Below are 57,671 nucleotides of genomic sequence, written 5' to 3' on the forward strand. Positions count from 1 at the left end.
TGTTTATCTTGATGCCTCAGGCCTGCGGTCAGGATCTTCGTCCTCGCCTCTTCGATCTTCTTATTGTGGGTGTAGAGGGCCCCTCGAGGGGTGCCGGTGGTGCCGCTCGTGTAAAAGATAATGAAGGGGTCGTTTTCATCCACATCGGTCTCCGGCTCCGTTTCCGTAAATCGGGCGAGAAGATCGTCGTAAAAGGTCATCTCCGGAACCTTCTCTTCAAGGGAGATGAACTGTCCGATATCGGGAAGGCGCTCTTTCAGGGAATTCACCAAGGGGATGAGTTCCTTTCCTACGAAGAGGATCTTGACCCCAGAATCGGTGATGACCTCAATGAGCTCCCCCGCCTGGAGCCTGGGGCTGAAGGGCACGGCGATGAATCCGCCTTTCATGGCCGCGCCGTTGATTTCCGTGACCTCGAGGCAATTCCAGGAGAGGAGGCCGATGCCATCGCCCTTCTTCAGCCCCATCGCTTGAAGGGCATGGACGAGCCGGTTCACCTTGGCATTGAAGGCCGAAAAGGTGACCCTTTTCGGACCGTAGACGAAGGCCTCTTTGTCCGGGTACAGAAGCGCATTCCGGTAAAGGACGTCGGCATAGGTGCCGATCTTATAACGGCATAATTCTTGGAGGAGCTTTTTGACCATCGGTTTCTCCCTCCTGAACGTTGGGGGGTTCGAATTCCTTGGAGGGACGATCTTCACTTGATCACAGCGGGCAGGAAGAGGGCGATCTGGGGAAAGGCCACCAGAAGGATCACGAAGGCCAGGATCGTCAGGCAGAAGGGAAAGATCCCCTTGAAGATGGTCTCCATGGGAACGTCTTTGGCCACGCCGGCGATGATGTAGACGTTCATCCCGATGGGCGGGGTGATCATGGCCATCTCCACCAGGAGGACGATCAGGATGCCGAACCAGATGGGATCGAAGCCGAGGTTTTTGACCACGGGGAAGAAGATGGGGACCGTCAAAAGGACCATGGCCATCGTATCGATGAAACAGCCGAGGATGATATAGAGGAGGATGATACAGCCCATCACCAGGACGGGATGGATGCCCAGCCCCACGATGTAATTGGCCAGCTCCATGGGGATCGTGCTCACCGCGAAGAAGGGGATGAGGATGAAGGCGCCGAGGGCGCAGAAGAAGATCATTCCTGTCGTTTTCACAGCATCCGTGACGCTATCCTTGAGCCCCTGCCAGTTGATTTTCTTTCTGATGAGAGATAAGACGATTGCACCAAAAGCGGCTATGGCTCCTGCTTCTGTAGGGGTAAACCATCCGATGATCAACCCACCGAGCACCAGCACGATCAGGATTAACATCTCTCCACATTCAGCGGCGGCACTCAATTTTTCTTTGAAGGTGGTCTTCTCTCCACGAGGGGCAATCGAGGGATTGAGCCGTACCCGACCGTAGACCATCGCCATGAACATGAGGCTCAGGATGATCCCGGGGACGATGCCCGCAGTGAAGAGCTTCACGATAGAGGTCTCGGTAAGAATCCCGTAGATGATCATGATGGTGCTGGGCGGGATGAGAAATCCCAGGGTTCCCCCTGCGGCGATGCAGCCCGTGGCCAGGCTCGTATCATATTTGTAACTTCGCATGGCGGGGATGGCCGAGGTCCCGATGGTTGCGGCCGTGGCGATGCTCGAGGCGCTCACTGCCGAGAAGATGCTGCAGGCTCCGAGGGCGGCGATGGCCAGGCCCCCGGGCAATCGGCCGAAGATACTATAGGCCAACCTGAAAAGGCTCTGCCCAAGACCTGCCCGGAACAGGACCGTCCCCATGAGGAGGAAGAGCGGAAGGACCAACCAGTCATAATTGGAGATCAGCCCATAGGAGACCGTTCCCAGGACATTGAAGGCCGCCTTAAGGGTCGTGAGGTAGGCGAACCCGAGAAAGCCCACCAACATCATGGCTGCGCCGATGGGGACTCCCAGCAGCAGGAGAAGGAGGATGACGATTATCCCTAAGATACCGCAGAGGAACGGGCTCATGGCGTTCTAATCAACCTCCTTCCTCAGTAAGGTCTTGAAGGTCTCCACCAGATGAAGGGCAAAATAGCCCAAGAGAAGGAGACATCCCAAAACCAAGATCACCCTGAAAGGCGCAGCTGGAAGGTGAAGAATAGGGGTTTTCGAACCCCGCTTGATGACAGCGTCGTAGGTATAAAGCAGCGCCCCCCATCCCAGAAGCATGACGGCCGCAGAGCTGATCAGGAGGGAGAAGATCATGAAGACCGACCGGGCTCGTTTGGGAAGCCTGTGGATCAGGATCTCGATAATGATGTGGGAACGCTCCGCCTGGGTGTAGCTTAACGCAAAGGAGATGAGAAAGATTCCCGCGAGGCTAATGATCTCCACGCCCCCATACAAAGGAGAGGCGAAGAAGAGTCGGCCGATGACGTGGACCACCGTGACCAACATCATCACGACAAGGGAGACGGAGGAGACGAAGAGGGGAATCTTTTTAAACGTAAACTTTGAGGGAGAAGCCATCGGTTAATCCTCGCCCAGATCAGGTAAGGGTTCGCCCCCTCCCCGGAATGGGGTCGGAGGCGAACCCGTCAGGAGGGGATTGCTCCTACTTCCTGATGCTGTTGATAAACTCCAGCACCTTGGTCGCCGGGTACCCCTTGGCATCCAGGGCTGCCGCATGTCTCCGGTTGCTTGCATCCACCTTGGCGAACCAGGCCGCTTCTTCCGCAGGAGCCAGCTTGATAAACTCCACCCCCTGGCCTTTCGCATAATTCACGGCAGAGGCATCGGCCGCATCGAAGGCCTTGATCGATTCGCTTCTTCCCCATTCGAGGCTGGCATCGATGATCTTCTGTAGGTCCGGCGGAATCTTCTTCCAGCTGTCCCAGTTCATCACCATGAACCAGTTGCTTGAACAGTACATCCCGAATTCCGTGACATACTTGATGGGGATCTTAAAAGATTCGATGGCTTCTTTAAAGACCAGACCGCCGTGGACCGTCCCCTTCTGGATGCCGATGACCATGTCCGCACTGGTCATGCTGACCGGGGTACCCCCCAATTCTTTCAACGCATCGGAGGCTTCGGGAACAGGGGATCTCAAGGAGAGCCCTTTGAGGTCGGCCATGACCCGGACCGGTTTGGTGGTGGCCACCACCGCTGGCCCGGAGGCATGGGTCCATAAGACCTTGACGCTCTCCCATTCCTTTCGGAATTCGGGAAACTTTTTCCAGACCTCCAAGGTGATCCGGGAGGCTGTGGTGGCATCCGGCAGGCCGGCCAAGAACATGGAGATCATTCCGGTCAGCTCGGCCCCTGCCCTGGCATACCGGTAGCTGGCGCCGATATCTGCCACACCCTTTTCGATCCCGTCATAGGTCACAAAGGGACCAATCAGGGTGCCTCCGGGAAAGATCCGGAAGGTCAAACGGCCCTTGCTCTCCTCCTCGATCTTCTTGGCCCAGGCCGTGATCTGCTTGTCGTACATCGAGCCTGCAGGGGCCATATGGCTGATTCGGAGCTCCAGGGCGTCTGCCGTTTTCAGATAACCGCCAGAGAGGAGGGCGACTAAAAGTAGAGCAGCGAAGATTCCTAAGGTGCTTTTATTCATCCTTTCCACCTCCTTTGTGGTCTTTGGTGCCGATCGTTGGGTGTAAATCCTCTTTGGAAGAACATCGTGGCCAATCCTTGGGTTTTCGAACCATTCCGTTATTTCGTTGTCGAGGGTGCATCACCTCCTTAAAAGATCGTTTGCTTCGAGCTATGATACCCCTTGGGAGGAGATCGAGGTCTCAAGCCCGGAGTAGAGATGAATCCTCATCTCTTTTCGAGAAATTGCCTCTTCAACTCCCTTTTCAGAATCTTTCCCGCCGGGCTTTTCGGCATCTCTTGAACCAGGATGTATTCCTTCGGGACTTTAAAAGGAGAGAGGCGAGATTTCAAGAAGAGTTTGAGCTCATCGGGTGAAACGGTCTGCCCAGGTTTGGGGACGATAAAGGCGGTCACCCGCTCGCCCCATTCTTTATCCGGCAAGCCCACCACAGCGCACTCCTGAATCTCAGGGCGAGTGTAGAGCACCTCTTCAACCTCTCGCGGATAGACGTTCTCCCCTCCCGTGATGATCATATCCTTGAGACGATCGACAATATACAAATAGCCATTTTCATCGAAGAGGCCGATATCGCCCGATCGGAGCCATCCCCCCTCCCAAAAGGCGGCGAGGTTCCCCTCCGGATTGTTCAGGTAGCCTTTCATCACAATGGGCCCACGGAAACAGATCTCGCCCTCGCGTCCTCGCTCCACCAAATGACCTTCGGTGTCGCGGATCTGGACTTCAACCCCATGGATCGGCTGTCCCACCGAACCCACGACATGCCAGTCGGGGTAATAATGATTGTAGGTCACGGGCATCCCTTCGGTCATGCCATAAGATTCGCAGATTTTGATTCCCGTCCGTTCTTTCCACTGTTTGACGATCTCCCTGGGGAGAGAAGCGGCGGCAGAGAAGCAGTATCGAAGTCTGCCCAATTTTTCGCTCAGGTCGCTCACGCCGAGGAGGCGGACATAGACGGTGGGCACGGCAAAGAATTTGGTGACCCGACCGGCGGCCATCAGCTCAAGGGTCCTTCCAAGATCGAAGGAGGGAAGGATTTCCAAACACCCCCCGGAAAGGATGGTGGCGTTCATAATATGGATTTGACCGAAGACGTGGTTGAAGGGCATGAAACATAGGGCCCGGTCGTTTTCGGTATTGCGCTCGAAGTGGGCGATGCTGAAACTGGAGAAGCCGATCCCTTCATGGGTGAGCATGGCCCCTTTCGGGGTGCCCGTTGTCCCTCCCGTATAGAGGATGGCGGCCGTATCCGTCCGGTCTCGGTCGATGGCTTTGAAGTCCGAAGAACCCGATTCCGTCAACCGGGACAAAGAGAGGTCTCCATTGGGTGAAACGATCTTTTCCAACCCGATGGTCTCTCTTAATCTATAAAGTTCATCCAGTTTCTCGTCGTAGGTGAATAGGATTTTTGGTCTCGAATGGCCTACCAAAAGGGAGAGTTCGTTTCCTCTTAGAAGGCTCGAATAGGTGATGGCGACCGCGCCAGCCTTTAATACCCCGAAATAGACCGCGATCCAATCGGTCGAATTGGGGAAGAGAAGGCCAACGAAATCCCCAGGTTTAACCCCCATTTTCAAAAGGGCTGTTGCGATTCTATTGGCCCTCTCATTGAGCTGTTTATAGGTGATGGTTTGATCATTTTCACATACGGCGGGCCTTTCCGGAAAGAAGAAGGCAGATCTTTCGAGGTTGGAGGCAAGGTTCATTTAACTCCTCTCATGGCTAAACCTCATAGTATTTTAACCCATTGAATTTATAAAATATTTTTTTAATTTCGAGGCGCCCTCCGAAAGAATGGTCTAATATTTATATCATTTTTAAATATTTGTCAATATTATTTTGCAAAAAGTTCCCATTTGTAGTATGATTGCTACCAATGACAGCCAAATTTAACCCTGTTAAACAGTCAAGGGTTTCAGAAGGGGTGATCAACCAGATCAAAAATTCCATCCTTCTCGGCCAGTTCAAGGCGGGCGAACGGTTGCCCTCGGAAAGGGAGCTTGCCGAGGAGTTCAGGGTGAGCCGGATGGCGATCCGGGAGGCCCTCCGAGCCCTGGAGTTATCGGGTTTCATCGAGACCCGACAGGGAATCAATGGCGGAGCCTTTGTAACGGATCTCACCTTTGAACACCTGGGCAATGCCTTTCTCGACCTCTTCTTGGCCGACAAGATCTCCATCCCCGAGATGTTACAGGTTCGCCTCCTCATCGAACCGGAGGTCGCCCGGCTTGCCACCCAGAACATCAATCCGACCTCAATTCAGAGATTGAGAGAGGCCCTTGAGCTGGAAGAACTCCCTCCCACCTCCTTACTTCACGATGTCGAGATCAAACAGAACTTCCATTTCATCCTGGCCGAGATGGCGGGCAACCGGTTCTTCGAGGCCATCGTAAGGTCCCTCTTGAAGTTGACCAAAAATTTGGTCTTGGGAGTGGATGTGGGGCCCCGTTTCATTCACCCTGCAGGGATGCATCGAAAGGTGGCAGAGGCCGTTTTTTCAGGAAATCCTGAAGAGGCTTATGAGGCGATGAGGCGACACACCCTCGAATTCGGTGAAAAACTGATCGAATTGGAGAAGACCTATCGACAGAGGAAGGCCCTTCTCTCCTACGAAGGCCCGTTCTCCGATCGATAAATCTCCTTCCCCTTTCTTTTTAGATAATAAAAGAGCCCCTTCGAAATTCCGTAACCCAGCAAGACTCCGGCCAGGATATCGGTAGGGTAATGGAGCCCCAGATAGAGGCGGCTCCATGCGATGAATCCCGCCAAGATATAAAAAACGATCGCGTATCGAGGATACCTCTGGGAAAAGAAGGCCGCCATCATAAAGCCTAAAGCGGAATGGGCACTGGGAAAACTGGGGTCGAGGATCTCTCCTGGACCGAAGGATAGTTTCGAACCGATCTCTGGCAGGAAATGAAGGGGCCTCTGGCGCTGGACGAGAAACTTCAGACCATAGATCACGACCAACTGGATCCCATAAAGGGAGAGGAGATGGGGAAAGGCCTTTCTCTGTCTGGGGAGGACCAGGCTGAGCCCCAGAAGGGCGATGACGGCAAGATGGCTCCCGAGATGGGTGAGCCAAGGAAGGAGATGATCGAGTAGCGGGCTGCTCCACCACCCGTTGGCCCAACGCATGAATTGCAATTCCCAATCCATCTCGACGTGTCTGGGTCAATCCTCCGTGAAGGTTTGGGTTAAACGGGAAGTTTGGGAATCACATCGGCCAGGTTCTCGCTCCGAACGGAGACGCTGGCGATCTTTTCAAGGTCGGGACAGGAAGGGTTAAAGGCCACCGAAAAGCCAACCCTCTGAAACATCTCCAGGTCGCCGTGGCTGTCACCGATGGCAAGGGCCTCTTCGGGAGGGAGATTGAACCGGGTGAGGATCCTCCCCACCCACTCCGCCTTCTGGTCATAGTGGACCCGGATGTTCACCTTTCCGTTTAAGACCCCATCTTCCAAAAGGAGCTCGTTGGCAACGGAAAAGTCAAAACCGAATCGTTGATGGACCCAGTCGGAGAGAAGGGATAGGCCGGAGGAGATGATGGAAAGTTTCAACCCTTTTGTCTTCAGATAGGAGATCAATTCTTCAGCCCCAGGGTAGAAAGGAACGGTTTGGATGATCCGCCTCAACTCATCCACCCTCATCCCTCTCCAGACCTCGGCATCGCGTTCGCAAAATTCCTGGTAGGAGATCTTTCCCGCCAAAAACTGCCTCTGATACTCCTCGGCCTGGCCATGCCACTTCCCCAGGCGGACATGGATATATTCCCAGATGGATCGTTCCTTCGTAAGCGTCCCATCCAGATCGAAGATGGCTAACCTGTAGGTGCCACTTTTTCCCATGGCAAAAGGGTCATTCAGGGGTTGCCTTCCCAAGGCCGGGGCCCTTGGGGAGAAGAAAAAAGGCCCCCTTTTTGGAGGGTAAGGAATCGGCGGTCTTCCTACCCTTTTTTCCACTCGTCCCAGGGATAGTCGATCAGCTCCAGGAGCACGCCGTTCACCGTTTTGGGATGGATGAACGTATATTTGCAGTTCCGAAAGGTCCTCATCCCTCCGACAAATTGGTAGCCTTTTGCCTTCAACTCCTCGGTCGCCTCTTCGGTGTTGTCGACATTGAGGCTGAGGACCATCATCCCCTCGCCCTTTTTTTCGATGTACTTCGTCACCTCGCCATCCGGTGTGGTCGATTCCATCAGTTCGAAACCGACCTCCCCGATCCAGTATCGGGCCACCCTGATCTTTTCCGTCTCGTCAATATAGGAGTCGTCGGGCCCGGACTTTCCGAGGATAGGCTCCCAGATCTTTCGGGCCGCCTCAAGGTCTTTGACGGCAATGCAGATGTGATCTATCTTGTTGACTTTCATCGGAGGCCTCGTCCTTTCCCCTCGAAGGTTGTTTTCCCTGTGATTTCCGACCGATCAAAAGCTGACTTTAAATTTTTGGCTCAGATAAGCGAGGGACTCGTCAATCGCATCGGCCACGAAGTCGAGGTCCTGATCGGTATGACGGTAACAGATGTATCCGTGATGATGGGGGGCGAAGAAGATTCCCCTCCGGATGAGCTGGGTGTAGAAGGTCTCCCTTCTGGCCCGATGGGTCTCGGCCTTGTCCCGCTTGAAGGTGATGAAGAACATCGGCGCCACCCCGCTCAATTCGGCTCCGACCTCATACTTGTCGACGATGGTCTGGAGCTTTTTTAAAAAACGTCCTCCCCTCTCCCAGATCTTATCAAGGACCTTGTCCCGCTCGAGGATCTCGATCGTCTTGAGGGCGGCGATGAACCCGTCGCTGTTCGGGAAGAAGGTGGAGGAGATGAAGAGCTTCTGGGCCGCCGCCATCATGACCTCGGCCTTTCCGGTCACGACGCTGATCGCATATCCGTTGGCCATCCCCTTTCCGAGGACGGCCAGATCTGGGGTCACGCCGTAAAGCTGCTGGGCCCCTCCGAGACGAAGCCTGAAGCCCGTCCGGATCTCGTCGAAGATCAGGACCGCGCCATATTTCGTGGCCAGCGCCCTCACCCCTTCGAGGAAGCCGGGCTTGGGTTCCTCCATCTTCTGGTGGAGGGGATGGCCGAAAGGGGTCAGGATGATGGCCGCGGTCTGATCGCCGTGCTGTTTCATCAGGTCCTCGAGCTGATCGAGATCGTTATATCGGAACTCATAGACGTCCTCGTATAACTTCGGGGGGATCCCGCCTTTCATCTCGACACACCAGTCGTGCCAACCGTGATAACCACACCGGATCACCTTGATCCGGTTGGTGTGGGCCCGGGCGATCCGGATGCTGGCCGTGGTGGCATCGGAGCCGGTCTTCAAAAAGATGGACATCTCGGAGCAGGGGACGATCTGGCTCAGCTTCTTCGCCAGTTCGTTCTGGTATCTCTGGGTGAGGGTGAAGCAGAACCCCTTCTCCCGGATCTGTCGGATCACCGCTTCGTCCACCTCTTCCTCCCGGTAGCCCAGGATGATCGGCCCGTAGCCGCAGAGAAAGTCGATGTACTCGTTGCCGTCCACATCGATCAGACGGCAGCCCTTGCCGTATTCGAGGAAGATGGGATATTCGCCCTCGATGAAGTCGCTCGGTTTGCGGGCGCCGAGGACCCCGCCCGGCACCAATGTTTTGGCCTCCTCAAAGAGTTCCAGACTTCGACGGATATTCAACCTTTCCACGTTCTTCATCGGTGTCGTCTCCTTGCAAGCTCATGATTGGGTTAAAGGGAGAGGATCGACCGGATCGTCTCGGTCAGGTGGATTTTTGCCCCTCTCTGAATCATCGCCGATAGAAACTTCTTTGGATCGATACAGCCTTCCGGGGCGACGACCCCTTTTACGGTCACATCGCCTGCGGCCATCATCAGGGCGGCAATCGAGGCGGGAAGTCCGGTTCCCGGCGCCATTCGGCCCGCCATATCAGCGGTATAGGTCACCCCTTTCCCCTGCCGCTCGCCCTTGACGATCACCTTCAGGCCCGAGGATTGGGGCCCCCGATCTCGGTTCTGGGGGATGGTGCCCCAGAGCTGAAGGGTGAGGTCGTAGGGGGCGACCTTGGCGCCCTTGACCTCGATCGGTTCCTTGCTCAGAAAGCCCGTATCCCTCTGCTCCTTGATCAGGTCGTCGACCCAGGCTGGGATGAGGGCGCCTTTGATCACCACGTTCTTGACCCCTGGGAGGTAGCGAGGGATGGTGAGGGGCTGGGGATGGCCCACATACCGGACCTTGCAGACCCCGAGGGGCTCGAGGAACTCGGCCATCTCCTCTCCCGTTCCCCCTTCCACGTAAACGAGTTTCCCATCGAGATACTGGGGGATCTGTCCGAGGGTCATGTGGAGGCTGTGATCCCAGGCCGCTCCCGAGAGCTCCGCAATGCTGACGACCCAGAAGAGGGCGATGTCCTCCACCCGGTCGAGTTGTTCGGCGAAGTATTTGACGAGGACGTTGTTCGTTCCGGGGTCGGAGCCCATCCCCGTGAGAACGGTGATCCCCGCGGCCCTGGCCGCTTGGTCGATCTCGGAGGAGAAGAGGATCTCCGTGGCCTCGTAATCATCGCAGATATCGATGTAGTTGACCTTGGCTTCGACCGCCGCGCGGGCCACGGCGACCGCCGTCTTATAGAAAGGGCCGGCACAGTTGATGACCACGTCGGCCTCTCGGATGGCCTCCACCATGCCCCGAGGGTCATTCACATCGATCCTTTTGAGCTGGACCTTATCGCTGGTGCGGAGTTTCTCCTGCACCCGGCCGGGATCGACATTGATGTCCCCCAAAATCACTTGTTTCACCTTGTCCTGCTTGACGAGGTCACGGGCCACTCCCTGACCCATGCCTCCTGTGCCACCGACCACCAATGCCTTCATGCTGAGGTCCTCCGTCTGGGGTTTTGTTCTATGGGTTGAGCGGGATCCTTCCTCGCAGGGCTTCTCCTACTCCATTCCCCTCATTTGTCTCCGACCCCCTTCTTTTTCTCCTCGATCGCTTTCAAGATCTTGTCGGGCGTGATGGGAAATTCGTGGAAGTAATAACCGACCGCATTGGAGATGGCGCCGCAGTAGGCCTGGGCCGCGCTCATCGCCACCGACATCCCGGCCTCCTTGGCGCCGTAGGGGCCATTGGGATCGATCGTCTCGACGATGATATTGTTGATCTTCGGCATGTCGATCGCGAGGGGCAGAAGATAGCCGAGCTGGGTCGGGTTCAAGACCCTTCCTTCATGCCACTGGAGGAACTCCGTGAGCATGCCGCCCTGTCCTCCCATGGCCACACCGCCCTCGAACTGTCCCTCGATCAGCTTCGGATTGAGGGCATAGCCGACATCCTGAGAGGCCGTCACCTCCAGGACCTCCACCTGGCCCGTTTCGGGGTCGACCTTGACCTCGCAGATGACCGTGCCGAAGGAGAAGGTCTCCGAGAGCTGACCGTAGGGATTTTTGACCCACTCCCGCTTCCAGTCCACCTTGGGCCAGTAGGACCCAGATCCGCTCACCGACTCGTTTCGGGAAAGGGCCATCCGCACCGCCTTGTCGATGCCGATGGATTGTTCGGGATTTCGGGTGACGAAGATCTTTCGGTCCTTCGCGCTCAGCTCCTCCTCGGCCACCCCGAGCTCTTCGGCGACGATTTTGAAGAGTTTCTTCTTCACGTCCTGGGCGGCCAGGCGCACGGCATTTCCTCCGATGAAGGTCTCGCACATCGAGTACGACCCGGGATCGCTGGGCGTGACCTCGGTATCGGCATTGATGAGCTGGATGTCGTCCGGGGTGAGGCCCAGCTCTTCGGCGACGATCTGGACCACCATGTGGTCGTTGCCCTGACCGTTGTCCACGATCCCGGTGATCACGGTGGCGCCGCCGTCCTCGTTCAGCTTGATGAAGGCCTGGGAGCCTCCCCGGATGCCCATCGGAAATCCGGTCTGGACGGAGTTGCAGCCGATGCCGATGCCGTGATAAGGGGGCAGTTTCCCGAACTTCTCGGACCAGCGGGCCTTCTCGGCAGATCGCAGGATCGTCTCCGTGAGGCCGCAGCTCGATACATAGGAGCGGGTCGGCGTCATGTCGCCCGCCTGCCGGGCGTTTCGGAGTCTCATCGTCACCGGATCGATCCCCAGCTGCTCGCCGAGCATATCGAGCTGGAGATCGACGCCGCAGGCAAAGGCCCTCCCATGGGTTCGGAACATGCCCCGGATCGGTTTGTTCGTCAGGATCCGGTAGCCATTGTACCGGACGTTCTCCATGCGGTAGGCCTGCTCCATGCAGAGGAAGGGGACCGAGGTGGCGATCGGACCCGTAGAGCTATAGGCCCCTCCATCCATGTAGCAGGTGATGTCGCGGGCGATCACCCTCCCTTCCCGGTCCACGCCGGTTTTGATCCGGGTGATCATGGAGTGGGCCTGTCTCGTGCAGACCGTGTTCTCCTCCCGGGAATAGACGATCTTGACAGGCCTCTGGGATTTCTTCGCCAGCAGGGCGCAGATCACGTCGGCCGGGGAGATCTCGGAGCGGCCTCCGAAGGCGCCGCCGATCGTGATCTTGCGGACCCTCACCTTGTTGAGGGGCATTTTGAGGACGTTGGAGAGGGGTTTGGCCTTCAGATGGGGACCTGCATTGGGCATCCAGATCTCGAGGTTGCCCGCATGGTCGAACTGGGCCACCACCGCATAGGGTTCCCCTTGGAAGTAGGAATCCTCCGGTGCGGTGAAGGTGTCTTCCCTGACGAGATAGGAACGGGCAAAGCCTTTCTCCACATCGCCCACATTGATGTGGACGTGGATGTTGATGTTGTTGGGATAGAGATCGTGGAGCTGGGGCGCGCCAGGGGCCATGGCCTCCTCGATGGTGAAGACCGCGGGGAGCACCTCATAGGTGACCTCGATGAGCGAGAGCGCCTCAAGGGCGGTATCCTCGTCGATCGCAGCCACGGCCGCCACCTCTTCACCCACATACCGGACCTTGTCCGTCGGGAGGAACTGTTGATCCTGGGTATATTTGAAGACCCCCCACTTCTCGCCGGTCGTGTCCTTTGCGGTGACGACCGCTTTGACCCCGGGCAGCCTTTCGGCCTTCGAGGTGTCGATCGATACGATCCTGGCATGGGCATGGGGAGATCGGAGGATCTTGCCCACCAACATCCTCGGGAGGGAGAGGTCCGCTGTAAAATGGGCCTCGCCCGTCGCCTTGGAGGTGGCGTCGATCCGCTTCATATCCTTGCCGATGTAAGAGAATCGCTCCATAACCTACCTCCCTGAACCGGCCAGAGACCGGATGGCCTCCACGATCTTCGCATAACCGGTGCATCGGCAGATGTTTCCGGAGATGGCCCGCCGGATCTCGGGTTCGCTCGGGTTTGGGTTCTCCATCAAGAGGGCATAGGCCGTGAGGATCATCCCCGGGGTGCAGAAGCCGCACTGGATCGCATGATGACGGACGAAGGCCTCCTGGACGGGGTGGAGTTGCTCGCCCTCGCGCAGCCCCTCGATCGTGGTGATCTCCCTCCCTTGGACGGTGGCTGCAAGGGTGAGGCAGGACCGCACGGGGATGCCATCGAGAAGGACGGTGCAGGAGCCGCATACCCCTTCTCCGCAGCCCTCCTTGGTTCCAGTGAGGTGGAGGTCGTTTCGAAGGACGTCGAGGAGGGTCCGGTGGGAAGCAATGAGGAGATCGTAGACCTCGTGATTGACCGTGAGGCGAATGGGCACCTTTTTCATCTCAACCATGTCACGCCACCCCTTTCATTCTGGCAAGGGCCTCTTTCATGGCCCGTTTCGCCAGCACCCCGGCCATCTTTTTTCGGTAGGAACCGGGCATCTGGAGATTGTCGATGGCCTCGGCAAGGTCCGAGGCCCTCTGGGCCAGAGCTTCGAAATCGACCTCCCCGGAGAGGTCGTCCATCCGTTTCGGAGCGGCTCCCACGGCTCCGAGGACGAGGCAACAACGGTTCCTCTCCCCCTCAGGCGTGGCCGAGACAAAGGCTGCAACGGAAACCAAGGGGTAATCGATGCTTCCTCGGAGGCGAAGCTTCTGGTAGGCGGAGCCGAAGGGGCCTTCGGGCAGGGGGAGGATGATCTTCGTCAGCACTTCGTCCGGTTGGAGACGAAAAGGGGTTAGGCCATTGCCGGTGAAGAGGTCGGCCACGGGGATCGTGCGGCTCGAACCCCTCTTTTCGAGAACGCATCGGGCCTCAAAGGCGATAAGGGCCGGGGCCAAATCGCCCTGATAGACACTGAAGCAGCGTTTGCTCCCTTTGACCGCGAGGCAGGCGCTCCCCCCCCTTTTGTGGCAAGATTCGAGGCCGTTGAGGACCAAGGGCGACTGATTGTAGTAGAGACAACGGGTGTTCTGAAGGAGGTTTCCTCCGGTCGTCCCCATGTTTTGGAGCGTCGGGGAGGCCACCTGGTAAGCGGCCTCCGCAAGGGCTCGAAAACCCCCCTCCAAGACGGAGGATTTAACGATCTCCCTCAATTTGGTGGCCGCGCCAACGATGATCTCGCGCCCCCTCACCTCGATCCCCTCGAGTTCCCGGATTTTTCCGAGGCTGATGACGGTCTCAGGGTTGGCCAGCCCCAATCTCACCCGGTTCAAGAGATCGGTCCCTCCTGCCAGGAGCTGGGCCTTCTCCTTTCGGGCTTCGAGTAGGGTGAGGACTTCTTGGAGGCTTTCGGGCTCCAGGAGTTGAAAGGGCGGAAGTCTCATGGGATCCTCCCGGTAAGGGTTGGTATCGTCCCCCCCCTTTATAGGAGAGGGGTTGGGCTTTGTCAAGGAAAGGCCCTTGGCGTCTTCGGCCACCACTGCTGACCGGTGGCCCTCCTTCGGATTCGAAGAGGGACCTCTTCATCAAGAAGGGGAATGGCGCTCGCCCTCCGCGTTAATGTGTATACTGTATACAGAAGAGGCGGCCTTTGTCAAGGCGAAGATCGATCCCTCCAGGGGATGAACAAAGGTGGGGGTTGGAGGAAACCCTCGGGGCCGGAGCGGGTCGGAGTTCCTCAGACCTCGATGATGTTGAATTGCTCCTGGTGGAAACCGGGTTTGGCCTTGATGACGATCTTTTTCTTCAGCTTCTTCTCAAGCTCCTCGACCCTCGCCCGCTCTTCCTCGTAGAGGAGATCGGCCACGTCCGGGTTCGCCTCGACCACGATGCTATGGCCACCCCAGGCCGAGGCCGTCCTCTCGATTTCTCGGAAGATATCGTAACAGACCGTCACCTTCGACTTGACGTACCCCGATCCTTCACAGTAAGGGCAGGGCTCTCCGAGCACCCTCAGGAGGCTCTCCCGAGTCCGTTTCCGGGTCATCTCCACCAGTCCCAGTTCCGAGATCTTGAAGATGGTGGTCTTCTGACGGTCCTTCTTGATGGCCTCCTCCAGGGCCTGATAGACCCTCTCCTTGTCGCCTTCCCGTTCCATATCGATGAAGTCGATGATGATGATCCCTCCGATGTTGCGGACCCTCAGCTGATAGGCGATCTCCTTGGCGGCCTCGAGGTTCGTCTTCAGGATGGTGTCGGCGAGATTCCTCTTCCCCACATACCGGCCCGTGTTGACGTCGATGGAGACCATGGCCTCGGTTTGGTCGATGACGATGTAGCCGCCGGATTTGAGCCAGACCTTTCGCCCGAGGAGCTTGTCGATCTCCATCTCGATACCGTAGGCATCGAAGATGGGTTCCTTCTCATTGTAGAGAAGGATTTCATACCGCTGTTTGGGCATATAGGTTTGGATGAAGGAGAGGATGTTTTCGTACTCCTCTTTGGAGTCGATGACGATCCGGCTGATCTGGGGAGAGAGGAGATCCCGGATCATCCTCAGGATCAGGGTCAGGTCGCTGTGAAGGAGGGCCGGAGCCGAGGTCATCTCCTTCTTTCTCTGGATGTTGCCCCAGAGTTGGAGGAGGAACTCCATGTCGTTTCGGATCTCCTCGGGCTCGGCTCCCTCGCTGGCGGTGCGAACGATGATCCCGCCGGAAGGGGGTTTGATCGATTGGGCGATCTCCCGCAATCGCCTCCGTTCCTTTTCATCCCGAATCCTTCTCGAGACCCCGATATGGTCCACCGTGGGCATATAGACGAGATACCGTCCCGGAAGGGTGATGTAGGAGGTGATCCGGGTCCCTTTGGTGCCGATGGGTTCTTTGGAGACCTGGACTAAAATCTCCTGGCCCTCGAAGAGCAGGTCCTGGATCTGCGTGGAAGGGTTGATGGAGTTGGCCATCTCAAGTCCCAAAAAGGCCATCTCATCAAACTCATCCACTCCGGCATAGACGTCAGCGACGTAGAGGAAGGCTGCCCTTTCGAGTCCGATGTCGACAAAGGCGGCCTGCATCCCGGGTAGGACTTTGACGACCTTCCCTTTATAGATATTTCCGATGATGCCCCGATCCCGGGTCCGTTCGATATGGAGTTCTGCAAGGACACGATCTTCGAGGAGGGCCACCCTCGTCTCCTGCGGGGTCACATTGATGATGAGTTCGTTGGCCATTGGGGACTCCTGGGTCGGCCTTAAGGCCCTGGGGTTCGAATCCCAAGGGGACCCGCCCGGTCATTCGATCTTCACGATCCGGGATCGGGCAAGGGCCTCCCCTTTTACATCCAAGAGGGCTTCGAGGGCTTCCGCGGGCTTGGCCATTCTCCCCCCATGGCTCCGGAGGACCAGCTCGATGACGATGCCCTCCTCCCGTTTCTCCGTTCCGGGGTTCTCCTTCACCTCTACCCGTTCGATCATGGGCAAAAGATCGATCCTCCGCTCCCTTTCCTTTCTCTCCTGAAGGATGAGGAGTTCCTGTTTCTGCAAGGCCCTGCTCAGCCTCGATCGGGCCTCTTCGGCCGTCAGGAGAGAATTCAGGGTGATTTCGTAGACGGTTCGTTGGGGCCCGAGGGAAGCAGGAGGGGTCGGGAAGAGGACCTCCCTGGCCTCAAGGATTTCGATGCCCTCGGGAAGGTGGGGGTTGAGCCTTTCCATCAACTCCTTGGCCGCGATCCTTCCCTCCAGCTCGATCTCCACCCATTCTCTCAGGCTCTCGACGCCTACTGGAAGGGCTTTTTCGAAGACGATCCTGGGCATCGGATGGTATCCCTCGGAAAAGCAGAGGGCGAGGCCGGCCCGTCTGGCAGACCGGTAAAAGAGGGTGGCCAGTTCCAGATGGCTGATGAAACGGCTCTCCCCCTTTTTCGTAAAGGCCAAGCGGAATTTCGTCCGAAGCCCCTTCCTTCGGATCTCCCTCCGTCCCTCCCTTTTCAAAGGTTCGATGGGAAGGGAGGGTGCCTCCCGGAGGAGGATCTCCTTTCCGTCACAGAGGCCACAGCGGTGGCAGGGCTTCCCCTGGCAGGGAGGGCTTACCTCTTCCCGCAACGCCCTCTGATACTCCGTCCAGAGGAATTCCATCGGGATCCCCGTATCGATGAAGGACCATGGTAGCGTTTCTTCCCTTTCTTTTTTTCGGGTGTAGGCGGTCATCTCGATCCCGGCCTTCTCAAAGGCCTTCTCCCAGAGGTCGAACCTGAACTGATCGCTCCAGCCATCGAAACGGCATCCCAACCGGTGGGCCTCGACCAGAACCTTGGAGAGTTTCCGGTCTCCCCTGGAGAAGACCCCTTCGAGGTGACTGAGCCTTGGGTCTTGCCATTTGAGACGGAGGTGTTTCTTCTTGAGGCTCTCCTTTAAATAACGGAGCTTCGCATGAATCTCTGGGAGGGGAAGGAGCGACTCCCACTGGAAGGGGGTATGGGGCTTGGGGACGAAGGTGGAGACGCTGACGCTGATCTGGGGAGAGACCTTCCTCCCTTCCCCCCGGCTGTAAATCCTTTGAGAAAGATCGAGGATGGCTCGAAGGTCTTCCTCCCTCTCTGTGGGGAGGCCGATCATGAAGTAGAGTTTGAGGTTCTTCCATCCCAGGCCAAAGAGCTCTTCGATCCCGCGGAAAAGGACGGTTTCATCCAGCTCTTTATTGATCACCCTCCGGAGCCGTTCGGTGGCCGCCTCGGGGGCGATGGTGAAACCGGTCTTTCGAACCCGTTTGACTTCCTCTGCGAGGCGGCCGACGATGCTCTCGATTCTCAAGGATGGAAAGGAGAGGGCCACCCGCTCGGCCTCGAGCCGGTCCATCAGATTCGATAGGAGAGAGGGCATCAAGGAGTAGTCTCCTGCGCTGAGGGAAAGGAGGGAGACCTCTTCATAACCCGTCCCTTTCAAGCCAGCCCGAAGGAGCTTCAGAATCTCCTGCGGGTCCCTCTCCCGATAAGGGCGATAGATGAAGCCCGCCTCACAGAATCGACATCCCCGTTTGCACCCCCGGGCGATCTCCACGCAGAGCCTGTCATGAACCACCCGCATATAGGGGACGATGGGAGAGGTGGGAAAGGGAGCGAGGTTGAGGTCGGGGACGATCCGTTTTTGGACCTTTTCCTCTCCGGAGAGGCTCGGCACATAAACCCCTTTGACCTTCGAGAGGGCCTTCAGAAGGTCCTCCTTTTTCCCCCCCGCCTCTTTCCATGTCAGAACGAGATCGCAGATCTCGAGGCTCACCTCTTCGCCGTCACCGATGACGACGGCATCGAGAAAGTCGGCCACGGGCTCGGGATTGAAGACCGTCGGTCCTCCGGCGATGACGAGGGGGAAACGCTCATCCCGATCCTTTGAATAGAAGGGGATGCCCGAGAGGTCGAGGATGTTGAGGAGGTTGGTGAAGCAGAGCTCATATTGGAGGGAGAACCCCAGGATGTCGAATTGGCGGAGAGGGAGGGAAGACTCCAAGGAGGTCAAGGGCGCCTCCTTCTGCCTCAGGATTCGTTCCATGTCGGTCCAGGGGGCGAAGACCCTTTCGCAGGCGATCTCTTTTCTCGTGTTGAGGACGTGATAGAGAATCTGGAGGCCGAGGTGGGACATGCCCACTTCATAGACATCGGGGAAGGCGAGGCAGAACCTCAATTTCACTTCGGAGGGGTCTTTTTGGATGGCGTTGATCTCCCGGCCGAGATATCGGACCGGCTTCGAGACGAGAGGCAGAAACGTTTTCACCGGTATCCATCCCAAATGCAACCTTGAGGCGGAAGAAGGCTTCCCCTTTGAATTTTGGGATCGTTTTTAAGATACGATATCTTGCCCCCCCTGTCAATTTGGAGGAGGCCCCGTTGCCTCTTGGCGTTTGGGGGAGAGGGTTCTTCTTCTCAACCTCGGCTCTGCATAGAAGGCCGTGACCATTTCGTTGCTCTGGTCGGTATCGGTCTGAAGCCCGATCGCGAGGAGCGGGGGAGGTTCGGATCCAAAGGCGGTCTTAAAATCTTTTTGGATGTCTCGCTGATGATAAACCCATTGCCCGACCCTGGCTTCTCCTGATTCAACGACCATCACCTTGCGGTGCTTCTCTGCGGGGTGGTCGAAGAGGTGTCCTTTGGGGAGATGGGCGGCCCATATATATTCGATCTTCAGACCCGAGGGTTCCCCGATTCCAAACCTTCTGAAAGGCCTCTCCCTTCCAAAGATGAGGATCACCCGGGCCGCGGCGTCGTGGCGGTCTTTCCTCGTTTCGATCGCAGAGCGGACGACATTGGAGACCTTCCAACCCCAGGACAGGAGGGGAAGGTGTCTTTCCTTCTCGCCAACCTCCTTGAAGAGGGAGGAACGACTTCCAACGCTTTCCGCCTTGATGATCCCTTTTTCTGCGGGGGCGTACCGTGTGGGAGGGACGCCAAAATACTTCACCTCCCACCAGCCTTTGACCGGAGAGGGAGGCTCTTTGAGCTCCTCCTCCGGCGCACCGAAGAAGGGGATCTGGGCCAAGGAGAGGAGGAGCCCCAGAAGGACCCACAGGCCTCGGATCATATTCTTTATATACCATATAAGATCCCCATCGAAAAACCTTTTTGACAGCTCCTCTTTGGTCGTCTATAATTTTTTCATCCTTCTCGATCGAAGAAGGCGAGGCGAGAGGGCCCCTTCCGACGATGAGAGAGCGGCTGGACGCCATGGTTATCGGTCTCTGTCTCCTTCTCCTCTGCCCCTTTATGGGTTACGCTGAGGAGGGCGTCACGAAAGGGATCTGTTTCAGAGCGCTTGAGGAAGATCTGTTCCGGGAACTCAATCGGGTTCGTTCGGCTCCCAAGACGTATGCCTTTCACCTCAAAGAGATGAGGCCTTTTTATCATGGAAAGGAGCTCAGACGTCCAGGCCAAACGCCTCTTCTGACCCAAGAGGGGGTTAACGCGTTGATCGAAGCCATTCATTTTATGGAACGGGCCTCCCCTGTGCCGACGTTAAGGTGGTCGACGGGCCTCTCCAGGGGGGCCAAAGATCATGTGGAGGAACAGGGAAGGACGGCAGCGGTGGGTCACGGGACCGCTGAAGGAAGCCGGCCCCATGAAAGGATCGCTCGTTACGGGGTCTGGCAGAAGAAGATGGGGGAGAATATCGCCTACGGGTGCCGTGGGGGGCAAGAGGCCATCGTGACCTTCCTCATCGACGACGGTGTTCCGGGCCGAACCCATCGAAGGATCCTCCTGGATCGAGATTTCCGTGCCGTGGGAATTGCCTGCGGCCCTCATCCGGTTTACGAAACGGTCTGCGTCCTGATCTTTGCGGCAGAATATCACGAAAAGGGGGACGAGCCCTAAGGAGGTCTGCTCGGTTGAAAAGGGGAGGAGGGAAGGGTTACCCTTGGGGCAGGCGGTGATGGGTGATCTGAAAATTTCGGGGGTCGAGGCCGTCCTCTTCGACTTCGAGGGGACGCTGGTGGACCATCAATGGAGACGAAAGGAGGCGGTCGAGGAGGTCCTGAAGGGCCTGCTTCAGCTCGGTCTTCCGGTGGAAGGGCTCCGAGGGAGGAAGTATGCCCTTCTGAAACACGAGGCCATCAATCTTGCAAGGGCTTTGGGTCGAAATCCCGATGAGGCAGGCCAGCTGGTCGATGCGGTCTTCGACCGGTTTGACGAAGATGCGCTTCTGAGATGGAACCTCAGACCGATGGCCAAGGAGTTTCTCTCCCTCTTGAGGAGGCATCAGATCCGGACCGGCCTGGTGACGAACTTGGGGTCCAAAGCCCTGAGGAAGGGCCTCCAGAAGCTGGCTCTCGATCCCCTCTTCGATACCTTGGTGAGCCGGGATGATGTTGACCACCCGAAACCGAACGGGGAAGGGATTCGCCTCGCCCTCGGACGCCTCGAGGTCGAAAAGGAGAAGGCCTTTTACATCGGAGACAGCCTCGATGACCTCCAGGCCTCGAAGGAGGCCGGGGTGCGGGTGGTGATCATCGTGGGGGGTGAGAGCGCATCTTCGGAGATCCTTTCTCAAGGCCCCGACATGGTGATCGAGGATTATGGGGAGCTGATCGGCCTTTTCGAGAGGGAGAGACGTTGAGACTTCTCTGCTTCATCCTTGTGCTCCTTTTAGCAGGGGGCGGGGCAATGCCGTCTGGACATGCCGAGGGCCTTCCCTCCCTCCCTCTCCATTACCGAGGCCTCGTGGAACGGCTGATCCAAGACGGCCTGGAGAAGGAATTTTTGATCCCCCTCTTTCTCGATCCCCGGGCCGAACCCATTCCGAACCGGCTGACCATCTCCCTGATGACCCGAGAGGTCCCGGAACTCTATTCCAAATTCCTGAGCTTCGAATCGATCCTCCTCGCCAAGAATTTTCTTCGGGAAAATCGCCGCGTACTCCTGGAGATGGAGAGGACCTTCGACGTGGAGAAGGAGATCGCTGTGGCCATCCTCCTGGTCGAGTCCAGGTTCGGGGAGAATATCGGACGACACCGGGTCATCCCCACGCTGGCCTCTCTGGCGATCCTCAACTCGGAGGAGAATCTCCTCCGAAACTTTTCGATCCTATGGCCGGAGAACCCGGAGGTGCCCTTCAGCTGGATCGAACACCTTGCCAGCCGGAGGGCCAACTGGGCCTATAAGGAATTGAAACATTTCCTGCAGATCGTCCGTTCCGAGGAGCTGGATCCTCTCGAGGTATATGGGTCGATTGCCGGCGCCCTGGGCCTGCCCCAGTTCATCCCCTCCAGTTATCTCGCCTACGCCGTCAAACGAAAGGGTTTTAAAGAGTGGTTGTATGACGTCGAATTGGCCATCTTCAGCATCGGCAATTTCCTGAAGTCTCACGGGTGGAGACGAGGGCTCTCGGAGGCCCAGCAGAGAAAGCTCCTCTGGCATTACAACCGCAGCGAGCCCTATGGGGAGACGATCGTCGAGATCGCCCGCAGGCTGAAGAAGGGACCCGATTAGGGTTAAGGCTTCATGAAACCATCTCTCCTCATCATCGCCACCCTCGACACCAAAGGCCGGGAGGTGGCCTATGTGCGGGATTGTGTTCGGGAGAAGGGGATCGAGACCCTCCTGATGGATGTCGGGACGCTGGGCCCTCCCTTGGTTTCGCCAGATCTTTCCTGCGAAGAAGTCGTCCGAGCTGCGGGATATCTCCTCGAGGAGATCAGGGGCAGGAAGGATCGCTCCTTGGCGATCCGGGCGGTCCAGGAGGGTGGGGCCCTCCTGGCCAAACGCCTCTACGAGGAGGGAAAGGTGCAGGGTCTCTTCGGACTGGGAGGCGGGACAGGAACGGCCATCGTCACCCATATCATGCGGGCCCTGCCCTTCGGCCTTCCCAAGCTGGTTCTTTCAACCGTGGTCTCACGGGATGTCCGAGAATATGTCGGAACGAAGGATATCGTCATGTTCCATTCCGTCGCCGACCTCCTCGGCATGAACGAATTTATGCGCCACCTCCTAGGCCAGGCTGCCTATGCCATCCAGGGAATGATGGAGAGGGGAAGTGCCATCCCGAAAGGGAAACCGATGGTGGCCGTGACCGCTTATGGGATCAACTCCCTCTGCGCTCTCCATGCCGAGCCCCTGCTCCAGGAGAGAGGGTATGAGATGATCGCCTTTCATGCCAATGGGTGCGGGGGGATGGCCATGGAGGAACTCATCGCCCAGGGCCTGATCCAGGGGGTCCTCGATTTCACCCTTCACGAGATCGCGGACGAGATGTTCGGAGGATATTGCCGGGGGATCGGACCGGATCGGCTCGAGACCGCGGGCCGGCTGGGCATCCCACAGGTGGTCGTCCCAGGAGGCCTGGACAACGCCGTCTTCAGCCCTTTCTATCCGATGCCGGAGCGCTTGAAGGGAAGGAAGATCCATCCCCACGATATCCGTTTTTGTGTCCGTTTGGGTCCGGAAGAGATGGTCGAGTTCGCCAGGGTCATCGGAGGAAAATTGAAGAGGGCAAAAGGTCCGACCTATGTCTTGATTCCGAAGAAGGGCTGGTCCGAGGCGGACAAACCCGGCATGGAGCTTTTCGATCCGGAGACCGACCGGGTCTTTGTCGAGAAGCTGAGGGAGATCGTCGGCTCCTCCATCCCCATCGAAGAGATGGAGGCCCACATCAGTGACCCCGCCTTTGCCCAGCGGGCCGTCGAACTTCTGGACGGGATGATCCGGGGGCCCCGAGGCTTTGAACTCCTTGGAAAGGAGATCGACGGCCAATAGAAGGAACGTTTTTTTCTGTTAAAAAAAAGGCCCTTTTTTTCAAGGGCCTTTGCCTTCCCCCCGAGGGGGTCCCGATTCATCGAAGGCTCAGCGGTTTCGAAGACCTTCGGGTCTTCCTGAGGCAGGATTTCAAACCCTCCCGTTTCGTCCTCTATGGGCGAAGGGCTTGAGGGCTTCCTCCCTTCTTGGGAGGCCGCCCGCAAACGAGCTTAGCAGGAAGCCTTGCATTTGCAGGTCGTGGACGCTTTCTTGGGGATCTTCTTGATGGTCATCTTCCTCACCTCCTTTCTATGAATTAAGGGTAGCACAACTCCCGTTCTAAGGCAAATGTTATTGTTTTTCCTTGACATCTCTTCTTCGATTTGTTAATTTCCGCAACGATCCTATCTCGAAGGGACGCGACGATGAGGGCGAAGGAGAAGGCCGCCTTTCTTCATCATCCGGTTCATCCCATCGATGTGACCAAGACCCGGAACCTCTACGATCTGGTTCGGGCCTTTGAGCACACCTCCTTTCAGAGCCGGAACCTCTTCAAATGTTTCGAGGTCTTTCGAAAGATGCTGGCCGATCCCTCCTGCGTCATCTTCTTGGGATTGTCCGGGGCCATGATCCCGGGTGGGATGAGAAAGGTGATCCGCGACATGATCGCCCTGAGACTGGTCGATGTCTTGGTCTCCACGGGAGCCAATATCTTCCACGATCTCTTCGAGAGCTTCGGTTACCGCCACTACGTGGGCACTCCGGAGGGAGACGATGATGCCCTTCGAAAACACCGGATCGTCCGGGTCTACGACGCCCTGATGGACGATCAAGAGATCAACCGGGTTATCCAGCTTCTCTCAAAGGTGCCCCGGGCCTTGGGAGAGGATGTCGTCTCCTCGAGAAGATATCTGGAGGCCTTAGGGAACCAACTCAAAGACGAGGCGTCGATCTTGAGAACCGCGGCCCGGTGCGGGGTTCCCGTTTTCGTGCCCGCCCTCAGTGACAGTTCCATCGGCATCGGGTTGACCTTCCTCCATGCCAGGAAGCGGAATCCCGCCGAAGGATTGATCATCGACCAGATCCGGGACAGCTTCGAGATCGCCCAGCTGAAGCAGAAGGCCAAGACGACGGGCGCGATTTACATCGGCGGTGGGGTCCCCAAGAATTACATCCAGCAACTGGGTCCTGTGAGCGAGCTCCTCTTCGAAAGGGAGAGCGGCCATCGATTTGCCTTTCAGGTGACGACCGACGATCCCAAATGGGGAGGCCTTTCCGGATGCACCTTCGAGGAGGCCAAGTCCTGGGGAAAGATCGAGAAGAATTCGGCCTATGCAGCCGTCTATATGGATGCGACGGTGGCCCTCCCCCTTCTGGTAGGCGCCATCCTTCAAGAGGGAAAGGTTTACAAAAAGAGGAAACGGAGGAAATTTCTCTGGGAGGGAGACCGCCTCAAATCGATCCTCTTCGTTTAACCTCCTCTCGATTGCCTTTGAAGGGACTCTCCCTTTCCCAAAAAAACCCCTTAATCCAACGACTTGGGGCCCGTCGCCCACCCCCCATCCTTCGAGAGCGTCCTTTTTAGGGAGAGGCTTGAAATTGGGGGAACAAGGGTTATATTATGAGAGGTGAACCCCTTGAAAAGAAAAGGAGTTTATGGCCGATGAAGGACACCGAGTCGAAGATTCCAGACCAGAAGGAGTTGGAAAGAGAACTCAACGAATATCTCGGCAAAAAATACGGGGATCGGATCCGGCTCGTTGTGCCCATGCTCTTCCCCAAGCCCCAGACCGAGGAGGTTTCGAAGGAGGAGAAGGAGACGGGCGAGAAGAAGAGGAAGATCCACTTCGACATGAAGCCCGAGGAGCTGGAGGCCTTTCTCAACGATTATATCATCCGGCAGGAGGAGGCCAAGGAGATCCTCGCCACCAAGATCTGCACGCACTTTAACCGGATCAAGTTCACGGAGACGACGAAAGGGAAGACCCGGTACGAAGGGGTCGGCCATATTAAAAACAATATCTTAATGATCGGACCCACCGGCGTCGGAAAGACCTATCTGATCAAACTGATCGCCAAAAAGATCGGCGTGCCCTTCGTCAAGGGCGATGCGACGAAGTTCAGCGAAACGGGTTATGTGGGTGGAGACGTCGAAGACCTCGTCCGGGACCTCGTCTATGAAGCCAACGGAGACATCGAACTCGCCCAGTACGGGATCATCTACATCGATGAGATCGATAAGATCGCCTCTTCCAACAATTTGATCGGACCGGACGTCTCGAGGACAGGGGTCCAACGGGCCCTCCTCAAGCCGATGGAGGAGACGGAGGTCGACCTCAAGGTCCCCCACGATCCGATCTCCCAGCTCGAGGCGATCGAGCAATACCGGAAGACGGGAAAGAGGGAGAAGCGGACGATCAATACGAAACATATCCTCTTCATCATGAGCGGGGCCTTCAATGGCCTGGAGGAGATCATCAAGAAGAGGCTCAACCGGGAGGGGATCGGTTTCGGGGCCGAGATCCGTTCGAAGGATGAGCGGGCCGAATACCTCAAACAGGTGAAGGCGGAGGACCTCATCGCCTTCGGGTTCGAATCGGAGTTCATCGGCAGGCTTCCGGTCCTCACCGTCTTCGAGAAACTGGAGGTGGAAGACCTCTTCGCCATCCTCAAGAATCCCAACAACCCGATCATCCTGGGGAAGAAGAAGGATTTCAAGTCTTACGGCATCGACATCCAGTTCGAGGAGGAGGCCCTCTACGAGTTGGCGGTCAAGGCCTACGAGGAGAAAACCGGGGCGAGGGGCCTGGTCAGCGCCGTGGAGAAGGTCCTCCTCAAGTTCGAGAAGAAACTTCCTTCCACCGACATCCGCCAGTTCGTCGTCACCCGGGAGGTGGTCCTGGACCCGGAAGGGGAGCTGGAGCGATTGCTCCAGGATCCCATGAACCCCGAGAGGATCGCCCGTTTTCAGAGGCTCTTCGAACGGGAGAAGATGGAGCTGAAGGAGTCGATCCGGAAGCGGGAAGGGGAGTTCCGGCGGCGATACGGAGTGGCCTTTCCCGATAGCCGCATCGACCTCATCGCCCATCGGATGCTCACCAAGGGATTCGATGTCAACACGGTCGTCGAAGAGGTGGTCGAGGTCCAGCGGCAGATCGAGGATTTCGAGAGGCTCTTCGAACAGCGAAACGGGATCCGTTTGAGGTTTGACAACGAGGCGATCGATCGGATCACGGAGATCGCCCTCGAAGAGAATCAGAAAGGCGAGATGGTTTGCTACCGACTCTTAAAGGATTATGAGCACGGCATTAAGCTGATTCGGGACCGAATAGGCCGCAAGGAGCTGCTCATCACCCGGGAGGCGGTCGAAGACCCTGAAGGGTATCTGAATCGAGTCATCCAGGAGATCTACAGCCGGAGAACGGAGTCCGAGGCCGAGGGGTAAACACGATGGCAACGAGAGATTATTATGAAATCTTGGGCGTGAGCAAGAACGCCTCCGAGGAGGAGATCAAGCGGGCCTACCGGAAATTGGCGATGAAGTACCATCCCGATCGGAACCCGAACAAGAAGGAGGCGGAGGAGCGCTTCAAGGAGATCAACGAGGCCTATGCCGTTTTGAGCGACAAGGAGAAACGGAAACAGTACGACACCTTCGGCGCGGAGGGGTTCCGTCAACGCTTCACCCAGGAGGACATCTTCCGGGGCTTCGACATCGACGAGATCCTCTCGGGTCTGTTCGGCGGCAGGATGAGGACGGAGTTCAAATTCGGGGGAGGCCGCAGGGGCTTCGATTTCGGGGACCTCTTTGGATCGGCCTATGGATTTCAGGAGACGGCTCAGAAGGGAGAGGACATCGTCTACGAATTGCCCCTCACCATCGAAGAGGTGGCCTCGGGCGCCGAAAAGAGGATCACCTACCGGAAAGACGGAAAGGTGGAGGAGGTCTCGGTCAAGGTTCCCAAAGGGATCCCAGCCGGAAAGAAGCTCCGCCTCGCTGGCAAGGGGATGGAAGGCAAGAGGGGAGGTCCTCCGGGCGATCTCTACCTTCAGATCACCATCCAGGACCACCCCATCTACACCCGGGAGGGAGACGATCTGATCGTGGAGAAGGAGATCCGCTTCTCGGAGGCCGTGCTCGGCGGGTCGATCGAGGTTCCCACCCTCGAGGGAACGAAGAGGGTCAAGATCCCTCCCGGAACTCAGAGCCATACGAAATTGCGCTTGAAGGGACTCGGCCTTCCCCATTTTCAGAAAGAGGGAAGAGGTGACGAGTACGTGAAGGTCATTGTGAAGGTTCCGAAGAAGATCTCGGAGCGGGCCAAAACCCTGATCCAAGAACTGGCCCGAGAAGGGATTTAACTCGGGAAGTGTTCTCCTCCCTTCATCCTATCCTGCCCGGGCGTTCCTCTCGACGTTGACTTTTTAACCTCGCTGGTATAAAAAGATTCTGACCTTTCCAAGGGGTCTGTTCCTTAGGGGTGGGCCCAAATCACCCGTGAGGAACAGGCCTTCGCTCTGGCGACGGCCAGCCCGAGGGCTGACGGAAGACCTGTCAAAGGGGGGAGATAGTATGTCCGCTCCGAGATACGAAGAGGTGCCATTGGAAAAGTTGCGCTGGCGTTGCGATCCCAACCTCTTTCCATTCGAGACCACCGATGACATCGAGCCCTGCAAGGAGATCATCGGCCAGGAGAGGGCCTTAGAGGCCATCCGGGTCGGCCTGGGCATCGACAGCATCGGGTACAACATCTTCGTCACCGGCCTGGCCGGGACCGGCCGTTTCACGACGATCAAAGCGGTGATGGAAGAGATGAAGGTGAAGGGGAAGATCCCCAACGACATCTGCTATGTGAACAATTTCAAGAACCCCGACATGCCCCACATGCTCAGCCTACCCGCCGGACAGGGGAACAGCTTCAAGCGGGAGATGGAGACGCTCATCGAAACGCTCAAGAAGAAGATCCCCCTCATCTTCGAGAACGAAAACTATCTCAACAAGAAGAAGGAGCTGGTCGAGGGATTCCGGAATCGACAGGCCGAGATGTTTCGGGAGTTCGAAAAGAGGGTCAACCGGGAAGGGTTCACCCTCGTCCAGATTCAGGTGGGCCCCTATTCACGGCCGGGCATCTTTCCTGTGGTGGAAGGAAACCCCGTCAACATCGAGCAGTTAGAGGCGATGGCCGAGGAGGAGAAATTCCCCAAAGAGGAGCTCGAGCGGCTCAAGGCGAAACAGGCCGAGCTGATCAATTCCCTGGAGGAGATCTTCAAAGAGACCCGGAAGTCGGAGAAGGCGATCCGGGATGAACTCTCGGCGCTGGATCAGGAGGTGATCGCGCCGGTCGTCAAGGACTCCATCGCGGACATCAAGGAGAAGTTCAATTACGAAAAGGTCCATCAATATCTCGACGAGGTCCAGGAGGACATCATCGCCAATTTCCAGCGCTTCCGAGAAAAGGAGGAGGCCCCGGCCATGCCCCTGCCCGGGGTCATGGTCCCTCCCCCCGTGGACACCTTCACCGAATATCAGGTCAACGTTTTGGTGGACAATTCAGAGACCAAAGGGGTGCCCATCATCGTGGAGATGACCCCCAACTACCGGAACCTCTTCGGCACGATCGAGAGGGTCGTGGATCGAACCGGCGTCTGGAGGACGGACTTTACCCATATCAAGGCGGGTTCCTTTTTGAGGGCCAACGGTGGCTACTTGATCTTCAATGCCCTGGATGCCCTGGTGGAACCCGGGGTCTGGGCTGCCCTGAAGCGGACCCTGAAGAATCAGGTGATGGAGGTCCAGACCTATGATCCCTTCTACTTTTTTTCGACGACGGCGATCAAACCCGAGCCGATCGAGTGCAACACGAAGGTGATCATGATCGGCGACGCTTATCTCTATCACCTCCTCTACAATCTGGATGACGATTTCAAAAAGATCTTCAAGATCAAGGCCGATTTCGACTCGGTGACCACCAAAGATCAGGAAAAGATCTTCCAGTATGCCTCCTTCATCCGGAAGATCTGCGACGAGGAGAAGTTGAGGCCTTTCGATCGGACGGGCGTGGCCGCCGTGGTGGAGCACGGGGTGAGGATCGCAGGCAGGCAGAAGAAACTCTCCACCCGATTCCACCTCATCGCCGACCTCCTGAGGGAGGCCAATTATTGGGCCGAGAAGGACAACTCTCCGGTGGTCAAGGAGGCCCACGTCGACAAGGCGATCGAAAAGAGGGTCTACCGCCTCAACCTGATCGAGGAGAAGATCCAGGAGATGATCGAGGAGGGATTGATCCTTCTCGATTCGGATGGCATGGTGGTGGGACAGGTCAACGGGCTCTCCATCTATAACCTGGGAGATTATGCCTTTGGAAGGCCCTCCCGGATTACGGTCAAGACCTCGCTGGGGAAAGCGGGCATCATCAACATCGAGAGGGAGGTCGAGATGAGCGGCCCCATCCACAACAAAGGGGTCTACATCCTGGCGGGATATCTCCGGGATCGCTATGCCCAGGACAAGCCCATCACCATGAGCGCCAGCATCTGCTTCGAGCAGTCCTACAGTGGCGTGGAGGGAGACAGCGCCTCCTCCACGGAACTCTACGCCCTCCTCTCCAGCCTTTCCGGCCTGCCCCTTAGACAGGACATCGCCGTCACGGGCTCGGTCAACCAGAAGGGCGAGATCCAGCCCATCGGCGGCGTCAACGAGAAGATCGAGGGGTTTTTCGACGTCTGCAAGGCCAAGGGCCTCACCGGCAGGCAGGGCGTCATGATCCCCCATCTCAACGTCGGCGACCTCATGCTCCGGAAGGACGTGGTGGAGGCCGTCCGGGAAGGGAAGTTCCATATCTATCCCGTCCGGACGATCGACGAGGGGATCGAGATCCTGACCGGTGTGGAGGCCGGGGAACGCCTGGAGAACGGAAAATTTAAGGAGGGAACGGTCAACGATCTGGTCGATAAGAAACTTGCCGAACTTGGGAAAAGGATCAAAGAGTACGAGAGCGGAGGGGGAGAGGAGGCGCCAGAAAAGAAGAAAAAGAGAGGGAGGGCCCCCGCGAAGGGATAAGAACGGACGTTTTGGACCGGATGGATCGAATCGCTCTCGACAAAACACTCACCCTCGGGAAGGAAGTCTTGCTCGAAGGGCCTCCGCTGGAGGCCCTTCTTTTTCGAAACGTTCGAGTCGGAAGCCTCGTCACCCTCACCGATCGGGAAGGGAGGGACTTTCGGGGCCGGGTCCTTCGGTGCTCTTCCGAAAGGGCCGCGGTCTTTCTCTTCGAGGCCTTTTCCTCGTCCACGGAATCTCCCCTGGAGCTCATCCTCCTTCAGGCCCTCCCGGACAAGGAGCGGATGGAGTGGATCATCCAGAAGACAACGGAACTTGGCGTGGCGGCCATCGTCCCCTTCAAGTCCGAGCGATCGATTTCTCTAGAAGAGCGGGAGGCCAGGCAGAGGAAGGCCCATCGGTGGCAGGAGATCGCCCTTAAGGCCGTTCGGCAGTCGAGGAGGGCGAGGGTGCCCGTGGTCGAGACCTACCGCTCCTTCGAGGAGGCCTTGAACTACGGTTGGGGCGAAGGGTTGAAGCTCCTGCTCTGGGAGAGGGAGGGAAGGTCGCTGAAAGAGGTCTTGAAGAGGCCGTCGGGATCCAACCTCCCTCCCGAGAGGACCTACCTCATGGTCGGTCCGGAGGGAGGGTTTACGCTGGCCGAGGTGGAGCGGGCCTGTCAGCGCGGGTTCATTCCCGTGAAACTGGGCCAGCGAATCCTTCGGACGGAGACGGCCGCCATCGTCCTGGTGGGCATCCTTCAGTATGAATGGGGAGACCTGGCCTTGGATCGGTCCATTTGAATCCTTCCTCGGGCTCATCCTATAATTATTGTTACCCGTGCTTCAGAATGGAGAGGACCATGAGAGACCTGCCCCCAAACCTTTCGGATTACGAGAAGACCTATCGCGAATTTAAATGGGAGATCCCGGAGTATTACAACTTCGGTTTCGACGGGATCGACCGCTGGGCCGAAGACCGGACCAAGCTTGCCCTCATCTCGGTCGACGACACCGGTTTGAATGCGGTGAAGCATACCTTCTACGATCTGATGAGGCTCTCCAATCAGTTCGCCAACCTCCTGCTCCGGATCGGGATCAAAAAGGGCGATCGGGTCCTCTTGATGCTCCCGAGGATCCCGGAGTGGTATGTGGCCATGATGGGGATGATCAAACTCGGGGTGATCCCGATGCCCACCTCCGTGCTGGTGACGCCGGCGGATGTGAAGTTCAGGGTGAACCAGGCCGAGGCGGTCCTGGCCATCACCACCCTGGAGCACGTGACGAAGGTGGCCGAGGTTCAACGCGAATGCCCCTCCCTCCAACACTTCATCGTCGTGGGAGGCCGTTGCCACGGCTGGATCGAATATGAAGGGGCGATGGAGGCCTCCTCTCCGAAGCTGGATCAAAAATCCGTGGGCAAGACCCGGAGCAGCGATCCCCTGCTCATCTTCTTCACCTCGGGCACCGAATCCTACCCCAAGATGGTCCTCCACACCCACGCCTATCCCCTTGCCCATATCGTGACGGCGAAGTATGTGGACGACCTCCGAGACACCGATCTCCACATGGCGGTCGCCGACACGGGTTGGGCCAAGACGGCCTTCGGAAAGCTCTTCGGCCAATGGATCTGCGGAGCCGCCGTCCTACAACGGAATCCCATCGGAGGGTTCAACCCGAAGATTTCCCTGAGCGTGATCGAACGGTTCGGGGTCACCACCTTCTGCGCCTCCCCAGGGGTCTACCGGATGCTCATCCAGGAGGATCTGAGGAGTTACGATCTGCAGAACCTCCGGATGAGCCTCTGCGCGGGCGAGCCGCTGACCCCCGAGATCGTGAAGGCCTGGAAGGAGGGGACAGGCCTGGATATTTATGAGTTCTACGGACAATCGGAGACGGTAGCCCTTCTGGCCAATTTCCGCTGTAAGCCGATCCGCTATGGTTCGATCGGGCTTCCAACCCCCGGCCATACGATGGCCGTCGTCGACGAGGAGGGGCGAGAACTGCCTCCCCTCACGGAAGGTTATGTGGCCCTCAAGGTCAGACCCGAAAGGCCACCGGGGTTGATGAAGGAGTACTGGAGGAATCCGGAGGCGATGGAAAAGGCCTTTCGAGGCGACTGGTACTTCACCGGGGACAGGGCCTACCGGGACGAGGAGGGATACTTCTGGTTCGTCGGGAGGGATAAGGAGCTGATCAAAACGGTCGACCAGACCATCGCGCCCCTCGAAATCGAAAGGGTTCTTCTCGAACACCCCGCGGTGATGGAGGCGGCCGTGGTTGGGATCCCGGAGGAGAAGCGGGGGGAGGTGATCACGGCCTTCGTCGTCCTCAAGGCCTCGAGCCAGCCATCAGAAAGGCTTTCCCGGGAGATCCTGGACTATCTCGGGGAGAGGTTGGATCCTCAAAAGCGGCCCGAGAGGATAAGGTTTTTAAGGGAGTTGCCCAAGACGACGACGGGCAAGATCCGGAGGGCGGAGCTGAGAAACCGTGAAATCGGGAAGGGGAACTGAAGAGACCTCGGTGCGTTGAGGATCTCTAATTCATCAGGAGGGAATCGACATGAAGAAGAAAGAGAAGGGGCTGAGTCGGAGGGAGTTTCTGAAGAAGACGGCCATCGGCACCGCGGCCCTCGGTCTGGGAGGGCTTACGGGAAAGAGAATTTATGCCCAGACGAAGGCCCCCATCAAGATCGGGGTCGCCATCTCTCTGACCGGGGCTTGGGCCCGCGAGGGAGAGTTGGAGATGGGAGGCTATAAACTCTGGGGCAAGGTGATCAACGAAAGGGGATGTACCTTCGGCGAGGTGGAGAAGTTGGGCTGTCCTGGGCCAGGGCTTCTCGGAAGGCAGGTGGAGTTTGTCGTCTACGATGACAAGAGCGACCCGAGCGAGGCCATCAAGCTGGTTCGAAGGCTGGTCGTCTCCGACAAGGTCGATCTCATCCTGGGACCCTATGGAAGCGCGGTCTCCAACGCCATCGCACCGCTCGCCGAGGATTATAAAATCCCCATCATCACCCCCTTAGCCAATGCGCCGGTCATCTGGGAGGGGAAGAAACGAGAGTGGTTCGTGGGCGTCCTGCCCCCGGCCTGGAGAAATCTCTTCGGTTGCCTCCAGATCGGAAAGGAGAAGGGTGCCAAGACCGTGGCTTTCATCTATTCCGATACGGCCTTTCCCATCGGTGCCACCCGCCCCCTCGTGGCGAGGGCAAAGGAGATGGGGATGCAGGTGGTGCTCGACGAGGCCTATCCAAAGGAGACCGCCGACTGGGAACCGATCCTGTCGAAGGCCTGGGCTCAAAGGCCCGACCTGATCCTCGGAGGGGGCTATCTTCCGGATTCGATCGGATTGGTCAAGGCGGCCAAGGCGGTCAATGCCACGCCGAAGCTCTTCGGATTCCTCGTGGGGCCGGCGATCGCCGATTTTGCGAAATCGCTCAAAGGCGATGCCCAGTACATCACCGGCGAGACCTTCTGGGAACCCTTCGTCAAAACCCCCGGCAACATCGAATTCTACAATGCCTATTTGAAGGAGTACAAGAGCGAGCCTTCCTACCATGCCGCCGCCGGCTTTGCCGCAGGCCAGATCCTGGAACGGGCGGTCAAGGAGGTCGGCAATATCGAAGACAAGAAGGCCTTGAGGGACAAGCTCTACTCGATCAAGACCACGACCATCTTCGGCGAGTACGAGGTCAACCCCCTGGGCCATCCCGATTCGGGCTGGCAGATCGGTAAGACGACCAACCTCATCCAGTGGCAAAAGGCCGATCCGAAGAGGCTCCTTCCCAATCAGGTGGCCATCGAGGGAATGGTGAAGCAGATCGTCTTTCCCGGAGGGGCCAAGACCGCGGAGGTCATCTACCCCTTCCCAGGCTGGGGGAAGTAAGTTCCTTCGCGATGACGACCTTTCTTGAGATCTTGATCCGGGGGGTGATGTTGGGCTCCCTCTATGGCCTGGTCGGGATGGGACTGACCCTCGTCTGGGGAGTGGTGGGGATCGTCAACATCGCCCACGGCGAATTCGTGATGCTCGGGGCCTATCTGGCCTTCTGGTCCTTCACCCTGCTTCGCCTCAATCCTTTGCTCTCGGTGGTTTTGGCCATCGTGATCTTCTTCTTCGCCGGCACCGTGATCCATCGGAGGGTGACCGAGAGGTTGACCAGGGCGCCGGAGCTCTCCGCATTGATCCTCACCTTCGGGATGTCGATCTTCCTCTGGAACTTGGCCCAGTTCTTCTGGACCAACACCTATCGATCCGTTCCCTATCTGACGGGCAATTTCACCCTCTTCGGCCTGGTCCTGGCCAAGAGCAAGGCGGTCTCCTTTCTCCTCTCCGTGGCCCTCACCGCGGCCCTCTTCGCCTTCCTGAAATATTCGAAGACGGGAAAGGGGATCCGGGCGACTGCCCAGAACCCGGAAGTCGCCCTGGTCTGCGGGATCGACACGGTCAAGATGAGGGCCTTCACCTTCGGGATGGGGATCGCCCTGGCGGGCGCAGCCGGGTCCATCGTCAGCCTTCAGTGGGTCATCTTCCCGCAGATGGGCACCAGTTACGTCTCGAAGGCCTTTGCCATTGTGGTGTTAGGAGGGTTGGGACATATCCAAGGGGCGCTGGCCGGAGGCCTGATCCTCGGGATCTTGGAGAGCCTGGTGACCCAGTATTGGAGCGCCAAGATGGCCCAGATCATCCCCTCGGTCACCATCCTCCTCATCCTTCTGTTCAGGCCCACGGGGCTGTTCAGGAGGTGAGGGAGCGAAGGCAGCCATGAAGCCTCTTTTTGAGAGAAAGGGGATCCTGATCGCGACCGGCCTGCTTTTGGCCTTTCTCGTTTCGATCCCCTTCTTTGCGACGGACTACTGGATGACCCTCCTTGTGGTGATCCTGATCTTTTCGGTCTACGCCTCGGGATGGAACCTCTTCTCAGGCCTGACCGGCTACACCAATCTGGGCCTCTCCTGGTTCATCGGCGTGAGCGGCTATGTGAGCAGCCTTCTGATCGCCGATTATAAATGTTTCTACCTCCTGGCCTGGCCGATCGGCGCCCTCTTCATCAGCCTCGTCTCCATCGGCGTGGGTTATATCCTGCTCAGGATCAAGGGGGTCTACTTTGCCATCTCCATGGTGGCGCTGACCGAAGGCACCCGGGAGCTCTTCGGGACGGAATATCTCGAACCGATCACCCATGGCGGGAAAGGCGTCCCTTTTGTGGCAGGCGCAAGCCTCTCCGAGCTCTACTGGTCCGCCCTCGCCCTGGCCTTCTTGACGGTCCTGATCTGCTACAAGGTGACCTCCTCCAAATTCGGGCTTCGGCTCATGGCCATCCGGGAGGACGAGCAGGCTGCGGAGACCTTGGGGATCCACACGACCCGCGAGAAGATCTCGGCCTTCTGCCTGAGCGCCTTTCTCACAGGGTTGGCAGGGGCGATCCATTTCACCTATCAGAATTACATCGACCCCTCTTTCGGTTTCACCATCCATCTCACCCTCACGCCCATCGTGATGACCCTCTTCGGAGGCGTGGGGACGGTCTTCGGACCGGTGATCGGGGCGACGCTCTTCACCTTCATCCACGAGATCCTCTGGGCGGAGTTGACGTTGCTCTATATGGCGATCTTCGGGCTGATCCTCATGGTCTTGATTCTCTTCTTCCCGCAGGGGCTTTTGGGATGGATGAAGGAGAAGGGGATGGTCCCGAGAAGTCGCGAGGTTTAGTCGGATGCAGCCGGAACCTCTTTTGAGAATCGAGGACGTGGTGAAGAAGTTCGGGGAGGTGGTCGCCCTCGATCACTGCTCCTTCGAGATCGAAAAGGGTTCGATCACCGGTCTGATCGGTCCGAATGGCGCCGGCAAGACGACCCTCTTCAACCTCATCACAGGCCTCCTTCAACCCGACTCCGGCCACATCTTTTATAAAGGCGAGGAGATCACCGGCTTGAAACCTTATGAGATCGCCCGGAGGGGCATCGGCCGGACCTATCAGATCGTCCGCATCTTTCCCAAGATGACCCTCCTCGAAAACCTCCTCGTCGTCGGCAAGGGGACGAGGCGGGCCGTGGAGGAGAAGGCCATGGCCCTCCTCCACCTGGTCAGGCTCTCGGAGAAGAAGGACGAGTATGCCTCCGACCTCTCCTTCGGCCAGCAGAAGCTTCTCTCTTTGGCGCAAGTGTTGATGCTCGATGCCGAGCTCATCCTGCTCGATGAACCTGCCGCAGGGATCAACCCGACGCTTCAGAACGAGCTTTTATCCCTGATCCATCGGCTCAATGGTGAAGGGAAGACCTTCATCATCGTCGAGCACGACATGAACGTCATCATGAACCACTGTCAGAGGGCGATCGCCCTCAACTCCGGCCAGAAGATCGCCGAGGGGAGCTGCCAGGTCCTTCAACAGGACGAAAGGTTGTTGGAACATTACTTCGGAAGATGATGGAGAGAAGAGAGGATTCCATTTTGGTGGTCGAGGACCTGGTGGCCGGTTACGGCAAGATGGAGATCCTCCACGGCGTCTCCCTCTCGGTCGGAAAGAACGAGATCGTCGGCCTGATCGGGCCAAACGGAGCGGGCAAATCGACCGTCCTCAAAGCGGCCACAGGCCTCTTACGGCCGACCTCGGGGAGGGTCCTCTTCCGAGGGGAGGAGGTGACCCACCTGCCCCCTTATCGGAGGGTCGAGAAGGGAATGGCCTTCAATCCCCAGGGCCGGGTGGTCTTTCCTTATATGACGGTCCTCGAGCACCTCGAGATGGGCGCCTGGACCATCAAGGAGAGAGGGGTGAGAGAGAGGGCTTTCGAGCGGGTCTATCAACTCTTCCCATGGCTCAGAGACCTTAGGCAACGAAAGGCGGCCCAGATGAGCGGAGGCGAACAGCAGATGCTCTCCCTGGCCAGGGCGATGATGACCGAGCCCCAGATCCTCCTGCTCGATGAACCCTCCCTCGGCCTTTCACCCAAATGGGTCAAGACCGTCTTCGAGAAGATCGTGGAGGTCAAGGCCTCGGGAATCCCCTGCCTCATCGTGGAGCAGAAGGCCGCCCTGATCCTCGAATATTCCGATTACGCCTACGTCCTGGAGATGGGAAAGAACCGGTTCGAGGGGAAAGGCCGGGATCTTTTGGCCAATCCCGATGTCCGCCGCCTCTACCTCGGGGGATAAGCTTCAGGCCCTCGGAGATTTTTCTGCCCATCAACCATTTCGAATCAAAAGGCCGATTTCCGCTTCAGCCATTTCGAAGGTTAGAGGTTCGGGAAACGAAGGCCCGGTCACGGGGAACGAGCCCATCTCTCTTTCAGCTGGTGGAGGGGGAATTGATGGGTATAGGGGACGAAGGCCAGGCTCACGTCTCCCTGCTTAAGGATCTTTTCGAGGATCTCCGCAATCTCCTGCTTTGGCGCCAGCTCCAGCCCCACGGCCTCGTTGCTCTTCCAGTCGAGGATCCAGATCTTCATCATCACGCGATGGGGATCGCCCACGCTCTCGATGGCCTTTCGGGCCGCCTCGGCCATCAGGTCGATCGATTCCTTTAAGGCGATGTTTCTTCCCTTCATGGCCTGGCGGTGGTAGGCCATTACGGCATAGTAGTCGATATCCCTTTTAAGGGCCTCAGAGAGCGTCTGGGAAAACCAGGCCATCCCGTTCGAATCGTTGAGAACCGTTTCGAAAGAGAGATTGAGGGCCACCTGCAGTCTCGGATTGGACTCCCTGGCGGCTGAGATCAGCCGATCGGCCACGCTCATGAGGTAACCGTTCTTCCACCTCGCCCAGGTCCAGAATTGTTCCGTGTATCCCTTCACATAATATTTTCCCGAATCGGATTTATAGGGTTCGATGTAGAAGAGATCGGGATGGGGCGAGTATCCGAACTCTTTTAAGAAGGCCCGGTTGGCCTCGGGGCTGAAATCCTCGTTGTGACGGAGGATGAGGTCGTCCTGTATCAGGATGCCATCCAAAGGGTAACGGCCCAGATCTCGAAAGAGGCCCTCCAGCCGGTTCAGGACCTCGGGATGGAAGAGGTTATATCCCCGGCCGAGCTCCATCCTCTTCGTTTCGAAATTGTAGAACCGAGAGCGATAGGCGGGGTTGGAGTCCGTACCGTAGGTGGCATAACGCGTCGTCACCCAGGCGAAGAGGTCGAGGCCATGGCGGCGGGCGATCTCCGAAATCCTGCCCAAGAGGTCGTCGACGACCGGGGCGTGGCCCGTCTTGAAGAAGACGCCCTCCTCATGACGTCCCTTGGCAAACTTATACATCCGATCGCCCCGGTTCTGAAAGACCCGAAAGATGAGGGTGTCCACCCCCGCTTCCTTCAACTCTTTGATCCTCCTCTCCACCTCCGCGAAGGTCTTTGCCTCGAGATAGGAGATCTGGGCGCAAATCCGCCTCTTTACCTTTTTGGCGACGATTTTCTCCGGAGCCTGGATCGGCGCCTTTACCCCCTCTGCCCTGTCCCCTACCTCAGGAACCGTGGCCCTCTCTCTTTTCAAGGTTTCCTCGGCCTCCTTTCGAGGTTCTTCCTTTAAAGTCGGCGGGACGGCCACCGGAGGTTCGGCCTTCTTCTGCTCATCGGGAGGGGGCTTGACTTCGACCGCCGCCTCGGGGGCTTCCTTTTTCGGTTTAAACCTCTCCTTTGCCAGTGCCAGCCCCTGCCTTGATTGCTCTGTGCGGTCTCCCTCAGGATAGGCCTTGAGGTAGTGCTCGAATTTCTGGATGGCCTCCTCATCCCTTTCCATTTTCAGATAGCACTGTCCCATCATGTAGTGGGCATAGGGCACGAGCTTGCTTAGGGGAAAGGACTGGATCAACCTTGAGAACCCCTCGAGGGCCTCCTGAAATCTTCCCTTGTAAAAGAGCTCCATGGCTCCATCATAGAGATCCCCTGGCGAGGCGGGTTTCTCCCTGGTCTGAGGAAGAACCTGGGCGACTGACAGGGATAGGATCAAGCTTAGGACGAGAAGACACCGCTTCATAGGGCCTCCTATGAGAAAAGTCTTTCCACCGCCTCTCGGATGGTTCTTACGCCGATCAATTCGATCCCCCGGACCCTTTCACAGATCATCTCCTGATTCTGCTGGGGCAAGAGGACCCTTTTAAAGCCCATCCGGGAGGCCTCCTTTACCCTCCCCTCGGGCTGGTTCACGCCCCTCACCTCGCCGGCCAGGCCCACCTCTCCAAATACGGCCATCTCGGGATCGACCACTTTGTCCCGAAAGCTGGACAGGATGGCTGCGATCACCCCCAAATCGGCCCCAGGCTCCTCGACCTTCATCCCCCCCGCCACGTTCAGAATGATGTCATGACTGAAGAGATGGAGCCCAAGTCGTTTCTCCATGACGGCGACCAGAAGGGATACCCGATTGGCATCGACCCCCTGGGCCGTCCTTCTGGGAACCCCAAAGTTGGTCTGGACGACGAGGGCTTGGAGTTCGATGAGGATCGGTCTGGAACCTTCGAGGCTGGGCATGACCACGGACCCCGAGGCGGGTTGGGTTCTTCCAGAGAGGAAGAACTCCGAAGGGCTTCGTACTTCCACCAGACCCGAATCCTTCATCTCGAAGACGCCGATCTCATTGGTGGGACCAAAGCGGTTCTTCACCGCCCTCAAGATCCGGAAGGCGAGATAGGCCTCCCCTTCGATGTACAGGACGGTATCGACCATATGTTCCAGGACTTTGGGACCGGCGAGATAACCTTCTTTGGTCACATGGCCCACGAGGAAGAGGGGGATCGATCGCCGTTTGGCAAGGTAGAGGAGCCGACTGGCGGTCTCTTTGAGCTGGCCGATCGAACCCGGCGCCGAGGGGAATTCAGGAGCGTATATGGTCTGGATCGAATCGACCACCACCGTGAAGGGGCTCAGACCTTCGATCGCCTGGAGGATCTTTTCGAGGGAGGTTTCGGACATCAGATAGAGGAGGTCGGAAGAGATCCCCAGTCGATCCGCCCTCATTTTGGTCTGTTGAAGCGATTCTTCACCGGAGACGTAGAGGACTTTTTTCCCCTTCGAAGCAAGGCTATTCATCACCTGAAGAAGGAGGGTCGATTTTCCAATGCCTGGGTCGCCTCCGACCAGGATGACGGATCCGTGAACCAGGCCGCCTCCCAGGACCCGATCGAACTCGACGATGCCGATCGGGCATCTTTCCTTCTCATCTCCTGGGATCTCCGAGATCGGGGTCGGACGGGCCTGGCTCTCGAAACTTAGGTCCTCCCGGGAACGGGCCTTCTCGTCATAGGCCCGCTCCTCGACCATGGTGTTCCATCCCTGACATCCCGGGCACCTCCCCAGCCATTTGGGGGCCGAATGTCCGCAGGCTTGGCAGACGAATTGCGTCCTGACTTTGGCCATAAAGTTGGGATACGATCCTTTTACGTGGCTTCGAGGTGAAGCTCGTTCATGGAACACCTGCGTTTCATAAATGGGGATGGGGGCATTTTAACAAAAAAGGCTTTTATAGGTCAAAGATTCTTTCTGACCCCAATCCCGATTTAGAAGAAAGGCCAACCTTTGCTCATGGGTCAGGGCGAGGGCGTGGCCCTGGCCTGCACGCCGAGGTGCGTTACGGCAGGCAGGCATGGCCATCCCTTGAGCCTTCAAGGCGGGATTGCGAAGGACATCCTTTAAGCCGTCATGGCGAGCCCGAAGGGCGTGGCCATCCCTGAGAGGGCTTCGTCGGGATGCTCCCCGCAAGGACCCTCTCTTAATCGAAATTTGAGTCTGAGGTTGCTCTTTCTCAAAGAAGGGTTGAATATTGACAGGACTCCTCCCCCCTTCTATACTGAATCTCAAATTCCGTTCGACAACCGCCTTGGAGGAGACGATGGCAACCGTTTCACCCTCTTTTCTCATCGCCAAAGGGAAACAAGATGTTTGGATGATCCCCAAAATGGCCAACCGCCACGGGCTGATTGCGGGCGCCACAGGGACGGGAAAGACGGTGACATTGCGAGTCTTAGCAGAACAATTTAGTGCGTTGGGCGTACCCGTCTTTATGGCAGATATTAAAGGAGACCTCTCCGGCTTTCCTTTTCCGGGCGGCGATCATCCCAGGGTGGTGGAACGGGTTGGTGCGTTAGAGCTCAAGGAGTTTTCCTTCGAAGGGTATCCTACCGTCTTCTGGGATCTTTTTGGCGAACAGGGTCATCCGGTTCGGACCACCGTCTCCGAGATGGGTCCCCTGCTGTTGAGTCGAATCCTCATGCTCAACGAAATCCAGACCGGGGTCTTGAATATCGCCTTCAAGGTGGCCGATGACCATGGCCTTTTGCTTCTGGACTTAAAGGATCTTCGAGCGATGATCCAATTTCTGGGCGATCAAGCGGAAGCGTTTAAAACCGCCTATGGGAACATCTCCCCCGCCAGCATCGGCGCCATCCAGCGAAGCCTTCTCACCCTCGAAGGCCAGGGTGGGGAGAGGCTTTTCGGTGAGCCCGCCCTCATGGTGGAGGACCTCCTCCAGACCGGCCCCCAAGGCAAGGGCGTGGTCAACATTCTGGCGGCCGACCGTCTCATTCACTCGCCGCGAATGTATGCGACGTTTTTGCTCTGGTTGCTGGCGGAATTGTTTGAACAGCTTCCCGAGGTGGGCGATTTGGAAAAGCCGAAACTGGTCTTCTTTTTCGATGAGGCCCATCTGCTTTTTAATGACATGCCCAAGATTCTCGAAGAGAAGATCGAGCAGGTCGTTCGCCTGATCCGTTCCAAAGGGGTCGGGATTTACTTCATCACCCAGAACCCCCTCGATCTCCCAGAGACGATTCTGGGCCAGTTGGGACATCGGATCCTGCATGCCCTCCGCGCCTTTACCCCGAAAGATCAGAAGACCGTGAAGGCGGTCGCCGAGACCTTTCGGATCAACCCGGATCTGAATGTCGTCCAAGCGATCACCGAGCTGGCCGTAGGGGAGGCGCTCGTCTCCGTGCTCGATGAGAACGGGACTCCCACGATGGTAGAGCGGGCCTTGATCTGTCCTCCCCGAAGTCGACTCACCCCCCTGACCTTAGAAGAACGAAGGTCGCTTATCCGGAGTTCGGTCTTATATGGACATTATGAAAAGATGGTTGACCGTGAATCTGCCTATGAAAAACTGAAGGCAAAGGCAGACCAGAGGCAGGAGGAGCCTTCCAGGGAGATCTCAAAACGCCAGAGGGCTGGGCCGAAATCAGAGGCAGAGAAAATCCTCGGAGCAGCGGTCAAAAGCGCGGCCCATGCGATTGGAAGCCAATTGGGACGCCAGATCATCCGGGGGGTCTTAGGTTCCCTGTTCGGCAGCAGCCGTAAGCGATAAGATTTTTCATTGACAATCTTTTTAAACCATAGTAAGGGTTTTGGTAAAATATCTCAAAGGAGGATGTCTGTGATGAAACGTGTCCTGATCGTGGCGGTTGTGTTATTGGTGGTTGTGGCTTTTGCTTTCGCTCGAGCTCCAAAGAGCGATTATCAATGGACCGGAACGGTCCTGGAAGCGGACGGCGATCATCTGGTGGTCCAGAAGGGGGAGGAGAAGTGGGAGTTCGCCTATGACAAGGATACGAAGGTCACCGGAGAACTGAAGGTGGGGTCGAAGGTGACGGTCAAGTATCTGATGAAGGCGACCAGCATCGAGGTGAAGGAGACGCCTGCCAAGGCTGCCCCCAAAAAGAAATAGACGATCAGGGGTCAAAAACGAAACAGGGCGGCTCCCCAGGTAAGCCCTGCCCCAAAGGAGCTGACAAGGACAAGGTCGCCCTTTTTAATTCGACCCTCCCGGACCGCCTCGTCAAGGGCGACCGGAATCGAAGCGGCCGAGGTGTTCCCATATTTGTGGACGGTGACGATCACCTTCTCTGAGGGGATCCCCAGTTTTTCTGCGACGACATCCATGATCCGGATGTTGGCCTGATGGGGGATGAACCAGTCGATGTCGTCGCTCGTGACGCCTTGCTGGGCCATGATCTTCTGCGAGGAGTTGACCAGCGTCCGCACCGCATGTTTGAAGACCTCGTTTCCGTTCATCCGGACATACTGGAGCCTTTGGTCCAGCATCTCATAAGAGGGCGGGATGCGAGATCCCCCTCCCGGGACATGGATCAGATGCCAGAGGTCCCCGTCTGACTCGATGTCCGTCGAAAGGATTTCCCCATCGTCTTTTCCGTTGGCATGGGTGAGGACCACGGCACCGGCCCCATCCCCGAAGAGGACGCAGGTCGAGCGATCCTGAAAGTCGAGCCGGTTCGAGACGATCTCACCGCCCACCACCAGGGCCGTCTTGTAAGTCCCATCCTGGAGAAATTTCTGAGCAACGGCCAATCCATAGATGAACCCCGGGCAGGCCGCGTTTACGTCGAAGGCCACCGCCTTTTTGGCTTTCAATCGGTGTTGGACGAGGCAGCCCGTCGAAGGGCTGAGCATGTCCGCGGTCGAGGTTCCGATGACGATCAGATCCAGCGCCTCTGCCGGGAGGTCGGCCATCTGGAGTGCGGAGGCCGAGGCCAGGGTGGCCAAATCGGACATGGCCTGTCCCTTCTCGATCATCCGTCGCTCTTTGATCCCGGTGCGGGTTGTGATCCACTCGTCGCTCGTATCGAGAAAGGTCTCGAAATAGGAATTCGGGACGACCCGTTCAGGCACACAGGAGCCCGTCCCGATGATGGCAATCTTCTTCAAAGGGCCCTATCCTCCTGAGAACCGCTGTTCTCCGAACGAAAATTTCCTGTTCTATACCCCATTTTCTTGAAATTTTCCAGAAGGGGCAGAAAAATTCAGGAGGGGATGACCATCTCTCTGACTAAAAGATCGGGTGGCCCTTTCCGGAGGACTTCGGAGAGATGTTTTAAATCGTCCAAAAGGAACCTCTCTTCTCCCGACGAAGAAACGCCATCAAGGGAGAGACCCCGGCGTTCGTAAGCCTCCAGCACCTCTTTTACGGTGAGGGTTTCGATGGCCCGGCCCGGTTGGTAGGCGCTCTGATGTTTTGGCCCGCCGGTGGTCTCAGCGACCAGGCCGACCTCCATCCATTCCTCGAGAAGCTGATGGGTCAGGCGGACCGGAATTCGCAAACGGTCCGAGATCTCCTTGGCCGTCAGGGGACTTTCCCCTCTTGAGAATCGCTGGGCCAGGAGATGAAAGACCCTGAAGGCCAGGAGCCTTCGGGATGCGAAGCTCAACCTCGAAGGGTCCGGATGAAACCCATAGGTTTCCACGTGTCCGCTTGCACAGGACATCTCCGCCCCGAAGAGGACGATCATCCAGCTCATCTGAAGCATGGCCAAAAAGAGGGGGAGGGCGGCAAAGCTACCGTAGATGGCCCCGTAATTGGCGGCCCCGATCTGAAATTTGATATAGACCCACTGGACGATCTGGGCGATGGTGCCGGCCACGATCCCCCCCAGGATGGCCGACCTCAACGGGATTCGGGTGTTGGGAAGGAGGAGATAGACCAGGGTCAAGAGGACCCAGATGGAGATGTAAGGGAGGAGATTGAGCAGGAAGAGGATGACGGGGCTGAAGATCCCGAGGAGGGCGATCTTTTTCATGATGAGCTTGATCTGGCTGGCGATGAGGACCGTGGCACTGCTGGAGATGATGAGCAAAACAGGGGCGAAGACCATGATGGAGATGTAGTCGCTGAACTTCCTCACGAGGCTTCTCCCCTGTTTCACCCCCCAGATTTCGTTGAGGGACTCCTCGATTTTTCCCAGGATGGAGACCACGGTCCAGAAGAGCAGGACCACGCCCACCCCTGCGATCACCCCGCCCTTGGCCTGATCGAGAAGCCTGTGAGAGAAGGTCAGGATCTGCTGGGTGAGCTCGGGTTGGAGGTTGGCCTGTTCCGAGATCTGGAGGATCTGCCGTTCGATCAGTTTTTCGAGGCCGAACCCTTTGGAGATGGCGAAGGCCACGGCCACGATGGGAACGATATTGAGCAGGGAGTAGTAGGTTAAGACCGCCGCCGTCTTCTGACACCGGTGTTTGAAGAACCCCTGGAGGGCCAGGAGGATCACCCTCCCTGTCTTGATCAGAAGGGCTTTTTTGCGGGGGAGTTCAGCAAGTTGAATTTGCCAAATCCCGGTGCTCAAGAAATCGAGGAGAGAGGAAACCTTCATCTTTTTTCATCCTTCGGCCAATCGAAGCCGGTCATCCGCCCGCCTTCAAGTCCGACGTGCAGTGAGGACACCGCGTCGCTTTGATCGGGATCGTCGAAAAACAGTAAAGGCACTCTTTGGTCGCGGGGGCTGGAGAGGGGGCTTGCTCCTGGCGTTTCAGCCGATTTACGGTCCGGATGAGGAGGAAGACCGAAAAGGCGACGATGAGGAAGCTGATGATGGTATTGACAAAGACCCCCACGTTGACCGTCACCGCCCCTGCCGCCTTGGCAGCCCCCAAGGAAGCGTAGGGTCCGGCCACCTTCCCCTCTTTGAGGACGAGGAAGAGGTTCGAAAAATCGACGCTTCCGAGGAGCAGGCCGATGGGGGGCATGATCATATCCTGGACGAGAGAGTTGACAATGGTGCCAAAGGCTGCCCCCATGATGATCCCGACCGCCATATCCAAGACATTTCCCCTCATCGCAAACTCCTTGAACTCTTTCAGCATGGCCATCCCTCCTTTTGGTCGACGTTCTATTTGATCTTCAATTCCACACGGCTCTCCTTCAGTTTCTCCTTCTTCTCCGGCGAAAGCGATTTGGGCTCCAGGAGGAAGATCCGCTCCGGCTCCACGGGGCCCGCCTTGACGATCGCCTCTTTGACGGCCATCGCCCTCTGGGAGGCAAGGGTCCTCAAATCCCCCTCTTTAATCTCCAGATGGGTCAGGATCAACTTCTCCATCTCAGGGGCAGGAAGGTCCTTGGGAAGGCCCAGGACGTTCTTAGGTTTGGGAAACCTCTCCTCTTTATAAGCCAGCTTCAGATATTTCTCGTATTCCTGCTTTTCGATCTTTACATCATCCACCGGAACGGGTGGCCCTCCCTTTTTGATGATCTCCTTCAGCTTCTGGGCCTTCAACTTGCGCTGAAAGAAGAGCTGCTTCAATCCCTCTCGGTCCTTTTCCACATCGACGTGCCCCACGATATCGAGTTTGAGGCCGGGCCTCTCGTTCAAGGCCTTTGCCATGGCGTTGAGCTTTTTGGCATTGGGTTCATGAAGGGCGGCGCTCCCATAGTCGAACTCGATGAAACTGAGCTCTTCTCCTCCTCCGACAATGGCCCCCAGAAGGGCAAACGGGGAGGTGGCTGCTTTGACGATCAGGTTGACGAGGATTTTTAGAATGATCCCCCAGATGCTGAATTTGGGATCGTCGAGGCTTCCGCTGACCGGGATATCTAACTTGATCTCTCCCTTCCGGTCCTTCAGGAGGGCAACGGCAAGCTTCACAGGTAACTTGGTCGCCTGAGGGCTTTCCACCTTCTCTCCGAAATTGAACTGATCGATGAAAATCTCGTTCTTGGCATCGAGCTTCCTCTTGTCGATCAGGTAGCTCAAGTCGAAGGAGAGCTTCCCCTTCTCCACCGTATAACCCACATATTTCCCGGAGTAGGGCGTAAGCGGGCTGAGCTCCATGTCCTTAAACCTCGCCTTGAGGTCCACGTAGAGATCCTCTTTGAGGGGATTGATCTTTCCCGTGATCTCAAGGGGAGCAAAACCGTCCAGCTTCGTGCGAAGCTCCAGATCGGCACGAGAGGTCTCTTCGGAAGAAAGGCCGGAGATTCTACCACCGATTTCCATCAGTCTGGTCGAATATTCCGGCTGGACCGACCGATCCAGGAAGTCCACCTGCCCTCCCTGGAGGGTGACGGTTCCGATCTTGATCGCCTTTGGAGGTCCTGCCGGCTTCTTCTCGGCCGAAGGAGCAGGAGGGGCTTCCTTCTTCGCAGGGGGCTCTTTCTTTACTTCCTCCTGGCCGAAGATCTGCTGAAGGTTGAGGACTCCCTCCGGTTGGACGACCACGCGGGCATAAAAGTTACTCAATGCGATTCCCCCGATGTCCAGAGAGAAGGGATCGGAGTCGAAGCGAAGGTCTTCCAGGGCAAGGGATTCTAATTTCAGGAAGTCCTCTGCATTCTTTTTGTCAATGGATGCAAAACGGATTAAAGAGGCCTTCCCGCTGTAAACCGTTTTAAACTCCTTCTTATCGGACATCCCAAGGATGACATTTCCGGTCGTATTTAAGGAGCCATCCGTAATCGTTATCTTGACCTTGTCCGTAAAGTAAGGCTGAAAAGGTTTGATCTCTAAATCTTTCAACCCCACTTTTAAGTTTGCCGCCAAAGGATCGATTCCAAGGGTCCCCTCTGTGGAAAACGTCCCTTTTTGATTCAGGCGCAGAGCCAGCGCCACATTACCCTTCTGGCCCTGGGCCGTCGAAAGGTTTTCAGCTCTCAGTCGAAACTCATCCACGATCAGTCTGACCGGCTCTGTGAGCGTCTGGTCTTCGGCGATGAGGGTATAACCCTCCACGGAGACCTTGCCCACTCTGACCAGCCAGGGTTTTTCAGCGGGGAGGGCTTTTTCCGGGGCGGGTTTTCCCTCGAGTCTATCCGATTTTTCTTCCTTTTTAGCCGGTTCCGGAAAGAGCGTCATGAGATTGATCTTTCCGTCTTTTAGGCGCCGAACCAGAAGACTCCCATTCTGCGTCGAAAAATCTCCGACAGAGATCTCCCTCTGAGGGAGGTCGAATGAAGTGTTTTTGACGATTAAGGAAGGAATGTCCACGAAGACTTCTTCTTCTCCCTTCTTCTTCAACTTTAAGTTTTTCAATGAAGCGGCCAACCCCGAGAGTTTTGTGATCGCCTCCTTATCCGTCTTTCTGTACTGATAGCTGGTCGAAAGATCGAGCTCTCCCTCGGCAATCTTAAAGAGGACCTGATCCTGATAGTAAGGAGCATACTGATTCAGGACGAGGCGGTTGATCTCTAAAGACCCTTCGATTTGAAGAGGATCCATTCCGATCGTATTCTTGGTCGAGAGCGTCGTCGCCTTGTCGAGCAGGAGGGACAGGGACAACTTTCCCAAAACATTCTTTGCCGTGGAGAGGTTCTCCCCCCTGATCGTGATCTTCTCAGCGGTCAGGGTTATGGGCTCAGAGGGAGTCTGGTCTCCCATGCGGATCGTATATTGATCGACGGAGAGCGCCTTCAGGGTTAAAGCCCATGGCTTCTCTTCTCCCTTGCCTTTTTCCGGTTCAGGAGGGGTTTTTTCCGGTGGAGAGGAAGGAAGAAGTTTCATCAGGTCCAGTTCCCCGTTCTTTAGACGGTTGAAGATCAGCCTCCCCTTTTCTGTCGAGAAAGCGCCAATGGTCACGTTCTTCTGAGTCACATCCACGAGCGTGTCTTTCACCGAAAGAACGGGTATGTTCAGGAAGTCCTCTTTTTCCGCTTCTCTTTTAAGCCTTAAGGAACTTATCAGGACGGACATCGCCGATAAGGAAAGGTCAGGCTCTTTCTCTCTCTGGGCATATTTGAAGCGGGTCGAGAAGTCGAGGTGCCCCTCCTCGAGGTTGAAGAGGATTCGATCCTGGTAATAGGGCGAATACTTCGCCAAGGGCACCGATCGAATCTCCAATCTCCCCTCTGCCCACAAGGGCTCGACGGTGAGTTCGCCCTCCAATTTGATCGTCTCTTTGACCTCTGAAGTGATGGAGAGGGAGTAGGCTGTTTTCTTATCTTTACGGTTGCTGAAAGGGGCGACTTTCAATTCAACGGGAGTGAGAACGGTTTTAAAGGGTCTCTTGGTGGACCCGTCTGAAAAGGAGACCTTTCCTCCAGTCAATTCCACTTCGTCGATATCGAGAGACAGAAGGGGTTGATCCGCCTTCTTTTCAGTGGCGGGAGCAGGTTTCATCTCCTTTTTCTCGGGGAGAAAGGCTTCGATATTCAAAGCCCCTTCCGCATTGCGTTTGACATCCAGATCTGGCGACTGGATCGAGACCTTCGAGAGATGAAAGGACATCCGGAGAGGTTCGGTTGGGGCAATTCCGATCGTAAGAAGGGGCAGTCTGAAGAGGGGATTTTTCTTGAGATCATCCAGCGCCACCTTTTTCAAGGCCACATTGCCGGTTACGGTTAAGGAGGGTTGCTTGTCCCGATGTTGAATAAAGGAAATCTTGGTCTGGACATCGAGAAAGGCAGAGACGATCTTCACATTCAACTTCATCGGAAGATAGGCCAGATAGTAAGGGAGGTCGAGATCGTTGATGTTGATATCGAAAACGGTCTCAAGGGTGTCGCGAAAGGGTTTGGTATTCCCCTGAAGCCGATAGGGGGTCTCATTGACCTTGGCCGAGAAGGCGGGCCGGACAAAGATATCGATGTAAGCCGGGATGTTGGAGAGAAAGGGAAGGCCAATGTTCAACTCTCTGACCGTATGCTTTGTCTTTTTCGGACCGTCCCAGAAATCGATGCTTCCGTCGATGAGGCGGATGTTATTGAGGGAGAACCTCAGGGGCTTCGGTTTCTCCGCGGGTGTCTCGGGAGACTTGGCCTCCTTTTTCTCAAGGAGGTCCGAAAAATTATAGGTCTCGTCCTCGTTGCGCGAGATCCGGAGATAAGGCTTCGTCAATCGGATCTCTTTGAGGATGAGAGCCCATCGCAGAGCGGACAAGCTCTGAAGATTGATGTAAAGCTCGTCGAAGGAGAAAAAGGTCTCCGAACCCTGTCGCTCCTTCACCTGAAGCCCTCTGACCGTGACCGAAAGCGTATAAGGGTTTATCTTGACCTGTCGAATCGCCACTTCCCGATGAAGGTTTTCCGTAAGTATCTTGATGAGAATGGATTTCAAGAGGGGAGGGATCGCAAAAAAACCGACGAGGGTAAAGAGGACAAAAAAGAGGACGGCCCCGATGAGGATCTTCTTAAGGTGGGGCTTTATTTTATTTTCATAAATCCTGAGGATCCTTCCGAACACACAGAGCACCCCCCGTTTTTTTACTTCTTCTTCTGAAAGAGCCTCTTTTCGATCTCCCGGGTGATCTCCGGAACGATCTGCCTGGCCAATTTCTCCGTATCGAGGGTGACATCGGGTTTATCGGTCGTCCCTTTGATTTTTAAAGGGATCACCGTCCAACCCTTTTCATCGGACATGAACTTCCATTTCTCCAAGCTCTTTGAAAGGCCTTTGCTAAGTTCAGGTGAGAGCTTAAGCTCGGCAGGGATATCCAGCTTCTGGTCAAATCCCAAATAGCCTTTGAGAGCAAGCCAAAAAAGGGCGGAGCTGATGAACCCGTCGATAAAGACCTTCTCCTCTTTGAGGTCGAAGTGGAAGGAACCCTCATCCACCACCGGCTCTTTCAGAGCCTTAAGGCCGGTGAGAGACGAAAGGGCATTGAAAATCTGGGAGCCTTGGATCACCCCTTTGCCGAGCTTTAAATCTGCATCTCCCTTCAGGGTCTCCTGCGGCCTGGCGCTTGCCAGTTGGAGCTTTCCGGTAAGTTTTCCCTCCGTTTTGTAAATATCACCACCTGAGAACTCCAATCCCAGAGGTTCCACGGTTAAATTTCCATTGAGGTATCTAAAATTCACCTTCAGATGTTTCACGGTATAGCCCTGATACCTGGCTGAATCGACCTTCACCTGGCCCGAGGCCTTCAGTCTTTTTTCGAAGTCCCCTTCTGCCCCTTTGGCAGGCTTCTCCTTTTGTTGAGGAGGTTTTTTTGAAACTGCCTCTTTGGATTTCTTCTCCTCTCCTGCCAACCCCATGAGCTTATCCAGGTCCAGCTCTTTCGCATAAAGATTGGCGCTAAGGTCAGGCGCCTTGAGGTAATCCTTGACAGTAAGGGTTAAATCGATGCTCTCCTTTCCGATCAGAGTCCTAAGGTTGGCTCGGAGGGCATGGACATCCAGATCGATCTTCCCTGTCGTTTTAATTTCATTCCCTTTTAAAACCACGTTGATCTCCTTGATGGAGATCTGTCCCGATTTCATCTTGGGAGTCCCATCCTTCTCCACCGATCCCACAAATTCCATGTCAAAGGCCCCTGAGACATCGGGCAAGGCCTTCTCCTCATCCACAAACTTTAACTGGGCATTTTGGATAAACAAACGGTCGGCAGTGACAGAGAGGGGAAGTCCTTCTCCCTTGGGCTCAACGGGTTTTGAGGGCGTCTGGGAACGCTTCTCAAGGATACTGCTGAAGTTATATTTCCCGCTTCGGTCCTTTATGATCGTCACCGAGGGAGAAAGGATCTCGATTTTACTGATGACAAACTCCCTTTTCAAAAGGGGGAGGAGACGGTAGGAGAGGACGAACTCCTTCATCTTGAAGAAATCCCTCTGTCCGTCCATCTCTTTGACGCTTAACCCTTTGGCAATCACCCCCTTGAAGAGAGAGACCTTGATCTCGTCCAGGGAGACTTTCCTGCCGGTCAGGGCTTCGGCCCTCGGAAGGATCATCGCCTTTAATCGCTCGCTGGAAAGATAGCTCTTGATGAAGATATTGAGACCGACGACGAGAAGGACAAGGATTCCGAAGATGACGATTCCAGCTTTCATCCATTTCTTCATGACTTCTCCTTCTATTTGCCGAACACCTCTTTCAGAAGGTCCGTGGTGCGGGCAGCAGGATTGGTGCGGATCTTCTTCTCCTCCTCGCCGAGGACGTGAAAGAGCCCGTCAAGGGCCTTGGTGACCACATAGTGATCGATATCAAAGGTCTCCTTTTTGACGAAAGGGATGGATTCATACCGTCCGACCAGTTCCTTGTACTGACGGGTCACCCCCACTTCGTTCATCGCCCGGTCGACGATGGGTTTGAAGAGGGCCGCAAGCTTATCAGCGGTTTTTCTCTTAAAATATTCTGTCGCCGCGGTCTCGTGGCCCGAAAAGATCTTCCTCACGTCTTCGAAGGTCATCTCTCCGATCGCATCCCAGAAGATCTGTTTGGCAGAAGGGGCGGCCCTTTCCGCGGCCCGGTTCATGCTCAAGATGAATTCATCGACCTGAGGCCCATAGCCCACTGCCCTCAACCCTTTCTCGAGGGTCCGGAGTTTCTCGGGCATCAAAATCTTGATGGCCTCGTTGAGGAAGTAGCCGTCGGTCTTTCCGGTGAGTTTGACCGTGTTTTCCGTGCCCACCTTCAGGGCCTCCTTCAACCCTTCGCCGATCTTCGCATCGGTCAATCCTTTCTGCTCGCCGATGCCTATGCCTTTGAGGAGGCGGTCGAGCTGGGCAGAAGCGGGAGGTGAAAATAGGAAGAGGATGAAAAAAAGGGGGATGATACGAACCATCTGGCCGACCTCCTTTCTCGATGGTCGTTTCGGACCTTCCAACCCATCATACCCCTCCTTTCGTTGGATTTCAATCGAAAATTTCCCAATGGCCAAAGCGTTAGGTCTGTGATATAAGAGAGCCGATGGAGGCCCGAAACAGGATCCTTCTGATCAAAGGGGCCAAGGCCTTCGGGATCGTCCTGACCGAACGTTCCGTGGAGGCCTTCGATCTCTACCTCCGGGAGCTTCTCAAGTGGAACCGGAAGATGAACCTCACGGCCATACGGAGTGAAAAGGAGATCGTGGTGAAGCATTTTATCGACTCCCTCGCCGTGGTCCCCCATCTGTCCGGAGCTACTGCCCTCCTCGACATCGGCTCAGGAGCGGGTTTCCCAGGCCTCCCCATCAAAATGGTCATGCCTGACCTCGAGGTGGTGCTGCTGGAATCCGTTCAGAAAAAAGTCCATTTCCAGTCTCATGTCATACGGATTTTGAGACTCCAAGGGGTCAAAGCCATTCACGGTCGGGCCCAGGACGAAGAGGTCCTCGGATATTGGGAGGGGAGATTCGATGCGGTGGTCGCACGGGCTTTTTCCGACCTGAAGACCCTGCTCCGCCTTGGAAATCCCTTTTTGAAATCCAAAGGCCTTCTTATCGCATTGAAAGGACCGGCATTTAAACGGGAGTTGACCTCCCTCTCTTCTCCGGAGGTCTTTCCTCTCCGGTTAGACCGAAGGGTCGATTATACCCTCCCTTTCACCACGCTCCATCGAACCCTCCTGCTATTTAGGAGGGATTGAGGTCAGGCTCTTCCTCGTTCCCAGTGGTTTTCTGTCAAAGAGGCGAGGTGGCTGGGAAGATCTGCATCGACCATCAGGAAGGAGGTGTGGAAAGGAGAACTCCTTCCGCCCACCTTTTCGCCTCGATCTTGGGAAATGGGGGCATTAAGGGGATTGGGGCAACGGTAATTCGGGTCTACAAACCCCTACACTCCCCACCGGCTCTTGGAGGTAAAGAGTTTGTGCTTAATCGAGGTCCCTCTTTCTTCTAAAAAGAGTTGCAAGGGCTACCCTCCCATCCTTTGCCTTGATTCCCTCCTCACTGAAGGAGAGGGTCTATCGAGCGGATGGAGTCGATCTCGGGGTCAAGCAGGGCCAAGGGCTTTTTCATCGGCTTCGGTTTCAAGGCCCAGGAGGTCCTTAAAAGAATCAATCTCTAAGGGCTCAATTGACCGAAATCCAACCGATCGGTTTTGACCATGGTCCCTCGCCTTTTCACCCAAACCCGGTACTTTCGAGACCTTCGGGGTCGAATCGACCCGGTTTAAACCCATTGGCTCTTTGACGGAGACCTAACGCTACCCTGCGCAAAAGATGCGTAATGAGTCAAGCCCTCGGGGATAAAAAAGGGGAAAAGATATTCATTCCGACCGTCTCTCCCTTTTCCCAGTAGAGGTCTTAATCAAAATATGTTATCCAGAATGGAGGAGAGGCAAAGGAAGGCCTCCGATTCAAATCGGGAGGACCTGATGGATGAGACATCGAGCTTGAGGGGAGGGATGACCATGAAGGCCTATCGTTGGCTTTTTGCGTTCCTGCTGGCCTTCGTTCTCTCCGGCTGTGCCAAAGGCGGGACCCATCTCATTCCCATTCGGTATGAACCCCAAAGGGATTTCGCCTCCCTTTCGGCGAGGATCGGGCCGACCCTGGGTCTGGTCGACTTCCGGGATGAGCGACCCGACCCGCTCTATATTGGCCGCCACACGCCCTACGAAGGCACGCCGTCCTATTTCAAGAGCGATCCCTTTCCCCTGTCTCAGGCGATGATGGAATCGATCTCCCGAACCCTATCGCGCTTCGGGGTGAAGACCCTCTCCATCCCGAGCTGGGATGGGAAACCGGAGTCCCTGAAGGGGATCGAGGCCGATTCCGTCCTGAGGGTGGAGATCCGGAGGTTCTGGACCGAGGGACGGGCGGCCGCGTTTCGGACCCACGCCAAGACCTCGGTTCATCTGGTGATCCACCTCGGAGTGAAGCGGGAGGGGAAGGTCTTCACGAGGAATGTCGAGGTAGAAAAGGAAGGGACCTGGGCCAGATTGACCCCCCAGAGGGTCGAGGCCCTGGTCAATCAGGCCCTGGCCGAGATCCTTGATGCCTTTTTTGCCAACCCTTATTGAACAAGACAAAGGAACGATGAACGACCTCCGCCCACGAAAGACGAAGATCGTCTGTACCCTCGGTCCCGCGAGCGAATCCCCGGCCGTCCTCAAATCGCTGATCCAGGCCGGGATGGACGTGGTCCGGCTCAATTTTTCTCACGGAACGCACGAGGAGCATCTCAACAAGATCAAGGAGATCCGGAGGCTCTCCGACCAACTTCAGAAGCCTGTGGCCATCCTTCAGGACCTTTCCGGACCGAAGATCCGGGTCGGCAGGGTGAAGGAGGGAGGCGTGGAATTGAAACGGGGTGAGAAATTCACCCTGACCAACCGGAAGATCTCGGGAGATGAGAGAGGCGTCTCTGTCAACTATGCGTCTCTTCCAAGGGAGGTGAAGGCTGGAGACACCCTCCTCCTGGCCGATGGGGCCATCGAACTTCAGGTCCTGAAGAGCAATGGCCAGGACATCGAGTGCCAGGTGACGGTGGGAGGACGGCTCACCTCTAACAAGGGGATCAACTTTCCGACCGGCACGATCCGTATCTCCCCCTTTACCAAGAAGGACAGAGACGATCTTCTCTTCGGCCTTCGGAACGGTGTGGACATGGTGAGCCTCTCCTATGTGAAGGATGCGGGGGATATCGAGAGGGTGAAGGGTTTCTTGAAGAAATATTCCTCCTCCCTTCCGGTCATCGCCAAGATCGAGAGGAAGGAGGCCCTGGAGAGGATCGACGAGATCCTCTCGGTCTCCGATGGCATCATGGTCGCCCGTGGAGATTTGGGCGTGGAGACTCCGATTGAGAAGATCCCCAATGTTCAGAAGAGGCTGATCCTGAAGGCCAACGGCCTGGGAAAGCCGGTGATCACCGCGACCCAGATGCTCCGGTCGATGGTCGATCAGAACCGGCCCACCCGGGCAGAGGTGACCGATGTGGTCAACGCCATCTACGACGGGACCGATGCGGTCATGCTCTCGGAGGAGACGGCCATTGGGCGGTTCCCCGTGGAGACGGTCCGGATGATGGCCAAAATCGCCACGGCGGCCGAAGAGGAATTCCCCCACCATCGGTTTATCGAGAGAGGAAGCGAAGGGGAGGGCGGCCTTCCAGAGGCGATCAGCCATGCGGCCTCGATCCTCTCCGAGAGGGTGAAGGCCGTGGCCATTGTCGTTCCCACGGAGTCTGGGAGCACGGCACGATGGGTGTCGAGGTTACGTCCGCGGCAGCCCATCCTCGCCCTGAGCCGCCATTATTCCACCGTCAGAAGCCTCAATCTCTGTTGGGGGGTCTATCCGATCCTCGTCTCCGATTGGAGGGACACGGACGATATGCTCGAGCGGGCGAAACAGGTCCCCAAGAAGATCGGGATGGCCTCCAAAGGGGACCGGATCGTCATCATCGCGGGGGTTCCCATCAGCATCCCCGGCACCACCAACTTGATCAAGGTGGAGGTCGTGGAATAAAATGGAGGGCATCCGCTTTTAGCACCGCAAGAGGCGAGACGATGGCTTGGCAGGACGATGATTACGGGAGAAGGTCGAGGCCTCCGACGATGGAGGAGGTCCTGGGTGGCGTTCGGGAAAGGTTCAGGGGGTGGGGAAGCAGAAAATTTCTCATCGCCCTCTTGGCCCTTCCAGTCCTCCTCTGGCTGGCCTCCGGGATTTACATCGTCGGTCCGGGCGAGGAAGGGGTGGTCCGGCAGTTCGGAAAGGAGGTGGACCGGACGCCTCCTGGGTTGCGGTACCGGCTTCCCTGGCCCATTCAGACCCACAACGTCGTCCACCTGACCAAGGTGAGACGGGCCGAGATCGGTTTCAGGACGGACCCCTATTCTGGAAAGGTGAAGCCCGAGCCGAAGGAGGCCCTGATGCTCACCGGCGACGAGAACATCGTCGATGCCCAGCTCTTCGTCCAGTATGTGGTGAAAGACCCCTCCCAGTTTCTCTTCCGCGTTCGAAATCCGGAGGCGGTCTTGAAGTCCTCCGCGGAGGTCGCCCTCCGGAGCGTCGTGGGAAGAAATACGATCGACTTCACCATGACCGAGGGCCGGGTGGTCGTTCAGGACGAGATCAAGAAGTACCTTCAGGCCCTTCTCGATGAATACGAGACGGGACTGATGGTGACTGAGGCGAGGCTCCTCGTGGTAGATCCGCCCGAGGAGGTCAAGGATGCCTTTCACGATGTGGTCAGGGCGTGGGAAGACCGGGAGCGATTGGTTCGGGAGGCGGAGGGTTACCGGGAGGACCTCATTCCCAAAGCCAAAGGGGAGGCCGCCCAGATGGTCCAGGCTGGAGAGGCCTATAAGGAACAGCGGGTGATCCGGGCCCAGGGAGATGCGGGCCGATACTTGGATGTCCTCAAGGCCTATCGAAAAGGGAGAGAGGTCACCCGGGAGCGGCTCTATCTGGAAACCCTCGAGAAGATCCTGGCGGGTAAGGAGAAGTATATCCTCCCCCCCGACGGAGGCTCGGTCCTCAAATGGCTTCCGCTCAAAGAAGGGGCTTCCGTCAAAGAGAAGGAAGGAAAAAAGGAGTAGGCGATGAATGGAAGGAAACGGATGGCCACGATCCTCCTGGTCTTGATCACCCTTCTCCTCCTTTCCGGCTCCGCCTTCACGATCGACGAGAAGGAACAGGCGATCATCACCCAGTTCGGAAAGTATGTCCGGACGATCAAAGAGCCGGGGTTGCACTTTAAGATCCCCTTCATTCAAAAACTGCACCTCTTCGACAAACGGGTCCTCACCACGGATGCGGCCGCGGTGGAGTATATCACCCTCGACAAGAAAAGGGTGGTCGTCGATCACATCTCGAGGTGGAAGATCGAAGACCCCTTGGAATTCTACCGGAGCGTGAGGACCGAAGCAGGGGCGCTGGCCAGGCTTGAGGATATTCTCGTGGCCCGTTTAAGGCAGGAGATCGCCAAACACACCTTCATCGGGTTTATCCGGGAGGAGAGGGAGAAGATCGTGGAGGCGGTTGCCAGGGATGCCCATGAACTGGCCAAGCGTTTCGGCATAAGGGTCATCGATGTGAGGATCAAGCGGGCCGACCTCCCCAAGGAGGTCCAGGCCAGCGTCTATGCCCGGATGCAGGCGGAACGGCATCGGATCGCCAAGCGTTATCGCGCAGAAGGAGAGCAGCGGGCCAAGGAGATCCGGGCCGAGACCGACAAGGAGCGGGAGATCATCCTCGCCAAGGCCTATCAGCAGCAAATGAAGCTTATCGGGGAAGGCGACGCCCGGGCCACCGAG

At 56.8% G+C, this 57,671-nt stretch carries 47 protein-coding genes (1 of these 47 running past the window's edge); 23 read left to right on the top strand and 24 right to left on the bottom strand.

Going from position 1 to position 57,671, the window contains the following annotated elements; translation table 11 throughout:
• From N3G78_05230 to N3G78_05250, 5 genes are all read right to left on the bottom strand, one after another.
• Window positions 1-644 (bottom strand): AMP-binding protein (locus N3G78_05230; protein ID MCX8117319.1); only part of this gene is annotated, 644 nt, incomplete at its 3' end.
• A 53-nt stretch (window positions 645-697) separates the two neighbouring features.
• A complete protein-coding gene (locus N3G78_05235; GenBank protein MCX8117320.1) occupies window positions 698-1,999 on the bottom strand; it encodes a TRAP transporter large permease in 1,302 nt (433 codons plus the stop codon).
• Window positions 2,000-2,005: 6 nt separating this feature from the next.
• Window positions 2,006-2,500 (bottom strand): TRAP transporter small permease, encoded by a 495-nt coding sequence (locus N3G78_05240; GenBank protein ID MCX8117321.1) that lies wholly within the window; start codon window positions 2,498-2,500, stop codon window positions 2,006-2,008.
• An 85-nt stretch (window positions 2,501-2,585) separates the two neighbouring features.
• A complete protein-coding gene (gene dctP, locus N3G78_05245; protein MCX8117322.1) occupies window positions 2,586-3,590 on the bottom strand; it encodes a TRAP transporter substrate-binding protein DctP in 1,005 nt (334 codons plus the stop codon).
• 206 nt (window positions 3,591-3,796) lie between these two features.
• A complete protein-coding gene (locus tag N3G78_05250) occupies window positions 3,797-5,299 on the bottom strand; it encodes an AMP-binding protein (GenBank protein ID MCX8117323.1) in 1,503 nt (500 codons plus the stop codon).
• 170 nt (window positions 5,300-5,469) lie between these two features.
• Here N3G78_05250 and N3G78_05255 point away from each other — a divergent pair, with 170 nt between their 5' ends.
• Complete coding sequence (locus N3G78_05255; protein ID MCX8117324.1) at window positions 5,470-6,228, top strand: FadR family transcriptional regulator; 759 nt, start codon at window positions 5,470-5,472, stop codon at window positions 6,226-6,228.
• On the opposite strand, the gene N3G78_05260 is transcribed toward N3G78_05255, so the two are convergent.
• The 11 genes from N3G78_05260 to N3G78_05310 all read right to left on the bottom strand — a co-directional run bounded on the left by N3G78_05260 (window position 6,201) and on the right by N3G78_05310 (window position 19,405).
• On the bottom strand, window positions 6,201-6,752 hold the full coding sequence (locus N3G78_05260; GenBank protein MCX8117325.1) for a phosphatase PAP2 family protein: 552 nt from the start codon (window positions 6,750-6,752) through the stop codon (window positions 6,201-6,203). The genes N3G78_05255 and N3G78_05260 overlap by 28 nt on opposite strands.
• A gap of 38 nt (window positions 6,753-6,790) precedes the next feature.
• On the bottom strand, window positions 6,791-7,441 hold the full coding sequence (locus N3G78_05265) for an HAD family phosphatase (protein ID MCX8117326.1): 651 nt from the start codon (window positions 7,439-7,441) through the stop codon (window positions 6,791-6,793).
• A gap of 98 nt (window positions 7,442-7,539) precedes the next feature.
• Window positions 7,540-7,962, bottom strand: a complete 423-nt coding sequence (locus N3G78_05270) for a VOC family protein (GenBank protein ID MCX8117327.1) — start codon at window positions 7,960-7,962, stop codon at window positions 7,540-7,542.
• Window positions 7,963-8,016: 54 nt separating this feature from the next.
• Entirely contained in the window at window positions 8,017-9,279 is a 1,263-nt protein-coding gene (locus tag N3G78_05275) for an aminotransferase class III-fold pyridoxal phosphate-dependent enzyme (protein MCX8117328.1), read from the bottom strand.
• 32 nt (window positions 9,280-9,311) lie between these two features.
• On the bottom strand, window positions 9,312-10,454 hold the full coding sequence (locus N3G78_05280; GenBank protein ID MCX8117329.1) for a saccharopine dehydrogenase NADP-binding domain-containing protein: 1,143 nt from the start codon (window positions 10,452-10,454) through the stop codon (window positions 9,312-9,314).
• 80 nt (window positions 10,455-10,534) lie between these two features.
• Window positions 10,535-12,823, bottom strand: a complete 2,289-nt coding sequence (locus N3G78_05285; protein MCX8117330.1) for a xanthine dehydrogenase family protein molybdopterin-binding subunit — start codon at window positions 12,821-12,823, stop codon at window positions 10,535-10,537.
• A 3-nt stretch (window positions 12,824-12,826) separates the two neighbouring features.
• Entirely contained in the window at window positions 12,827-13,297 is a 471-nt protein-coding gene (locus N3G78_05290) for a (2Fe-2S)-binding protein (protein ID MCX8117331.1), read from the bottom strand.
• Between the two features lie 10 nt (window positions 13,298-13,307).
• On the bottom strand, window positions 13,308-14,282 hold the full coding sequence (locus tag N3G78_05295; GenBank protein ID MCX8117332.1) for an FAD binding domain-containing protein: 975 nt from the start codon (window positions 14,280-14,282) through the stop codon (window positions 13,308-13,310).
• Window positions 14,283-14,575: 293 nt separating this feature from the next.
• The gene (rng, locus tag N3G78_05300; protein MCX8117333.1) at window positions 14,576-16,066 is read right to left on the bottom strand and encodes a ribonuclease G; all 1,491 of its coding nucleotides are present in this window, start codon (window positions 16,064-16,066) and stop codon (window positions 14,576-14,578) included.
• Window positions 16,067-16,126: 60 nt separating this feature from the next.
• Window positions 16,127-18,601: a TIGR03936 family radical SAM-associated protein gene (locus tag N3G78_05305; protein ID MCX8117334.1), complete on the bottom strand. Its 2,475-nt coding sequence runs from the start codon at window positions 18,599-18,601 to the stop codon at window positions 16,127-16,129.
• A gap of 93 nt (window positions 18,602-18,694) precedes the next feature.
• Window positions 18,695-19,405, bottom strand: a complete 711-nt coding sequence (locus N3G78_05310) for a DUF3047 domain-containing protein (GenBank protein MCX8117335.1) — start codon at window positions 19,403-19,405, stop codon at window positions 18,695-18,697.
• A gap of 122 nt (window positions 19,406-19,527) precedes the next feature.
• On the opposite strand from N3G78_05310, the gene N3G78_05315 reads away from it, so the two are divergent.
• The 15 genes from N3G78_05315 (at window position 19,528) to N3G78_05385 (ending at window position 37,239) form a co-directional block, all read left to right on the top strand.
• Window positions 19,528-20,193, top strand: coding sequence for a CAP domain-containing protein (locus tag N3G78_05315; protein ID MCX8117336.1), 666 nt, complete (start codon window positions 19,528-19,530; stop codon window positions 20,191-20,193).
• Between the two features lie 58 nt (window positions 20,194-20,251).
• A complete protein-coding gene (locus tag N3G78_05320; GenBank protein MCX8117337.1) occupies window positions 20,252-20,935 on the top strand; it encodes an HAD family hydrolase in 684 nt (227 codons plus the stop codon).
• Window positions 20,932-21,807: a lytic murein transglycosylase gene (locus tag N3G78_05325; protein MCX8117338.1), complete on the top strand. Its 876-nt coding sequence runs from the start codon at window positions 20,932-20,934 to the stop codon at window positions 21,805-21,807. Before N3G78_05320 ends, N3G78_05325 begins: the two co-directional genes overlap by 4 nt.
• Window positions 21,808-21,819: 12 nt before the next feature.
• Window positions 21,820-23,070, top strand: a complete 1,251-nt coding sequence (locus N3G78_05330; protein MCX8117339.1) for a Tm-1-like ATP-binding domain-containing protein — start codon at window positions 21,820-21,822, stop codon at window positions 23,068-23,070.
• Window positions 23,071-23,474: 404 nt separating this feature from the next.
• Window positions 23,475-24,524, top strand: coding sequence for a deoxyhypusine synthase family protein (locus N3G78_05335; protein ID MCX8117340.1), 1,050 nt, complete (start codon window positions 23,475-23,477; stop codon window positions 24,522-24,524).
• 188 nt (window positions 24,525-24,712) lie between these two features.
• Window positions 24,713-26,494: an AAA family ATPase gene (locus tag N3G78_05340; GenBank protein ID MCX8117341.1), complete on the top strand. Its 1,782-nt coding sequence runs from the start codon at window positions 24,713-24,715 to the stop codon at window positions 26,492-26,494.
• A gap of 5 nt (window positions 26,495-26,499) precedes the next feature.
• A complete protein-coding gene (locus tag N3G78_05345; protein MCX8117342.1) occupies window positions 26,500-27,411 on the top strand; it encodes a DnaJ domain-containing protein in 912 nt (303 codons plus the stop codon).
• A 211-nt stretch (window positions 27,412-27,622) separates the two neighbouring features.
• Entirely contained in the window at window positions 27,623-30,109 is a 2,487-nt protein-coding gene (locus N3G78_05350) for an AAA family ATPase (protein MCX8117343.1), read from the top strand.
• A 20-nt stretch (window positions 30,110-30,129) separates the two neighbouring features.
• Window positions 30,130-30,891 (top strand): 16S rRNA (uracil(1498)-N(3))-methyltransferase, encoded by a 762-nt coding sequence (locus tag N3G78_05355; protein MCX8117344.1) that lies wholly within the window; start codon window positions 30,130-30,132, stop codon window positions 30,889-30,891.
• Between the two features lie 59 nt (window positions 30,892-30,950).
• Window positions 30,951-32,600: an AMP-binding protein gene (locus N3G78_05360; protein ID MCX8117345.1), complete on the top strand. Its 1,650-nt coding sequence runs from the start codon at window positions 30,951-30,953 to the stop codon at window positions 32,598-32,600.
• A 49-nt stretch (window positions 32,601-32,649) separates the two neighbouring features.
• Window positions 32,650-33,972 carry an ABC transporter substrate-binding protein gene (locus N3G78_05365; GenBank protein ID MCX8117346.1) on the top strand — a complete coding sequence of 441 codons (1,323 nt, stop codon included), beginning with the start codon at window positions 32,650-32,652 and terminating at the stop codon, window positions 33,970-33,972.
• 11 nt (window positions 33,973-33,983) lie between these two features.
• Window positions 33,984-34,835: a branched-chain amino acid ABC transporter permease gene (locus N3G78_05370; protein ID MCX8117347.1), complete on the top strand. Its 852-nt coding sequence runs from the start codon at window positions 33,984-33,986 to the stop codon at window positions 34,833-34,835.
• Between the two features lie 16 nt (window positions 34,836-34,851).
• Window positions 34,852-35,799, top strand: a complete 948-nt coding sequence (locus tag N3G78_05375; GenBank protein ID MCX8117348.1) for a branched-chain amino acid ABC transporter permease — start codon at window positions 34,852-34,854, stop codon at window positions 35,797-35,799.
• A 4-nt stretch (window positions 35,800-35,803) separates the two neighbouring features.
• Entirely contained in the window at window positions 35,804-36,514 is a 711-nt protein-coding gene (locus N3G78_05380; GenBank protein ID MCX8117349.1) for an ABC transporter ATP-binding protein, read from the top strand.
• Window positions 36,514-37,239 carry an ABC transporter ATP-binding protein gene (locus tag N3G78_05385; GenBank protein MCX8117350.1) on the top strand — a complete coding sequence of 242 codons (726 nt, stop codon included), beginning with the start codon at window positions 36,514-36,516 and terminating at the stop codon, window positions 37,237-37,239. Before N3G78_05380 ends, N3G78_05385 begins: the two co-directional genes overlap by 1 nt.
• Window positions 37,240-37,346: 107 nt before the next feature.
• On the opposite strand, the gene N3G78_05390 is transcribed toward N3G78_05385, so the two are convergent.
• Together N3G78_05390 and radA are read right to left on the bottom strand one after the other, a co-directional pair.
• Window positions 37,347-39,050 (bottom strand): tetratricopeptide repeat protein, encoded by a 1,704-nt coding sequence (locus tag N3G78_05390; protein ID MCX8117351.1) that lies wholly within the window; start codon window positions 39,048-39,050, stop codon window positions 37,347-37,349.
• Between the two features lie 8 nt (window positions 39,051-39,058).
• Window positions 39,059-40,429, bottom strand: coding sequence for a DNA repair protein RadA (gene radA / locus N3G78_05395; GenBank protein ID MCX8117352.1), 1,371 nt, complete (start codon window positions 40,427-40,429; stop codon window positions 39,059-39,061).
• 472 nt (window positions 40,430-40,901) lie between these two features.
• Between radA and N3G78_05400 the strand changes: the two genes are divergently transcribed.
• Window positions 40,902-42,368 carry a DUF853 domain-containing protein gene (locus N3G78_05400; protein ID MCX8117353.1) on the top strand — a complete coding sequence of 489 codons (1,467 nt, stop codon included), beginning with the start codon at window positions 40,902-40,904 and terminating at the stop codon, window positions 42,366-42,368.
• A gap of 72 nt (window positions 42,369-42,440) precedes the next feature.
• Window positions 42,441-42,728, top strand: a complete 288-nt coding sequence (locus N3G78_05405; GenBank protein ID MCX8117354.1) for a hypothetical protein — start codon at window positions 42,441-42,443, stop codon at window positions 42,726-42,728.
• An 11-nt stretch (window positions 42,729-42,739) separates the two neighbouring features.
• On the opposite strand, the gene N3G78_05410 is transcribed toward N3G78_05405, so the two are convergent.
• From N3G78_05410 to N3G78_05435, 6 genes are all read right to left on the bottom strand, one after another.
• Window positions 42,740-43,726 (bottom strand): ketoacyl-ACP synthase III, encoded by a 987-nt coding sequence (locus tag N3G78_05410; GenBank protein MCX8117355.1) that lies wholly within the window; start codon window positions 43,724-43,726, stop codon window positions 42,740-42,742.
• Between the two features lie 95 nt (window positions 43,727-43,821).
• On the bottom strand, window positions 43,822-45,165 hold the full coding sequence (locus N3G78_05415; protein MCX8117356.1) for a YihY/virulence factor BrkB family protein: 1,344 nt from the start codon (window positions 45,163-45,165) through the stop codon (window positions 43,822-43,824).
• Between the two features lie 31 nt (window positions 45,166-45,196).
• Window positions 45,197-45,655: a large-conductance mechanosensitive channel protein MscL gene (gene mscL / locus N3G78_05420; GenBank protein MCX8117357.1), complete on the bottom strand. Its 459-nt coding sequence runs from the start codon at window positions 45,653-45,655 to the stop codon at window positions 45,197-45,199.
• 26 nt (window positions 45,656-45,681) lie between these two features.
• Entirely contained in the window at window positions 45,682-49,962 is a 4,281-nt protein-coding gene (locus tag N3G78_05425; protein ID MCX8117358.1) for a DUF748 domain-containing protein, read from the bottom strand.
• Window positions 49,963-49,982: 20 nt separating this feature from the next.
• The gene (locus tag N3G78_05430) at window positions 49,983-51,557 is read right to left on the bottom strand and encodes an AsmA family protein (protein ID MCX8117359.1); all 1,575 of its coding nucleotides are present in this window, start codon (window positions 51,555-51,557) and stop codon (window positions 49,983-49,985) included.
• 11 nt (window positions 51,558-51,568) lie between these two features.
• Complete coding sequence (locus tag N3G78_05435) at window positions 51,569-52,279, bottom strand: DUF4197 domain-containing protein (protein ID MCX8117360.1); 711 nt, start codon at window positions 52,277-52,279, stop codon at window positions 51,569-51,571.
• Window positions 52,280-52,404: 125 nt separating this feature from the next.
• Here N3G78_05435 and rsmG point away from each other — a divergent pair, with 125 nt between their 5' ends.
• From rsmG to hflC, 5 genes are all read left to right on the top strand, one after another.
• Window positions 52,405-53,061, top strand: a complete 657-nt coding sequence (rsmG, locus tag N3G78_05440) for a 16S rRNA (guanine(527)-N(7))-methyltransferase RsmG (protein ID MCX8117361.1) — start codon at window positions 52,405-52,407, stop codon at window positions 53,059-53,061.
• A gap of 728 nt (window positions 53,062-53,789) precedes the next feature.
• Entirely contained in the window at window positions 53,790-54,437 is a 648-nt protein-coding gene (locus N3G78_05445) for a hypothetical protein (GenBank protein MCX8117362.1), read from the top strand.
• 16 nt (window positions 54,438-54,453) lie between these two features.
• Window positions 54,454-55,881: a pyruvate kinase gene (gene pyk, locus N3G78_05450; protein MCX8117363.1), complete on the top strand. Its 1,428-nt coding sequence runs from the start codon at window positions 54,454-54,456 to the stop codon at window positions 55,879-55,881.
• A gap of 41 nt (window positions 55,882-55,922) precedes the next feature.
• Window positions 55,923-56,954 carry an FtsH protease activity modulator HflK gene (hflK, locus tag N3G78_05455; GenBank protein ID MCX8117364.1) on the top strand — a complete coding sequence of 344 codons (1,032 nt, stop codon included), beginning with the start codon at window positions 55,923-55,925 and terminating at the stop codon, window positions 56,952-56,954.
• Window positions 56,955-56,957: 3 nt separating this feature from the next.
• Window positions 56,958-57,671: the 5' portion of a protease modulator HflC gene (hflC, locus tag N3G78_05460; protein MCX8117365.1), read on the top strand. It continues 159 nt past the right edge of the window; 714 of the gene's 873 nt are visible here — the first part of the coding sequence; its start codon is at window positions 56,958-56,960; its stop codon lies off the right edge, out of view.

It is taken from the genome of Thermodesulfobacteriota bacterium (genome assembly GCA_026415035.1).
Classification (GTDB): Bacteria; Desulfobacterota; BSN033; order BSN033; family UBA1163; genus RBG-16-49-23.

What these genes read in the sequence shown, in the direction of transcription:
- N3G78_05290 (MCX8117331.1), bottom strand. Translation starts at nt 13,297, where the DNA reads ATGAAAAAGGTGCCCATTCGCCTCACGGTCAATCACGAGGTCTACGAT.
- radA (MCX8117352.1), bottom strand. Translation starts at nt 40,429, where the DNA reads ATGGCCAAAGTCAGGACGCAATTCGTCTGCCAAGCCTGCGGACATTCG.
- N3G78_05320 (MCX8117337.1), top strand. Translation starts at nt 20,252, where the DNA reads ATGGGTGATCTGAAAATTTCGGGGGTCGAGGCCGTCCTCTTCGACTTC.
- N3G78_05435 (MCX8117360.1), bottom strand. Translation starts at nt 52,279, where the DNA reads ATGGTTCGTATCATCCCCCTTTTTTTCATCCTCTTCCTATTTTCACCT.
- rng (MCX8117333.1), bottom strand. Translation starts at nt 16,066, where the DNA reads ATGGCCAACGAACTCATCATCAATGTGACCCCGCAGGAGACGAGGGTG.
- N3G78_05400 (MCX8117353.1), top strand. Translation starts at nt 40,902, where the DNA reads ATGGCAACCGTTTCACCCTCTTTTCTCATCGCCAAAGGGAAACAAGAT.
- N3G78_05370 (MCX8117347.1), top strand. Translation starts at nt 33,984, where the DNA reads ATGACGACCTTTCTTGAGATCTTGATCCGGGGGGTGATGTTGGGCTCC.
- N3G78_05380 (MCX8117349.1), top strand. Translation starts at nt 35,804, where the DNA reads ATGCAGCCGGAACCTCTTTTGAGAATCGAGGACGTGGTGAAGAAGTTC.
- N3G78_05280 (MCX8117329.1), bottom strand. Translation starts at nt 10,454, where the DNA reads ATGAAGGCATTGGTGGTCGGTGGCACAGGAGGCATGGGTCAGGGAGTG.
- N3G78_05350 (MCX8117343.1), top strand. Translation starts at nt 27,623, where the DNA reads ATGTCCGCTCCGAGATACGAAGAGGTGCCATTGGAAAAGTTGCGCTGG.
- N3G78_05430 (MCX8117359.1), bottom strand. Translation starts at nt 51,557, where the DNA reads ATGAAGAAATGGATGAAAGCTGGAATCGTCATCTTCGGAATCCTTGTC.
- N3G78_05390 (MCX8117351.1), bottom strand. Translation starts at nt 39,050, where the DNA reads ATGAAGCGGTGTCTTCTCGTCCTAAGCTTGATCCTATCCCTGTCAGTC.
- N3G78_05240 (MCX8117321.1), bottom strand. Translation starts at nt 2,500, where the DNA reads ATGGCTTCTCCCTCAAAGTTTACGTTTAAAAAGATTCCCCTCTTCGTC.
- N3G78_05255 (MCX8117324.1), top strand. Translation starts at nt 5,470, where the DNA reads ATGACAGCCAAATTTAACCCTGTTAAACAGTCAAGGGTTTCAGAAGGG.
- N3G78_05330 (MCX8117339.1), top strand. Translation starts at nt 21,820, where the DNA reads ATGAAACCATCTCTCCTCATCATCGCCACCCTCGACACCAAAGGCCGG.
- dctP (MCX8117322.1), bottom strand. Translation starts at nt 3,590, where the DNA reads ATGAATAAAAGCACCTTAGGAATCTTCGCTGCTCTACTTTTAGTCGCC.
- N3G78_05250 (MCX8117323.1), bottom strand. Translation starts at nt 5,299, where the DNA reads ATGAACCTTGCCTCCAACCTCGAAAGATCTGCCTTCTTCTTTCCGGAA.
- mscL (MCX8117357.1), bottom strand. Translation starts at nt 45,655, where the DNA reads ATGCTGAAAGAGTTCAAGGAGTTTGCGATGAGGGGAAATGTCTTGGAT.
- N3G78_05295 (MCX8117332.1), bottom strand. Translation starts at nt 14,282, where the DNA reads ATGAGACTTCCGCCCTTTCAACTCCTGGAGCCCGAAAGCCTCCAAGAA.
- pyk (MCX8117363.1), top strand. Translation starts at nt 54,454, where the DNA reads ATGAACGACCTCCGCCCACGAAAGACGAAGATCGTCTGTACCCTCGGT.
- N3G78_05355 (MCX8117344.1), top strand. Translation starts at nt 30,130, where the DNA reads ATGGATCGAATCGCTCTCGACAAAACACTCACCCTCGGGAAGGAAGTC.
- N3G78_05270 (MCX8117327.1), bottom strand. Translation starts at nt 7,962, where the DNA reads ATGAAAGTCAACAAGATAGATCACATCTGCATTGCCGTCAAAGACCTT.
- N3G78_05340 (MCX8117341.1), top strand. Translation starts at nt 24,713, where the DNA reads ATGAAGGACACCGAGTCGAAGATTCCAGACCAGAAGGAGTTGGAAAGA.
- N3G78_05260 (MCX8117325.1), bottom strand. Translation starts at nt 6,752, where the DNA reads ATGGATTGGGAATTGCAATTCATGCGTTGGGCCAACGGGTGGTGGAGC.
- N3G78_05345 (MCX8117342.1), top strand. Translation starts at nt 26,500, where the DNA reads ATGGCAACGAGAGATTATTATGAAATCTTGGGCGTGAGCAAGAACGCC.
- hflK (MCX8117364.1), top strand. Translation starts at nt 55,923, where the DNA reads ATGGCTTGGCAGGACGATGATTACGGGAGAAGGTCGAGGCCTCCGACG.
- N3G78_05375 (MCX8117348.1), top strand. Translation starts at nt 34,852, where the DNA reads ATGAAGCCTCTTTTTGAGAGAAAGGGGATCCTGATCGCGACCGGCCTG.
- N3G78_05365 (MCX8117346.1), top strand. Translation starts at nt 32,650, where the DNA reads ATGAAGAAGAAAGAGAAGGGGCTGAGTCGGAGGGAGTTTCTGAAGAAG.
- N3G78_05315 (MCX8117336.1), top strand. Translation starts at nt 19,528, where the DNA reads ATGAGAGAGCGGCTGGACGCCATGGTTATCGGTCTCTGTCTCCTTCTC.
- N3G78_05335 (MCX8117340.1), top strand. Translation starts at nt 23,475, where the DNA reads ATGAGGGCGAAGGAGAAGGCCGCCTTTCTTCATCATCCGGTTCATCCC.
- N3G78_05310 (MCX8117335.1), bottom strand. Translation starts at nt 19,405, where the DNA reads ATGATCCGAGGCCTGTGGGTCCTTCTGGGGCTCCTCCTCTCCTTGGCC.
- N3G78_05235 (MCX8117320.1), bottom strand. Translation starts at nt 1,999, where the DNA reads ATGAGCCCGTTCCTCTGCGGTATCTTAGGGATAATCGTCATCCTCCTT.
- N3G78_05385 (MCX8117350.1), top strand. Translation starts at nt 36,514, where the DNA reads ATGGAGAGAAGAGAGGATTCCATTTTGGTGGTCGAGGACCTGGTGGCC.
- N3G78_05360 (MCX8117345.1), top strand. Translation starts at nt 30,951, where the DNA reads ATGAGAGACCTGCCCCCAAACCTTTCGGATTACGAGAAGACCTATCGC.
- N3G78_05445 (MCX8117362.1), top strand. Translation starts at nt 53,790, where the DNA reads ATGGATGAGACATCGAGCTTGAGGGGAGGGATGACCATGAAGGCCTAT.
- rsmG (MCX8117361.1), top strand. Translation starts at nt 52,405, where the DNA reads ATGGAGGCCCGAAACAGGATCCTTCTGATCAAAGGGGCCAAGGCCTTC.
- N3G78_05285 (MCX8117330.1), bottom strand. Translation starts at nt 12,823, where the DNA reads ATGGAGCGATTCTCTTACATCGGCAAGGATATGAAGCGGATCGACGCC.
- N3G78_05415 (MCX8117356.1), bottom strand. Translation starts at nt 45,165, where the DNA reads ATGAAGGTTTCCTCTCTCCTCGATTTCTTGAGCACCGGGATTTGGCAA.
- N3G78_05265 (MCX8117326.1), bottom strand. Translation starts at nt 7,441, where the DNA reads ATGGGAAAAAGTGGCACCTACAGGTTAGCCATCTTCGATCTGGATGGG.
- N3G78_05405 (MCX8117354.1), top strand. Translation starts at nt 42,441, where the DNA reads ATGAAACGTGTCCTGATCGTGGCGGTTGTGTTATTGGTGGTTGTGGCT.
- N3G78_05275 (MCX8117328.1), bottom strand. Translation starts at nt 9,279, where the DNA reads ATGAAGAACGTGGAAAGGTTGAATATCCGTCGAAGTCTGGAACTCTTT.